This window comes from Nocardia sp. CY41 (assembly GCF_009829325.1).
Classification (GTDB): Bacteria; Actinomycetota; Actinomycetes; order Mycobacteriales; family Mycobacteriaceae; genus Nocardia.
In genome coordinates, this window is record NZ_VUOS01000027.1 from 56,525 (window position 1) to 112,366 (window position 55,842).

54 protein-coding genes and 1 pseudogene (2 of these 55 only partly in view) are annotated in these 55,842 nt (G+C 69.7%); 32 read left to right on the forward strand and 23 right to left on the reverse strand.

The genetic code is table 11. The features are described from left to right. Positions 1-1,154, forward strand: partial view of a bifunctional 3'-5' exonuclease/DNA polymerase gene (locus GVY64_RS28455; RefSeq protein WP_201298198.1) — the 3' portion only. Its footprint begins 520 nt before the window's first position; the window shows 1,154 of its 1,674 coding nt (coding positions 521-1,674); its start codon lies beyond the left edge, outside the window; it ends in the stop codon at positions 1,152-1,154. A 267-nt stretch (positions 1,155-1,421) separates the two neighbouring features. Here the strand turns inward: GVY64_RS28455 and GVY64_RS28460 are convergent, their stop codons facing one another. Next, positions 1,422-2,096: a hypothetical protein gene (locus tag GVY64_RS28460; protein WP_159847961.1), complete on the reverse strand. Its 675-nt coding sequence runs from the start codon at positions 2,094-2,096 to the stop codon at positions 1,422-1,424. A gap of 323 nt (positions 2,097-2,419) precedes the next feature. Here GVY64_RS28460 and GVY64_RS28465 point away from each other — a divergent pair. Then, positions 2,420-2,875, forward strand: a pseudogene (locus tag GVY64_RS28465) (SRPBCC family protein); the annotation flags it as partial. Between the two features lie 227 nt (positions 2,876-3,102). Here the strand turns inward: GVY64_RS28465 and GVY64_RS28470 are convergent. From GVY64_RS28470 to galK, 3 genes are all read right to left on the reverse strand, one after another. After that, positions 3,103-3,357, reverse strand: coding sequence for a hypothetical protein (locus tag GVY64_RS28470; RefSeq protein WP_159847965.1), 255 nt, complete (start codon positions 3,355-3,357; stop codon positions 3,103-3,105). A gap of 12 nt (positions 3,358-3,369) precedes the next feature. Continuing rightward, on the reverse strand, positions 3,370-5,088 hold the full coding sequence (locus GVY64_RS28475) for a sodium:solute symporter family protein (protein WP_159848137.1): 1,719 nt from the start codon (positions 5,086-5,088) through the stop codon (positions 3,370-3,372). 230 nt (positions 5,089-5,318) lie between these two features. Beyond that, positions 5,319-6,437 carry a galactokinase gene (gene galK / locus GVY64_RS28480; protein ID WP_236567300.1) on the reverse strand — a complete coding sequence of 373 codons (1,119 nt, stop codon included), beginning with the start codon at positions 6,435-6,437 and terminating at the stop codon, positions 5,319-5,321. Positions 6,438-6,761: 324 nt separating this feature from the next. Between galK and GVY64_RS28485 the strand changes: the two genes are divergently transcribed. After that, positions 6,762-6,968, forward strand: a complete 207-nt coding sequence (locus GVY64_RS28485; protein ID WP_159847968.1) for a hypothetical protein — start codon at positions 6,762-6,764, stop codon at positions 6,966-6,968. Beyond that, entirely contained in the window at positions 6,968-8,500 is a 1,533-nt protein-coding gene (locus GVY64_RS28490; protein ID WP_159847970.1) for a GGDEF domain-containing protein, read from the forward strand. The genes GVY64_RS28485 and GVY64_RS28490 overlap by 1 nt, the downstream gene beginning before the upstream one ends. 1 nt (position 8,501) lies before the next feature. Here GVY64_RS28490 and GVY64_RS28495 read toward each other — a convergent pair whose 3' ends face one another. Both GVY64_RS28495 and GVY64_RS28500 read right to left on the reverse strand, forming a co-directional pair. Continuing rightward, the gene (locus tag GVY64_RS28495) at positions 8,502-9,251 is read right to left on the reverse strand and encodes a DUF6319 family protein (RefSeq protein WP_159847972.1); all 750 of its coding nucleotides are present in this window, start codon (positions 9,249-9,251) and stop codon (positions 8,502-8,504) included. A 307-nt stretch (positions 9,252-9,558) separates the two neighbouring features. Then, entirely contained in the window at positions 9,559-10,176 is a 618-nt protein-coding gene (locus tag GVY64_RS28500) for a TetR/AcrR family transcriptional regulator (RefSeq protein ID WP_159847974.1), read from the reverse strand. A 212-nt stretch (positions 10,177-10,388) separates the two neighbouring features. Between GVY64_RS28500 and GVY64_RS28505 the strand changes: the two genes are divergently transcribed. The 6 genes from GVY64_RS28505 (at position 10,389) to GVY64_RS28530 (ending at position 18,355) form a co-directional block, all read left to right on the forward strand. Then, positions 10,389-11,756, forward strand: coding sequence for a flavin-containing monooxygenase (locus tag GVY64_RS28505; RefSeq protein ID WP_159847977.1), 1,368 nt, complete (start codon positions 10,389-10,391; stop codon positions 11,754-11,756). A gap of 7 nt (positions 11,757-11,763) precedes the next feature. Next, positions 11,764-12,927 carry a serine hydrolase domain-containing protein gene (locus GVY64_RS28510; RefSeq protein WP_159847979.1) on the forward strand — a complete coding sequence of 388 codons (1,164 nt, stop codon included), beginning with the start codon at positions 11,764-11,766 and terminating at the stop codon, positions 12,925-12,927. Continuing rightward, a complete protein-coding gene (locus tag GVY64_RS28515) occupies positions 12,927-13,973 on the forward strand; it encodes an NAD(P)-dependent alcohol dehydrogenase (RefSeq protein ID WP_159848140.1) in 1,047 nt (348 codons plus the stop codon). The genes GVY64_RS28510 and GVY64_RS28515 overlap by 1 nt, the downstream gene beginning before the upstream one ends. 36 nt (positions 13,974-14,009) lie before the next feature. Beyond that, positions 14,010-15,659, forward strand: coding sequence for a class I adenylate-forming enzyme family protein (locus tag GVY64_RS28520; protein WP_159847981.1), 1,650 nt, complete (start codon positions 14,010-14,012; stop codon positions 15,657-15,659). Positions 15,660-15,663: 4 nt separating this feature from the next. Further along, positions 15,664-17,415 carry an N-acyl-D-amino-acid deacylase family protein gene (locus GVY64_RS28525; RefSeq protein ID WP_159847983.1) on the forward strand — a complete coding sequence of 584 codons (1,752 nt, stop codon included), beginning with the start codon at positions 15,664-15,666 and terminating at the stop codon, positions 17,413-17,415. An 85-nt stretch (positions 17,416-17,500) separates the two neighbouring features. Further along, positions 17,501-18,355 (forward strand): alpha/beta fold hydrolase, encoded by an 855-nt coding sequence (locus tag GVY64_RS28530; RefSeq protein ID WP_159847986.1) that lies wholly within the window; start codon positions 17,501-17,503, stop codon positions 18,353-18,355. A 7-nt stretch (positions 18,356-18,362) separates the two neighbouring features. Here the strand turns inward: GVY64_RS28530 and GVY64_RS28535 are convergent, their stop codons facing one another. After that, the gene (locus GVY64_RS28535) at positions 18,363-18,647 is read right to left on the reverse strand and encodes a hypothetical protein (RefSeq protein WP_159847989.1); all 285 of its coding nucleotides are present in this window, start codon (positions 18,645-18,647) and stop codon (positions 18,363-18,365) included. 203 nt (positions 18,648-18,850) lie between these two features. Between GVY64_RS28535 and GVY64_RS28540 the strand changes: the two genes are divergently transcribed. Then, positions 18,851-19,882, forward strand: a complete 1,032-nt coding sequence (locus GVY64_RS28540) for a DoxX family protein (protein WP_159847992.1) — start codon at positions 18,851-18,853, stop codon at positions 19,880-19,882. Positions 19,883-20,177: 295 nt separating this feature from the next. On the opposite strand, the gene GVY64_RS28545 is transcribed toward GVY64_RS28540, so the two are convergent. Both GVY64_RS28545 and GVY64_RS28550 read right to left on the reverse strand, forming a co-directional pair. Beyond that, positions 20,178-20,567 carry an STAS domain-containing protein gene (locus GVY64_RS28545; RefSeq protein WP_159847994.1) on the reverse strand — a complete coding sequence of 130 codons (390 nt, stop codon included), beginning with the start codon at positions 20,565-20,567 and terminating at the stop codon, positions 20,178-20,180. A gap of 126 nt (positions 20,568-20,693) precedes the next feature. Then, positions 20,694-21,524, reverse strand: coding sequence for a mycofactocin-coupled SDR family oxidoreductase (locus tag GVY64_RS28550; protein ID WP_159847997.1), 831 nt, complete (start codon positions 21,522-21,524; stop codon positions 20,694-20,696). Between the two features lie 455 nt (positions 21,525-21,979). Between GVY64_RS28550 and GVY64_RS28555 the strand changes: the two genes are divergently transcribed. The 3 genes from GVY64_RS28555 to GVY64_RS28565 all read left to right on the forward strand — a co-directional run bounded on the left by GVY64_RS28555 (position 21,980) and on the right by GVY64_RS28565 (position 24,017). Beyond that, the gene (locus GVY64_RS28555; RefSeq protein WP_159848000.1) at positions 21,980-22,183 is read left to right on the forward strand and encodes a hypothetical protein; all 204 of its coding nucleotides are present in this window, start codon (positions 21,980-21,982) and stop codon (positions 22,181-22,183) included. A 110-nt stretch (positions 22,184-22,293) separates the two neighbouring features. Continuing rightward, entirely contained in the window at positions 22,294-22,950 is a 657-nt protein-coding gene (locus GVY64_RS28560; RefSeq protein ID WP_159848003.1) for a class I SAM-dependent methyltransferase, read from the forward strand. Between the two features lie 233 nt (positions 22,951-23,183). Beyond that, the gene (locus GVY64_RS28565) at positions 23,184-24,017 is read left to right on the forward strand and encodes an AfsR/SARP family transcriptional regulator (protein ID WP_159848006.1); all 834 of its coding nucleotides are present in this window, start codon (positions 23,184-23,186) and stop codon (positions 24,015-24,017) included. An 83-nt stretch (positions 24,018-24,100) separates the two neighbouring features. On the opposite strand, the gene GVY64_RS28570 is transcribed toward GVY64_RS28565, so the two are convergent. Next, positions 24,101-25,450: an acetyl-CoA carboxylase biotin carboxylase subunit gene (locus tag GVY64_RS28570; RefSeq protein WP_159848009.1), complete on the reverse strand. Its 1,350-nt coding sequence runs from the start codon at positions 25,448-25,450 to the stop codon at positions 24,101-24,103. 10 nt (positions 25,451-25,460) lie between these two features. Beyond that, a complete protein-coding gene (gene accA, locus GVY64_RS28575; protein WP_159848143.1) occupies positions 25,461-27,149 on the reverse strand; it encodes an acetyl-CoA carboxylase carboxyl transferase subunit alpha in 1,689 nt (562 codons plus the stop codon). A 198-nt stretch (positions 27,150-27,347) separates the two neighbouring features. Here accA and GVY64_RS28580 point away from each other — a divergent pair, with 198 nt between their 5' ends. The 7 genes from GVY64_RS28580 (at position 27,348) to GVY64_RS28610 (ending at position 34,195) form a co-directional block, all read left to right on the forward strand. Continuing rightward, positions 27,348-28,616, forward strand: coding sequence for a beta-ketoacyl-[acyl-carrier-protein] synthase family protein (locus GVY64_RS28580; protein WP_159848012.1), 1,269 nt, complete (start codon positions 27,348-27,350; stop codon positions 28,614-28,616). Further along, the gene (locus tag GVY64_RS28585) at positions 28,613-29,851 is read left to right on the forward strand and encodes a ketosynthase chain-length factor (protein ID WP_159848015.1); all 1,239 of its coding nucleotides are present in this window, start codon (positions 28,613-28,615) and stop codon (positions 29,849-29,851) included. Before GVY64_RS28580 ends, GVY64_RS28585 begins: the two co-directional genes overlap by 4 nt. Beyond that, positions 29,848-30,102, forward strand: coding sequence for an acyl carrier protein (locus tag GVY64_RS28590; protein ID WP_236567302.1), 255 nt, complete (start codon positions 29,848-29,850; stop codon positions 30,100-30,102). Before GVY64_RS28585 ends, GVY64_RS28590 begins: the two co-directional genes overlap by 4 nt. A 220-nt stretch (positions 30,103-30,322) precedes the next feature. Continuing rightward, a complete protein-coding gene (locus GVY64_RS28595; RefSeq protein ID WP_159848018.1) occupies positions 30,323-31,261 on the forward strand; it encodes an aromatase/cyclase in 939 nt (312 codons plus the stop codon). Beyond that, complete coding sequence (locus GVY64_RS28600; RefSeq protein WP_159848021.1) at positions 31,258-32,184, forward strand: MBL fold metallo-hydrolase; 927 nt, start codon at positions 31,258-31,260, stop codon at positions 32,182-32,184. Before GVY64_RS28595 ends, GVY64_RS28600 begins: the two co-directional genes overlap by 4 nt. Further along, positions 32,172-33,431: an FAD-dependent oxidoreductase gene (locus GVY64_RS28605; RefSeq protein WP_159848024.1), complete on the forward strand. Its 1,260-nt coding sequence runs from the start codon at positions 32,172-32,174 to the stop codon at positions 33,429-33,431. The genes GVY64_RS28600 and GVY64_RS28605 overlap by 13 nt, the downstream gene beginning before the upstream one ends. Positions 33,432-33,433: 2 nt before the next feature. After that, on the forward strand, positions 33,434-34,195 hold the full coding sequence (locus tag GVY64_RS28610) for an alpha/beta fold hydrolase (protein WP_159848027.1): 762 nt from the start codon (positions 33,434-33,436) through the stop codon (positions 34,193-34,195). Between the two features lie 21 nt (positions 34,196-34,216). Here the strand turns inward: GVY64_RS28610 and GVY64_RS28615 are convergent, their stop codons facing one another. Continuing rightward, positions 34,217-34,591, reverse strand: coding sequence for a winged helix-turn-helix transcriptional regulator (locus GVY64_RS28615; protein WP_159848030.1), 375 nt, complete (start codon positions 34,589-34,591; stop codon positions 34,217-34,219). A gap of 103 nt (positions 34,592-34,694) precedes the next feature. Between GVY64_RS28615 and GVY64_RS28620 the strand changes: the two genes are divergently transcribed. Beyond that, complete coding sequence (locus tag GVY64_RS28620) at positions 34,695-35,189, forward strand: luciferase domain-containing protein (protein ID WP_159848033.1); 495 nt, start codon at positions 34,695-34,697, stop codon at positions 35,187-35,189. 29 nt (positions 35,190-35,218) lie between these two features. After that, positions 35,219-35,653, forward strand: coding sequence for a lipocalin-like domain-containing protein (locus GVY64_RS28625; protein ID WP_159848036.1), 435 nt, complete (start codon positions 35,219-35,221; stop codon positions 35,651-35,653). Here GVY64_RS28625 and GVY64_RS28630 read toward each other — a convergent pair. Next, positions 35,614-36,084, reverse strand: coding sequence for an acetyl-CoA carboxylase biotin carboxyl carrier protein (locus GVY64_RS28630; protein ID WP_159848039.1), 471 nt, complete (start codon positions 36,082-36,084; stop codon positions 35,614-35,616). The genes GVY64_RS28625 and GVY64_RS28630 overlap by 40 nt on opposite strands. Positions 36,085-36,099: 15 nt before the next feature. Then, positions 36,100-36,882 (reverse strand): SDR family NAD(P)-dependent oxidoreductase, encoded by a 783-nt coding sequence (locus tag GVY64_RS28635; RefSeq protein ID WP_159848042.1) that lies wholly within the window; start codon positions 36,880-36,882, stop codon positions 36,100-36,102. Positions 36,883-37,055: 173 nt separating this feature from the next. Between GVY64_RS28635 and GVY64_RS28640 the strand changes: the two genes are divergently transcribed. The 3 genes from GVY64_RS28640 to GVY64_RS28650 all read left to right on the forward strand — a co-directional run bounded on the left by GVY64_RS28640 (position 37,056) and on the right by GVY64_RS28650 (position 40,299). After that, positions 37,056-37,475 (forward strand): nuclear transport factor 2 family protein, encoded by a 420-nt coding sequence (locus tag GVY64_RS28640; protein WP_159848045.1) that lies wholly within the window; start codon positions 37,056-37,058, stop codon positions 37,473-37,475. 572 nt (positions 37,476-38,047) lie between these two features. Then, the gene (locus tag GVY64_RS28645) at positions 38,048-38,764 is read left to right on the forward strand and encodes a response regulator transcription factor (RefSeq protein ID WP_159848048.1); all 717 of its coding nucleotides are present in this window, start codon (positions 38,048-38,050) and stop codon (positions 38,762-38,764) included. Then, the gene (locus tag GVY64_RS28650; RefSeq protein ID WP_159848051.1) at positions 38,761-40,299 is read left to right on the forward strand and encodes a sensor histidine kinase; all 1,539 of its coding nucleotides are present in this window, start codon (positions 38,761-38,763) and stop codon (positions 40,297-40,299) included. The genes GVY64_RS28645 and GVY64_RS28650 overlap by 4 nt, the downstream gene beginning before the upstream one ends. A gap of 428 nt (positions 40,300-40,727) precedes the next feature. Here GVY64_RS28650 and GVY64_RS28655 read toward each other — a convergent pair whose 3' ends face one another. From GVY64_RS28655 to GVY64_RS28665, 3 genes are all read right to left on the reverse strand, one after another. Beyond that, positions 40,728-41,528 (reverse strand): PIG-L deacetylase family protein, encoded by an 801-nt coding sequence (locus GVY64_RS28655; protein ID WP_159848054.1) that lies wholly within the window; start codon positions 41,526-41,528, stop codon positions 40,728-40,730. 22 nt (positions 41,529-41,550) lie between these two features. After that, the gene (locus GVY64_RS28660) at positions 41,551-41,946 is read right to left on the reverse strand and encodes a hypothetical protein (protein ID WP_236567303.1); all 396 of its coding nucleotides are present in this window, start codon (positions 41,944-41,946) and stop codon (positions 41,551-41,553) included. A 93-nt stretch (positions 41,947-42,039) separates the two neighbouring features. Beyond that, positions 42,040-42,255 carry a hypothetical protein gene (locus GVY64_RS28665; RefSeq protein WP_328821015.1) on the reverse strand — a complete coding sequence of 72 codons (216 nt, stop codon included), beginning with the start codon at positions 42,253-42,255 and terminating at the stop codon, positions 42,040-42,042. A gap of 266 nt (positions 42,256-42,521) precedes the next feature. On the opposite strand from GVY64_RS28665, the gene galE reads away from it, so the two are divergent. Together galE and GVY64_RS28675 are read left to right on the forward strand one after the other, a co-directional pair. After that, the gene (gene galE / locus GVY64_RS28670; RefSeq protein ID WP_159848057.1) at positions 42,522-43,499 is read left to right on the forward strand and encodes a UDP-glucose 4-epimerase GalE; all 978 of its coding nucleotides are present in this window, start codon (positions 42,522-42,524) and stop codon (positions 43,497-43,499) included. Positions 43,500-43,837: 338 nt separating this feature from the next. Next, positions 43,838-44,431, forward strand: a complete 594-nt coding sequence (locus tag GVY64_RS28675; protein ID WP_159848060.1) for a hypothetical protein — start codon at positions 43,838-43,840, stop codon at positions 44,429-44,431. Between the two features lie 9 nt (positions 44,432-44,440). On the opposite strand, the gene GVY64_RS28680 is transcribed toward GVY64_RS28675, so the two are convergent. Next, complete coding sequence (locus GVY64_RS28680; protein WP_159848063.1) at positions 44,441-45,766, reverse strand: cryptochrome/photolyase family protein; 1,326 nt, start codon at positions 45,764-45,766, stop codon at positions 44,441-44,443. 125 nt (positions 45,767-45,891) lie between these two features. Next, positions 45,892-46,515 (reverse strand): lipocalin family protein, encoded by a 624-nt coding sequence (locus tag GVY64_RS28685; RefSeq protein WP_442939640.1) that lies wholly within the window; start codon positions 46,513-46,515, stop codon positions 45,892-45,894. A gap of 522 nt (positions 46,516-47,037) precedes the next feature. Between GVY64_RS28685 and GVY64_RS28690 the strand changes: the two genes are divergently transcribed. Further along, the gene (locus GVY64_RS28690) at positions 47,038-47,883 is read left to right on the forward strand and encodes a MerR family transcriptional regulator (RefSeq protein ID WP_159848066.1); all 846 of its coding nucleotides are present in this window, start codon (positions 47,038-47,040) and stop codon (positions 47,881-47,883) included. Between the two features lie 770 nt (positions 47,884-48,653). On the opposite strand, the gene GVY64_RS28695 is transcribed toward GVY64_RS28690, so the two are convergent. Together GVY64_RS28695 and GVY64_RS28700 are read right to left on the reverse strand one after the other, a co-directional pair. After that, on the reverse strand, positions 48,654-50,003 hold the full coding sequence (locus GVY64_RS28695; protein ID WP_159848069.1) for a TIGR01777 family oxidoreductase: 1,350 nt from the start codon (positions 50,001-50,003) through the stop codon (positions 48,654-48,656). A 161-nt stretch (positions 50,004-50,164) separates the two neighbouring features. After that, entirely contained in the window at positions 50,165-50,956 is a 792-nt protein-coding gene (locus GVY64_RS28700) for a 3-oxo-5-alpha-steroid 4-dehydrogenase (protein WP_159848072.1), read from the reverse strand. A 115-nt stretch (positions 50,957-51,071) separates the two neighbouring features. On the opposite strand from GVY64_RS28700, the gene GVY64_RS28705 reads away from it, so the two are divergent. Then, complete coding sequence (locus GVY64_RS28705) at positions 51,072-51,878, forward strand: nuclear transport factor 2 family protein (protein ID WP_159848075.1); 807 nt, start codon at positions 51,072-51,074, stop codon at positions 51,876-51,878. 180 nt (positions 51,879-52,058) lie between these two features. Here the strand turns inward: GVY64_RS28705 and GVY64_RS28710 are convergent, their stop codons facing one another. Further along, entirely contained in the window at positions 52,059-52,985 is a 927-nt protein-coding gene (locus GVY64_RS28710; protein WP_159848078.1) for a sterol desaturase family protein, read from the reverse strand. A 223-nt stretch (positions 52,986-53,208) separates the two neighbouring features. On the opposite strand from GVY64_RS28710, the gene GVY64_RS28715 reads away from it, so the two are divergent. Together GVY64_RS28715 and GVY64_RS28720 are read left to right on the forward strand one after the other, a co-directional pair. Beyond that, the gene (locus GVY64_RS28715) at positions 53,209-54,366 is read left to right on the forward strand and encodes a sensor histidine kinase (RefSeq protein WP_236567307.1); all 1,158 of its coding nucleotides are present in this window, start codon (positions 53,209-53,211) and stop codon (positions 54,364-54,366) included. Then, entirely contained in the window at positions 54,363-55,034 is a 672-nt protein-coding gene (locus GVY64_RS28720; RefSeq protein ID WP_159848081.1) for a response regulator, read from the forward strand. The genes GVY64_RS28715 and GVY64_RS28720 overlap by 4 nt, the downstream gene beginning before the upstream one ends. 64 nt (positions 55,035-55,098) lie before the next feature. Here GVY64_RS28720 and GVY64_RS28725 read toward each other — a convergent pair whose 3' ends face one another. Next, on the reverse strand, positions 55,099-55,842 hold the 3' portion of the coding sequence (locus GVY64_RS28725; protein ID WP_159848084.1) for a VOC family protein. It continues 63 nt past the right edge of the window; only the last 744 of its 807 coding nucleotides appear in the window; its start codon lies beyond the right edge, outside the window — the gene reads right to left on this strand; it ends in the stop codon at positions 55,099-55,101.

The following is a 55,842-nucleotide window of genomic DNA, read 5'->3' on the forward strand; positions in this document are numbered from 1 at the left end:
AGATGTCGCGATCGGGGATCCCGTGGCGCGCGGACGTGCACCGCGAGTTGCTGGACACGCTGCTGGGTGAGCGCTATCCGGGCGGGTCGCAACCGCGCCGGATGGCGGAGTTGGCCGACGAAGTATCGCGGGCTTTCGGCAACGGAGTGCGGGTCCGTCCGGACTTGCCCAACGACATCGTCAAGGCCTTCGCCCGTGCCGGAATCGAGTTGTCTTCCACGCGGAAATGGGAGCTCCAACGCATCGATCACCCCGCGGTAGCGCCACTGCTGGCCTACAAGTCGTTGTACCGCTTGTATACCGCCCACGGCTGGTCCTGGCTCGAACAGTGGGTGCACGGCGGCCGCTTTCGTCCCGAATACCTGCCAGGCGGCACGGTTTCAGGTCGCTGGACTACCAATGGTGGTGGGGCCCTGCAGATCCCGAAAGTGATCCGCCGGGCGATACGTGCCGATCCGGGCTGGCGCCTTGTGGTCGCCGACGCCGACCAAATGGAGCCACGGATACTCGCCGCGGTCTCGCGCGATCCAGGGCTGATGGAGGTGGCCGGTCGCGGTGAGGATCTGTACGCGGATCTGGCGGCCCGTGGCTTCGGCGGCGATCGCGCGCAAGCAAAACTCGCCCTCTTGGGGGCCATCTACGGTCAGACCTCCGGCGATGCCCTTACCCACTTGGCCGGTCTGCGGCGCCGATATCCAGCAGCGGTGGCCTATGTCGACGACGCGGCGCGTGCCGGTGAGGAGGGACGACTGGTGCGTACGTGGCTGGGGCGGACGTGCCCGCCGGTGTCGGCCGCGTCGCCCGACCAGCAGGACCTGCCCCGGGAAAACCTCGGTGAGTACGGCAGCACCTCGGCGGCGCGTGCCCGTGGCCGCTTCACTCGTAACTTCGTGGTGCAGGGTAGCGCCGCCGATTGGGCCCTGCTGGTCCTGGCGGCCCTGCGTCAGGCGATGTCCCGGTCCGGGCTCCGCGCCGAGTTGGTCTTCTTCCAACACGACGAGGTGATGGTGCACTGCCCGGCGGAGGAGGCGACGACGGTCGCCGAAATGATCGCGACCGCGGCCGACACCGCAGGTCGGCTGGCCTTCGGAGCGACACCGGTCCGGTTTCCCTGCACAACGGCGGTGGTGGAATGCTACGGGGACGCCAAGTAGGGACTCGAGCCCGACGGTGGTGAGACGTGACAGCACTTCCGGTGCCGCTGGGGTTCCCGCCGAGTCGTCACAGCGACTGTCGGCATCTCCCGGCCCCGGCATCGAGATCGACGCTCGATGCCGGGCCGTCGAATGGGGTGGGCTCGACCAACGGATTCGCTGCGGTGTCAGGAGGTCGGCTTGTCGACGAGGGCGGTGCGGACGCCCAAGGCAGAGTCAGGGACGTACCCGCACGATGCCGCAGTCAGGTGCCGTTGATCTCGAAACTCACTTCGGGACGGCGGTGACGCATTCGTACATGTGGCCGTCGAAGGAGCCGAGGGGGGCCACGCTCCAGAGCATTCCGGTTTCTTCCATGCTGGGGGTGTAGATCTCGCTGCCGGCGCTGTTGAAGTAGCCGAAGGAGGTGCCGGGGAAATTCTTGCCCGAAGAGTTCAGGTATTGCGACATCGAGTCCACGAACGTGGCGAATCGCGCCGAGTCGGTGGATTCCTCTTCCGCTACCGCGGCGGCGTTCTGCGACCAATCGTCGTACTGCTCCATCATCGAACCGGACGGCGCGGGTGTGCCGGACGGGAAGGCGATGGCCTCGTAGATGCGGGAGCGGTCCCGGAACCCGGACAACGTCCAATAGATCGACGACGCGTCACCTCGATCGGTGCTGTCGACATCCGACATGTGACAGACGCCGTACGCGTGGACGTCCAGTTTCAGGCCGAGACGGCTCAACCAGCCGGGTAGCGCCTCTTCGAATCGGCCGAGGCAGGATTCGTCGTCGTTTCCGTCCTCTTCCGCCTCGGTGGCGGCCATCAGGCAGGCGAGCTGATACGCGCCGTACGCGTCGTCCCGGCCGCCGTTGGAGGCCGCTATGCGCTTCTGCAGTGCCTCGGGATCGCGCATCTCGCTTCGGGTGGGCATCTCGAAAATTCCGACCTTCTTCATTTCGTACCCTCCTTCACTCGATGGTCAGGTGCGGCCACCATGACGAAAGTGTGATTGCCGCAGCAGCAAGAATGTCGCGGCGCGTCAGCTGATGTCCTCGCACGTTTCGGGTGGTCCTCGCATCCGATGCCGGATGGCCGGGCCCTCGGATGCCCGGCGGATCGATCGGCGCTGCGGAACGTGGGCAGCGGGACCGTCGCCTGTTTGCCCCCGAACGACCCGGGTAAGCGATGAATGTCCCGAGTCGCCCCACAAGGGAGCGCTTGTCAACCGAGAGACGCAGGCCCGTGAATGGTGCGGGCAGGCGAGGAAAGGGGTAGCAAGTGAGCACAATGGCCGCCACGGTGGACGTCGAGGTCCCGGTTCGCACCGCCTACAACCAGTGGACGCAGTTCGAGTCGTTTCCGCAGTTCATGGAGGGTGTCGAAGCGGTACAGCAGATCGATGACCGGCATATGCACTGGCGTGTCCATGTCGGCCCGTCGACGCGGGAGTTCGACGCGACCATCACCGAGCAGCATCCCGACGAACGCGTCGCATGGAAGTCCGACAGCGGGCCCAAGCACGCGGGCGTCGTCACGTTCCATCGGCTCGACGACACCCACACCAGGGTGACCGCGCAGATGGACGTCGACCCCGAAGGGTTCGTGGAGAACGTCGCCGACAAGCTCGGCGTGCTGAAGCACCGGGTGAACGGTGACCTGGAGCGCTTCAAGCACTTCATCGAGCACCAGGGCCGCGAGACCGGCGCTTGGCGCGGTGATATCCCGCGCCCGGACGCAGGCAGCACCGCCACGGAGCGCGGCACGACCGGCACCCCGGGTACAGGCACGCCCGGCGCAGGCGGAACCGGCATGCCGGGTGTCGGCGGAACCGGCACCCCAGGTGTCGGCGGAACCGGCGCCGGTGGAACGGGCACTTGGCCCGGCGGAACCGGCACCCCCGGCGTCTGACCCGTGTGAACCGGCGCCCCCTGGGATTTTTCCCAGGGGGCGCCGTTCGTGTGTCAGGCGGAGCCGGACTCTTCGTCGGCGTGCTCCGCCGGGTGCGACTCCGGCGGCACCTGGACCGGCCGCCACAGCGCCCAGACCACGAAGGCCAGCGCCACCACGCCCATGCCGAGCCCGGCCCAGAGGTTGACGTTCACCCCGCCGGTCTTGGCCTGCTCGGCCGCGGTGTTCTGCACCAGGCCGGTGATGACGAGGACGATCGCGTAGCAGCCGAGCAAGCCGCCGACGATGGTGCGGATATCGAAAAGCATGGCGGCGGTTCCTTATCCGACGAGGATGTTGAGCAGGATGACGAGGACGAGCGCGATGCCCGCCAGCAGGACCGGGCGCTGGTACCAGGGCAGCGTGCCCGCCTCCGGGTCGGTGCGCACTTCCTTCGGTGTCTCCGAGTACACCAGCCCGATCAGTTCCGCCGCCGGTTTCGGCTGAGTGACCTGGGTGACGGCGACGCTGACGACGATGTCGACCACGAACGCGGCCCCGGCGGCGACGAAACTGGCGCCCTGGCCGGATAATTCGAAGACCTTCGTTTCGTGCAAAAGGAAAACGACGATGGCCGAGGCGGTTCCACAGACCAGCCCCATCCAGCCCGCGGTCGGTGTCATCCGTTTCCAGAACATGCCGAGAATGAACGTGGCGAACAGCGGCGCGTTGAAGAAGCTGAACAGGGTTTGCAGGTAGTCCATCATGTTGCTGAACCCGGAGGCGATGAACGCGGTGAAGATCGCGGCCACGGTCGCGCCGACGGTGGCCAGCCTGCCCACGCCGAGGTAGTAGCCGTCCGGGCGTTCCCGCCGCACGTACTGCTGCCACAGGTCGTAGCTGAAGACGGTGTTGAACGCCGAGATGTTGGCCGCCATGCCCGCCATGAACGCCGCGAGCAGCCCGGCCAGCCCCACCCCGAGCAGGCCGTTGGGCAGCACATCCTTCATGAGGTACAGCAGCGCCTGGTTGTAGGTGGTGTCGCTCTCGAAGTCCGGATTCGCGGTCACCGCCGCCTTGTACTCCGCCATCTGCGGCACCAGCACGGCGCTGATCATGCCGGGAATCACCACGATCAGCGGGATGAACATCTTCGGGTAGGCGCCGATGATCGGCGTGCGCCGCGCCGCCGAGATGGAGTGCGTCGCCATCGCGCGCTGGACTTCGACGAAGTTCGTGGTCCAGTACCCGAACGACAGAACGAATCCGAGACCGAACACGATGCCGAGGATCGACAGGAAATCGTTGGAGAATCCACTGAGCGCGTTACCGGGCCACGACTCGAGTTGCTCCGCGCCGCCTGGTGCGGCGGTGACTCGGTCACGCAGCCCGTCCCATCCACCGACCCGGTGCAACCCGACCAGGGTGAGCGGCAGCAGCGCGGCCACGATGACGAAGAATTGGAGCACCTCGTTGTAGATCGCGGCCGACAGACCGCCGAGGGTGATGTAGGACAGCACGATCACCGCCGCCACGATCACCGAGACCCACAGCGGCCAGCCCAGCAGCACGTTCACGATCGAGCCGAGCAGGTACAGGTTGACCCCCGCGATGAGGATCTGCGCGATGGCGAAGCTCAGCGCGTTCACCAGATGGGCTCCGGTGCCGAAGCGGCGGCGCATGAACTCCGGCACGCTGCGCACCTTGGAGCCGTAGTAGAACGGCATCATCACCACGCCGAGGAACAGCATGGCGGGCACCGCGCCGATCCAGAAGTAGTGGAAGGTCGGGAACCCGTACTCCGCGCCGTTGGCGGACATGCCCATGATCTCCACCGCGCCGAGGTTGGCGGAGATGAACGCCAGGCCGGTCACCCAAGCGGGCAGCGAGCGCCCCGACAGGAAGAAGTCGATGCTGGAGGACACCCGCTGCCTGGCCAGCAGGCCGATGCCGAGCACGAACACGAAATACAGCGCGACCAGGGCGTAATCCACTGGCTGAGCGTCCAGCCGGAGGGTCTCGGCGGCTACCGACTGCGCCGGCGGGGCAGCCGGGTGCAGTCCTGGCACGGCGGCGAGAACGAACGGATCGGCGAGCGGCACAGCGTTCCTCCTGGCGGGTACAACCGGGGCGGCGAGCGAGATCGCTCGTCGTGCGAGAGCATGCGTCGTGCTGGTCCTGCCCGGCGCGCGCGACCTCTTCGTCGCCCGCCGAATGGTGTCGGCAGACACCACTCTGCGTGATCATGCCTACCGGCGGGGCACATTCGCGCACAAATCCGGCTGGGCGCTCAGCCGATCCGGTGCGCTCCGGCGGCGGGGACCACCACGAACGTGCGTGGACCGGGAAGGTCCGCGTCGCCGAAGCGCCGCCGCACCGCCTCGACCACCGCCGCGGTGCGGTCCCGGTCGACCAGCGCGACGACGCTCCCGCCGAATCCGCCGCCGACCATCCGCGCACCGTGCGCCCCCGCGGCCAGCGCGGCGTCGACCGCTGCGTCCAGGGCCGGGGTGGACACCTCGAAGTCATCCCGCAGCGAGGCGTGCCCCGCCGTCAGGATCGGGCCGATACCCCGCGGGTCGGCGCCTTCTCGCAATTTCTCGGCAATCGCGAGCACCCTGGCGTTCTCCGTCACCACGTGCCTGGCGCGGCGGCGCAGCACGTCGTCGGCGATCCGGCCGACATCGGTCGTCGCCACGTCCCGCAAGGCGCCTGCGCCGAGCGCGGCGGCGGCCGCGGCGCATTGGTCGCGCCGCTCGGCGTAGCGGCCGTCGACCAGTTCGTGCGGCTGCCCGGTGTCGATCACCAGTAGTTCGAGTCCGAAGGCGGCGAGGTCGAAGGGGATCTGCTCGGTCCCGCGCGGCGCGGTGGTGTCGGCGGCGAAGGCCCGCACGTCCAGCAGCAGCGCGTGCCCGGCCGTGCACAGCAGCGCGGCCGACTGGTCCAGCACACCGGTCGGCGCGCCGACGTAGTCGTTCTCGGCGGCGCGCGCCACGTCGATCAACGAGCGGTCGGTCAGGCCGGGGGCGAACAGATCACGCAGTGCGATCGCCACCGCGCAGGACAGCGCCGCCGACGAGGACAAGCCCGCGCCGATCGGAACCTCGCCGTCGAGGTCGAGATCCACACCGGGAATCCGGTGACCCCGCCGGGTGAACTCGGCGACCACCCCGAGCGGATAACGCGCCCACCCGGGCATCCGGGCTCGCTCGGCGGCGAGGTCGGACACCGCGACGAGCACCGGCTCGCCGGGCTGCTGCCGTGAGCCGACCCGCACGGATCCGTCGGCGCGCGCCGCCGCCGTGCATCGCATCACCTGCGGCAACGCGATGGGCAGGACGTAGCCGTCGTTGTAGTCGGTGTGCTCGCCGATGATGTTGACCCGGCCCGGCGCCACCCATGTCCGCACACTCGCTCCTCGCTGTCTCGGTCGGTGCAAGGGTACGAGACGCGCGCGCGAGCATTCTGTTCCACGCGCTAGGCTGCGTGATCGGCGTTCGGGAACGCACCGTCGATTGCGACGGACGACCGGCCTGCGATATCTTCGGCCGCGCTCGTGCCCCCACCTGCGCAAAGACATTCGGGCCGGGAACGAAGGCCGTCGCGCGGCAGGTATCGCATCCGCGGAGTTCCGGGCGCCGATGGCCGACCCCGCGTGCCGAAGTCATGGCGCACGTCGACGGGTTTCCTCCTTGTTGCGCCAACTGCCCGCGAAGCGGCGGCGTTCCATGCCATGATCAAATCAGTTGTCCAGGTATTGGTTGCCGAGCGCGCAGCGGTCGGTCGGGACATCTGCTCGTGCAACAACACTCGGTTCCCGTTCGCCGACGGCATCCGGGCGGTGCTCGGCGAACAGGCGAACATCGTAGTCGCGGTGGAGGATTCCCAGATCTGTTACGCGGCCCGGTGCACCGGGGACGGAGCGACCAAGGGGGGCTGATGACACCCAGTGAACAGCCACAGACCAACTGTCGGCGCAGTATCGGAACGGGCTGGTACGCGGTGCTTCTGGGGGGAAGCGGGGCCGCGATCGCGGTCCACCTCGCGCTCGACTCGCGCCTGGTGGCGTTCGTGACGATGGTGGTCATCGTCGGCGAGACCGTAGCCATGGTCGCTGTCGGGATGCGTACGCACCGGCCCGCGCATCCGCTGCCGTGGTATCTGTTGTCCGGCTCGGCGGTGCTGTTCGCCACCGGCACCACGCTGCGTGACGTCGGCGACCACGCGATGCATCCGCTCGACGACGCGTTCACCCTGCTCGGTTATCTCGGCGTCGGGTTCGCCGCGCTGATCTGGCTGTGGCCGCGCCAAGTGCACGGCAACTACGATCTGATGCTGGACTCGGCCCTCATCGGACTCGGCGCGCTGCTCGCCTCCTGGACCTTCCTCATCTCACCGATCCTGCAGTCCACCGTGACCGGACTGGACGCGCTGGTGGCGGCGGCCTACCCGGTGCTCGACGCGCTGCTGCTCACCTTGGTGGCGCACTCGATGGCCACCTCCACGCGCGCGGAGACTTCGCTGTGGCTGTTGCACGCCGGATTGATCGCGGTGCTGCTCGGCGACCTGGGCTACACCCTGGAAACCGCGGGCGCGACCGCGCTCGGACGCGAGGTGCTGCTGGCTCCCCTGCTCACCGCCTACTCCACCGTGGGCGTCGCGGCGCTGCACCCGACCATGGCCACGCTCGGCATGCCGCGGCGTATCCACCCGCACCACTCCAGGCAGCGCGCCAGCCTCATCGCGATCGCGCTGATCGTGGCCTCACTGGTCCCGGTGGTCGGATCAAGCCTGCGGCCGCTCGACCGCGCGGTGGTGTCGTCGCTGTTCGCGCTGCTGCTGATCGGCATGCTGGTGCGCAGCGAGCGCGCGATCGTGCGCAGCGCGCGCAGCGAGCGGCGCGCGCAGTATCAGGCCGACCACGACATGCTCACCGGACTGCTGAACCGAGCCGCGCTGCTGCGCGCCCTGCGCCAGCGTGGCGAACAGTGGGCCGAGCAGCCGATCTGCCTGCTGTTCATCGACCTCGACGGCTTCAAGCGGGTCAACGACAGCTACGGCCACGCCGTCGGCGACGAGCTGATCGCGACGGCGGCGAGCCGGATCCGGCGGGTCGTGCGACGCGAGGACGTGGTGACCCGCTACGGCGGCGACGAATTCGTCGTCCTCGCCCCGCTCGCCCGGCCGGACGCCGCCGTGCTGGCCGAACGGCTGCTCGGCGCGTTCGTCCGGCCGTTCGGGCTGAGCGCGGGCGAGATCCCGATCACCGCGAGCGTCGGCGTGGCATGCGCCGGTCCGCGCAGCTCGGACACCGACATGCACAGCCTGCTGCGCGACGCGGACGCGGCGATGTATCACGCGAAGCAGCACTCGCTCGGCTACGCGTTCCATGACGACGTGCACCGCGCGCCGCCCGAGAGCGAACGCCGGATCTGGCGCGCTGCCGCCCGATCCGCCAGTCCGGCGGTGTGACTCAGTCGCTCAGCTCGTCCAGCAGGCGCCTGGCCTCCTCGAGCTCGGCCTGTAACTGCTGAACCTTGGCCTCTTGCACCCCGCGCAACGCCTCCAGGACCCCGGAGACCACTTCGGCGACCTCGGGATGCAGGATCTTCGCCGCCTGCGCCACGGCGGAGCCCGCCACCGGGATGCCGCGCAGGGTGCGCTTCTTTCCGCTGACCACATCGATCGACCACTCGCCGTCGGCGGTGCCGGTGAGCGTCACGGTGACCTCGGGCGCCTTGGCCTTGCGGGCGGCGGCGGTCTTGGCGGGTTTGGGCGCCGTCGCCGCCGGGGCTTGCTTGCCCGCGCGGCCCGCTTCCCCGGACGCCTCGGCCTGCTTCGGGGCGGCCGACGGCGCGGGTGCGCTCGCCGGTTCGGGTTGCGCGGTGGTGTTCGTCGTGGTCGACGACTGGGTCACAGAAGATTCCTTCCTGGTCGACTTCGGCTGGGCGGTAGCGCCCGCCGCCCCTCGCGGCGGCTTGGTCAAGGTCACCTCGACGGGAGAGAAGGACAGTACATCCTTCGATCCGGTCGGCCGGACCTGCAGGAAGTCACCGTCGGCCGGATCGCCGAGTGCGATCACCTTGCCCGAGCGCCCCTCCGGAACGCCGACCGCGGCGGCGGTGAACCACACCATGGGCGGACGGCCACCGGCTATGTCCGTGGCGATCTGCTGAATCTCGCTGTCCGACAGAGGTTGCGGCTTGGTTCGTGGGGACGGCATGGTAACTCCGAGCGATTCGTGGTTGGCTGCGTGCACAGATGATGCCCCACGACGCCGACAGATTTGCGGGCCGCTGTCGAATCCGGCCTGCGGACACCTCGGTTCGAGCATTCAGCGAATACCTGGCAAAGCCCGGACTTCCCCGCTTCGGCGCACTCGTCCTCGCCATGCCGGGCTCCGGTGCGCTCGCGAACGGGATGATCACCGGAACCCGTGCGACGCGATCGCCTTTCGACGACGCACGGCTGCGCCGACGCCGGTCCGCACGATATCGGCGCGGCGATTCCGTCCGGCCGACCAGGCGCGATCAGCTCGCCGTCGGTGCGCGCAGGGCGGGAAACCAGATGTCTGTGAGCACCTCGACGGCTTGGTCCACCGAGACGTCGATGGTGCCCTGCATCGCCCAGCGGGTGAAGAACCTTTCGAGTTGGGCGACAAGCAATTCCACGCGCAACCGCGCCTCGTCGCGCCGGTCGGCGGGCCACCCGGCGAGGTAGGCGGTCATCGCGTTGGGCAAGGCGAGGATGCCGGTGCGGGCGATCTCGCGGAACTCCGGTTCCAGTGCGGTCGCCTCGTCCCAGGCGGGCAGTAGGTCCTTGTACTCGTGGAACCACTCGATCGCGCGGGCTACCCAGCCGGCGAACTCGGCGCGCGAACCGGTCTCCAGCACCCGGTCGAGGTCCTGATAGAAGTGCAGCGCGGTGGGCACGGTGCCCTGTTCGGCGATCGCGCGCAAGATCTCCTGCTTCCCCGCGAAGTGCAGGTAGAACGTGGCCCGGCTGCAACCGACCGCGGCGGCGATGTCGTCCACGCGCACGGCCGCGTAGCCGCGGGCGGCGAACAGCTCCTTGGCGGCCTCCGTCAGCCGGGCCCTGGTCTGCTGCTTCTGCTCGTCCCGCAGGTTGGTGTTCGCGTTCGTCCGCATGGTGGACACGTACCTCGAATTCGTAAAAGCCGTCCTGACGTGCTGCTTCCGCAAAGGGAGTCTACGCATCGAAGGCGTGGATGGACAGTGCGTCACTCACTAGACAGCATGTCTAGTGAGTGTTAGTTTGTTGCCTACGTCACTCCGGTGCGGGAGCCGCGCCGGACGGTTCGGCCGTCGTCGAGGACGGCACTCCAGCACGAGGACAGTGAATGACGTCAACCGCACTCCCCCGCGTCTGCGTGATCGGGGCGGGCCCTTCCGGGATCACCGCCGCCAAACGCTTGAACGACCACGGCATCCCCTTCGACTGCTACGAGGCGTCCGACGAAGTAGGGGGCAACTGGTACTACAAGAACCCGAACGGCATGTCGGCCTGCTACCAGAGCCTGCACATCGACACGTCCAAGTTCCGCTTGGCCTTCGAGGACTATCCCGCCCCCGACGAGTGGCCGGATTTCCCCCACCATTCCCAGCTGTTCCAGTATTTCCGCGACTACGTCGACCATTTCGGCATCCGCGATCGGATCGTGTTCGATACCGTGGTGACCGCCGCGGAACGCGCGGCCGACGGCCGCTGGCTGATCACCACGAGCGACGGGCGTACCAAGGACTACGACGCGCTCGTGGTCTGCAACGGGCATCACTGGGACCCTCGCCTTCCGGACTATCCGGGAGAGTTCGACGGCACGCTGCTGCACAGCCACGCCTACAACGACCCGTTCGATCCCGTCGACATGCGCGGCAAGCGCGTGGTGGTGGTCGGCATGGGCAACTCGGGCCTGGACATCGCCTCCGAGTTGGCACAGCGATTCATCGCCGCGAAGCTCTTCGTCTCCGCCCGTCGCGGGGTGTGGGTGCTGCCGAAGTACGTCAACGGAAAGGTGGGCGACAAACGTTCGATGCCGCGGTGGATGCCGCCGAAGCTGGGGCTGAAGCTCAAGCAGCGCTTCGTCCGGAAGTTCCGCGGCAACATGGAGGACTACGGCCTGCCCAAGCCCGACCATCTGCCCTTCGAGGCGCATCCCTCGGCGAGCGAGGAGTTCCTGCATCGCGCCGGCTGCGGCGACGTCACGTTCAAGCCCGCGATCGCCGCGCTGGAGGGGCCGCGGGTGCGCTTCGCCGACGGCAGTGTCGAAGAGGTGGACGCGATCGTCTGCGCCACCGGTTACCGCATCTCCTTCCCGTTCTTCTCCGATCCCGACCTGCTGCCCGACGCCGACAACCGCTTCCCGCTGTTCAAGCAGATGATCAAGCCCGGCATCGACAATCTGTTCTTCCTCGGCCTGGCCCAGCCGCTGCCCACGCTGGTGAACTTCGCCGAGCAGCAGAGCAAGCTGGTCGCCGCCTACCTGACCGGGCGCTACCACCTGCCGTCGGCGGAGGAGATGCGCGCGGCCATCCGGTCCGCGGAGTCGGCCCGGACGGGCCGCTACTACGACTCGCCCAGGCACACCATCCAGATCGAATTCGAACCGTATGTGCGGGACCTGCAGCGGGAAATGGCGCGCGGCGCGAAACGCGCGGCCGCGGCGGGGAACGCGCTGCCGGTTCCGGCCCGCACGCTCGAACACGTGTGAGGCGGCGATGACCACCACCACCACCACGGGAACCGCCACATCGGGATTCTGCGCGGAGCGATTCGAGCGGGTCCGAACCGAACTGGAGACCCGGCTCGTCTCCGGGGACGAACTGGGCGCGTCGATCTGCGTCACGGTCGACGGCGAACCGGTCGTCGACCTCTGGGGCGGCTACCGCGACCCGGAACGCACCGCGCCGTGGACCGAGGACACCTTGGTCAACGTCTTCTCCCTCACCAAGACCATGACCGCGCTGAGCGCCCTGCTGCTGGTCGAGCGCGGCGAGCTGGACGTGCACGCGAAGGTGTCCAGGTACTGGCCGGAGTTCGCGGCGAACGGCAAGGAAGACATCGAGATTCGTCATCTGCTCGCGCACACCTCCGGCGTCTCGGGCTGGCAGCCGCCGATCGAGCTGGCCGACATCTACGACGCGGAAGCCTCCGCCGCCCGCCTCGCGAGCCAACCGCCGTGGTGGGAGCCGGGCACCGCGTCGGGGTATCACGCGCTGGCCTACGGCCATCTGATCGGCGCGGTGATCCGCCGTGTCACCGGACGCTCACTGGGTGAGTTCTTCGCCGCGGAACTCGCCGGGCCACTGGGCGCGGACTTCCACATCGGCACCGCGCCCGAGCACCACGAGCGGATCGCCACCTTGATCCCGCCCGCCGTGCCGGAATTCGACCTGGCCGCGCTCGACCAGGACAGCGTGCTGGTCAAGACGCTCACCAGCCCGCTGCTCGACATCGCCGAGACCGCGAGCGCGGGCTGGCGGCAGGCCGAGATCGGCGCGGTGAACGGCCACGGCAACGCCCGCTCGGTGGCGCGGGTGCAATCACTGGTGTCCTGCGGCGGTGAGCTGGACGGGCGGCGGCTGCTGTCGGAGAAGACGATCGACCTGATCTTCCAGCAGCAGTCCGACGGCGTGGATCTCGCACTTGCGGTGCCGCTGCGGTTCGGCATCGGTTACGGTCTGCCGCAGCGGCAGACCGCCCCGGAAGTGCCCGACGGCCGGGTGTGCTGGTGGGCCGGGTACGGAGGCGCGATGGTGGTCAACGACCTCGAGCACCGCACCACGTTCGCCTACACCATGAACCGGATGGCCCCCGGCCTCATCGGCTCCGACCGCGCCGACGCCTACCTGCGCGCGACGTTCGCGGCGGTGCGCGGATGATGCGGGCCCTGCAGCTCACCGAGCCCGGTGTGCTGGAACTGCGCGAGGTACCGATCCCACGGATCGGTCCCACCGATCTGCTGCTGCGCGTGGGCGCGGCGGGCATCTGCCATTCCGACCTGCACGTGCTGCACATCCCCTTCCGGATGCGCGAGGAGCCGCTGACCCTCGGCCACGAGATCGCGGGCACCATCGAGGCCGTCGGCGACGGCGTGGGCGGCCGCAGGGCCGGTGAGCGCGGCGTCGTGTATCTGTGCTGGTCGTGCGGGGTCTGCCGGGAGTGCGCCAACGGCAACGAGAACGTCTGCCGCGCCGCGGGCCGCACCGCCATGCCGCCGTGCCCCGGTCTCGGGCCGGACGGCGGAATGGCCGACTACATCCGGGTGCCCGCGAGTTCGTTCGTGCCGATCGGCGACCTGGATTTCGGCGAGGCCGCGCCGCTGGCCGACGCCGCGCTGTCGAGCTATCACGCCATCCGCGGCGCGCGCGAGCAGCTCGGGCCGGGATCGGTGGCGGTGGTGATCGGCATCGGCGGGCTCGGTCACGTCGCGGTGCAGATTCTGGCCGCGACCACGGCGGCCCGGGTGCTGGCGGTGGACGTCAGCGCCGACAAGCTGGAACTCGCCGCCCGCTGCGGTGCGACGGAAGGTCTCCTGGCGAGCGACGACACCGCCCGCGAGATCCTCGACCGGACCCAGGGCCGCGGCGCGGACGCGGTGTTCGACTTCGTCGGCGTCGACGCGACCGCACGGCTCGCGGTGGAGTCGGTGGCGCCCAACGGGGCGTACCGCATGATCGGCCTGGGCGGCGGCGCGCCGGAGATCACGGCGGCGCCGGCCGGCGGCCCGGGCTGGCCCTGGGGCGCGTCGGTGCGCAAGTCCTATGGCGGCACCAAGTCCGACCTGATCGACTCCGTGGCGCTGGCCGCGGCGGGAAAGCTCCGCGTCGAGGTGGAGCGTTATCCGCTGGCCGCCGGCCGCGCCGCCCTCGACCGGCTGGAACGCGGCCTGATCACCGGCCGCGCGGTCCTGGTCCCCGAACCGTGACGAATCGACCCGCGCAGTGACGAGGAAGTACCTGATATGACGAAGCCCTTCGACCCGCAGGCGTACGTGGCGGAAGCCGCGGCCCGGCTCACCGGCCCCGGCGGCCGATTCGAGATGGCGATCGAGGACGTGCTCGGCGCGCCCATGCCGGTGGTGCGCCACCGCAAGTCCTCGCTGCGCGAGGTGCTCGTCGCCGCAGCCGAGCACGGCGACCGGGACTACCTGGTCACCGCCGAGCGCACGATGTCCTTCGCCGAGCACGCCGCCGCGGTCGCGGCACTGGCCACGGCCCTGCGTGACCGATGCGGCGTCCGCAAGGGCGACCGGGTCGGCATTCTCGCCGCGAACACACCCGAATGGGTGCTCACGTTCTGGGCGGCCCAAGCGCTCGGCGCGATCGCGGTGGGCTACAACGCGTGGTGGGCGCCGCGCGAGATCGCCTACGGCGTCGAGCACACCGCACCCGCCGTGCTCGTCGTCGACGCCAAGCGCGCCGCGCTGGTGGCGGAGCTGGACATCCGGATCCCGGTGCTCACGATGGAGCACGACGTCCCCGCGCTCACCACCGACTACCGGACCGACGAGCTCCCCTACGCCGAGATCGACGAAGACGACCCCGCGGTGATCCTCTACACCAGCGGCACCAGCGGACGACCCAAGGGGGCGGTGCACTCCCATCGGAATGTGGTGGCCGTCAGCGACTATCACGTCTTCAACGACGCGCTGGCCGCCGCGCTCACCGGCGCGACGGAACTGCCCAGCGGCCGACGCTTCCTGCTCACCTCACCGTTGTTCCATATCGCCAGCCTGCACAACCTCGTGGTCCCCCGGTTGGTCACCGGCGACGCGGCGGTGATCCACCAGGGGTCGTTCGACGCCGATCGGGTGCTGCGTTTGATCGAGGCCGAACGCGTCACCAACTGGGGCGCGATGCCGACCATGGCGACCAGGATGCTCGAACTCGACCTGTCCGCCTACGACCTGTCCTCGCTGGCCGCGTTCTCGCTGAACTCGGCGCCGTCCTCGGCCGCGCTGCAACAGAAGCTGCGCGATCAGCTGCCCGTCGCGCGCAACGCGCTGGTCACCAGCTACGGCCTCACCGAATGCAGCACCGCCGCGACGCTGGCGAGCCCGGCAGAGCTGGCGGCGTTCCCGGACACCGTGGGACGACCGGTCGTCGGGGTCGCGCTGGAGATCCGCGACAGCGCGGGCAACGCGGTCCCCGACGGCGTCGAAGGTGAGATCTGCTTGCGCAGCCCGTATGTGATGCTCGGGTACTGGCACGACGAGGCCGCCACCGCCGCGGCGATCACCCCGGACCGCTGGCTGCGCACCGGCGACATCGGGGTGCTGGAGGACGGGAGGCTGCGCCTGTCCGGGCGCCGTTCGGATCTCATCCTGCGCGGCGGGGAGAACGTCTACCCCACGGAGATCGAGCAGTGCCTCGAGGAGCATCCCGCGGTGCGCGAATGCGCGGTCCTCGGCGTGCCCGACGCCGACCTCGGCCAGCAGGTCGCCGCCCTGGTGGTGGTCGAAAGCGGCATGACCACCAGCGAAGAGGAGCTGCGCGCGTTCACCGCCGAGCGGCTCGCCTACTACAAGGTGCCCGCCCGCTGGCGGCTCACCACCGCCGCACTCCCGCGCAACGCGACCGGCAAGGTCGTGCGGGCCGATCTCGAGGTGTAGACCCATGTACGACACGATCATCGCGAACGGCCGCTGGTTCGACGGCACCGGCGCGCCGTCCGCGATCCGCCACCTCGGCATCCACGACGGGCGGATCAAGACCATCTCGGCGGAGCCCATCGACGACCCCGCCTGTCCGAATGTCGTGGACGCCACCGGGAAGTGGGTGATCCCGGGCATGCTCGACATCCACACCCATTACGACGTGGAAGTGCTCCAGCATCCGGCGCTGACCGAATCGGTCCGCCACGGCATCACCACGGTGCTGCTCGGCTCGTGCTCGTTGTCCACCGTGCACGTCGACGCCTCGGACGCGGGCGACCTGTTCGCGCGGGTCGAGGCGATCCCGCGCAAGCATGTCGTCGCGGCGGTCGGCGAGCACAAGACCTGGCGCTCGGCGCACGAGTACGCGGACGCGCTGGAGCGACTGCCGTTGGGCCCGAACGTCGCCGCGTTCATCGGGCACTCCGATATCCGCGCCGCCGAAATGGGCTTGGACCGCGCGACGCGCAAGGATGTCCGCCCCGCTGCCGCCGAACTGGCCGGGATGGAAGCAAAACTGACCGAGGCGCTGGACGCGGGGTTCGTCGGCATGTCCTCCCAACAGCTGTTGTTCGACAAACTGGACGGCGAAGCGTGCCGCTCCCGGACGCTGCCGTCGACCTACGCGACTGCCCGGGAACGGCACCGGCTCAATGCCGTGCTGCGCCGGCGCGGCGGAGCGTTGCAGGGCGGACCCGACGTATCCCGGCCGCACAGCCTGATCACGATGGCGGCAAGCAGCCTCGGCCTGTTCCGCAGACCGCTGAAGGTCAGTCTGCTCTCGGCCGCCGACATCAAAGCGATTCCCGGTGTGGTGCATGTGTTCCCGCTGATCGCGCGGGTGCTGAACGCGCTGGGCGCCGATTTCCGCTGGCAGCATCTTCCGGTGCCCTTCGAGGTCTACGCCGACGGCATCGATCTCGTGGTGTTCGAGGAGTTCGGGTCCGGCGCCGAGGCGCTGCACCTGGCCGATCAGGTGGACCGACGCCGGGAACTGCTGAGCGACGAACGTTATCGCCGCCGCTTCCGCGCGGACTACGACAAGAAATTCGGTCCACGGGTCTGGCACCGCGACTTCTTCGACGCGCAGATCGTCGAATGCCCCGACCCGGCGGTCATCGGCAAGACCTTCGGCCAAGTGGGCCTGGACCGCGGCGGCGCGCATCCGGTGGATGCCTTCCTCGATCTCGTGGTGGAGCACGGCAACAAGGTCCGGTGGCGGACAACGATTTCCAATCATCGACCGGCGGTCCTCGATCGGCTCGCCGCCGACCCCGGCGTGCAGCTCGGCTTCTCCGACGCGGGAGCGCATCTGCGCAACATGGCGTTCTACAACTTCGGGCTCCGCTTCTTGCGCCGGGTACGCGACGCCGCGGATGCCGGTCGTCCGATCCTCTCGGTGGAACAGGCGGTACACCGGCTCACCGGCGAACTCGCGGACTGGTACGGCCTGGACGCCGGGCATCTGCGGGTGGGCGACCGAGCCGATGCCGTAGTCCTGGATCCGGCCCGCCTGGACGACTCGCTCGACGCGTATCACGAATTTCCGCTCGCCCCGTTCGACAACCTGCCGCGCATGGTGAATCGCAACGACGAGGCGGTCACCGCGGTGTTCGTCGGCGGGGTGCCGGTCTTCGGCGACGGCGCTCCCGCCCCGGCGCTCGGCGCCCGCCGGACCGGCCGGTTCCTTCGCGCGGCGACCGCGGTCCGCTGATCCGATCGGCCCTGCCCGGACGAAACAGCCACGTAGAATCGCGGAATGTCGTCGGCTCGCTCGCCGACGGTGCGTAGGAGTCGGCGTGGACGTTTTCGAACATCAGGGCAGGGCCGTGGTCTTCGACCGGACCGGCAGCGGTTCCCCGGTCGTGTTCCTGCACAATGCCGGCACGCAACGCCGCATCTGGGACGACCAGGTCGCCGCGTTACGGAACGACCACGAGGTCTTCGCGCTCGATCTCCCCGGCTACGGGCAATCCGACCAGCCCGCCACGGGCTACCGCCTCATCGATTACGTCGACATGCTCACCGCGTTCCTCGACGCCCACCGCCTCACCGACGTGGTGCTGATCGGCAACTGCCTCGGCAGCGCCACCTCGCTGAGCTACGCCATGAGCCACGCGCAGCGGGTGCGCGCGCTCGTGCTGCTCAATCCGCTCACCTTGGACACCGTCAGCTCCGGACAGTCCGCGGGGCTGGCCTGGCTGGACGCGCGGCTGCCGCTGGCGCCACTGGCCCGCCGGATCACGCTGCCGAGCGCGGTCGTCTCGCTGATCGTCGGCAATCAGCTCGGCCCCCGCGGACGGGCCCGCAACAACCAGCACGAGCCGCGCGTGCGGGCGCACTGGACCGATCGGGGCAGGCTGCTGGCCTTGCACGGCCTGGTGCAAGATTTCCCGTCCTACCGCACGCTGGACACGTTCGATCCGCCCGAAGGATTCCCGCCGATCTGCACCATCTGGGGGCGGCGCAACCGCATCCTGTCGGCGAAGGCGGGCCGCCGGCTCAACCGCAGGCTGCGCCCGCACACCTCGGCGGAACTCCCGGACTGCGGTCATCTTCCGATGGTGGAGGCCCCGCAGCAGGTCACGTCGATCATCATCGACTTTCTCGCCGCCGCGGACATGCTCGTAACGAAGCAGTCCGGCGGCCACTGAACCGCGCTCACAGCGGAGCCGCGGTCGGGCAGAGCTCGGCGAAACTCGCCGAGTGCGCGCCGCAGCCGGTGCATTCGAACACCACGCCGATATCGAGCATCCAGTGGATGCGGGTATGGCAGGTTTCGCACAGGAAATCCACGCCCGCCGGGTAGCAGCAGGATCGTTTACGGATGAACCATTCCGCACGATGACGGCAGGGCACGGAATCGAAGCGGAACGTGCAGGTCGGCGCGGCGGGCAACTCGGCGACGACGGCATCGAAAGCCGTTGTGGCCGTACGGGTGTTCACAGCAGATACCTTCCGGCGGGGCAGGGTGGGAGGCGAGAGCGCAGGCCGGTTTGGGGGCCGCGGCGCCTTTCCCCCTGGATCGATCTTTCTCGATTAGCTGTTACCCGGATGAGGTGGCCTTCACACGGCGGCGGACCGGCTTGTTTGGTCACGAATCGCGCGGGAATCCGAAACATGACGACATCAAGGGAAGGGGTTCTGTCATGTTGTTGCGCCGACTCGCCCGGCCACTACTGGCCACCGCGTTCGTGGTAGACGGGGTCGATACGCTGCGGCGCCCGGACGAGCGGGTCAAGGCCGCGAACGCACTGCTGGAACGGGGGCATCGGCAGCTCCCCGAAGAAATCGCCACGAAGTTGCCGTCGAATCCCACGACCGTCGTGCAGGTCAATGCCCTCGCCCAGGTGAGCGGCGGCGTCCTGCTGGCCCTGGGTAAGGCGCCGCGCTTGGCCGCCCTGGTGCTCGCGGCGACCGTCGTGCCCGCGGCCGTCACCGAGCAGGACTTCTGGAACGAGCAGGACCCCGCCCGCAAGTCGGCGAAGCGGAACGCGTTCCTCAAGGATCTCGGGCTGCTCGGCGGCCTGATGATCGCCGCGGCCGACACCGAGGGCAAGCCGTCGCTGGGCTGGCGCGGCCGCCGGGCCGCACGCGACGCCGCCGCCGCGGTCACCGCCGCGCTGCCGTTCGGCGCCGCCTCGGACACCAATACCGGCGCGGCGTTGCGCAAGCACGCGCACGAGGCCGCCGAGCGAGCGCGGGCGCTCGGAGCGGTGGCCGCGAGCAAGGGCTCCGAGCTCGCCGAATCGGCCCAGCGTCACGGGCCGGGATGGGCCGAGGCAGCCAAGGAACACGGCGGCGACCTCGCCGAGACCGCCAAGGCACACGGGTCGGAGTGGGCGGAGCTCGCCAAGGAACGCGGCAGCGACTGGGCCGAGATCGCGAAGGAACGCGGCACCGACTGGGCGGAGATCGCGAAGGAACGCGGCGCGGAGTGGGCCGAGATCGCCAAAGAGCGCGGCACCGAATGGGCGGAGATCGCCAAAGAACGAGGTGTCCATCTCGCGGATCTGGCCAAGCAGCGCGGGACAGAGTGGGCGGAGCTCGCCAAAGAGCGCGGACCGGAGATCGCCGACGCCGCGCGGGAACGCGGCGCACACACCGCGCAGCTGGCCCGCGAGCGTGGAGCACAAACGGCGCACGCGGCCCGCGAGGCGATCGAGTCGCGTCGCCACTGACCCTCCGGCCGCCGCCTCGCTCCGGCCCGGTGGCGGACTCGGACGCTACGGCGGTCCGTCGGGCCGCCGTAGCGTTCTGTCGGGACACCGACATGCGGCGGTCGATCCGACGGTTCGCGGCACCGGTCGCCACCGGACGCCTGCGCAGCGTTCTGCCCCGCTGAGGTGCTCCTCTCCGCTCACGGTCCGCGAACCCTTCCGCGCGCCGGATACCGGGCCGGACAGTGGCGCTGAACTCCTGCGTCCTCCGTATCGCCGGTTCCCTGGCACGGCAGGTCGGTCGACGCACCCCCGGTCAGGCGGTCTCGTCGTAGCCGGGTCCCAGGACCACGAGGGCGGCGTCGAGCGAGGCCACCCGTTGGAATCGGTCGGCGAGGCCGGTGACGTCTATGGCGCGGTCCACCGGGCGCACGGTGGTGATCAACATCATCCGGCGGCGTGCGCGGGTGGCTTCGGTCTGCGCCTCGACCAGTACGCTCAGCCCCGCCGCGGCGAGGAAGGTGACCGGGGACAGGTCGAGCACGAGCGTGGCCGCGCGGCGCAGGTGGGCGCACGATAGTTCGGCACGGAAGCGGGGGGCGGTCGCGACATCGATATCGCCCGCGACCATCAGCATGGTGACGTCGCGTCGCGGGCGGCACACCGAAAACTGCAGCGGGACAGCCCATTCGGCGTGACGTGACATGCGCTGACTCCTGGCCGGCAGCTGGCAGTGCACAGACGTGGTGCTTCCAGTGAAGCACGGTGCCGCAGGTCTGTACAGCCGCCGACCGCGTTCGGGCACCGCGCTTTACGGCCGAGACGCCCGGCTCTAGGACGTACTGGCGCTTCCGCCGCAGGAGATGGTGACAGCCTCCCCGTTGAAATGGCGGCCGTGCTCGGATACCAGCAACAACACCGCCTCGGCCACCTCGGCGGGCTGGATCAGATCGCCGTTCGGCGGGCCGGATTCGATGATCGCCATCCAGTCCTCCTTGGTCGGATTCTCCTTGTCCGGCACCATGAGCCGCCAAGTCGCCGGATTCTGGATCATGTCGGTGTCCACGCCGGACGGCAGCAGGGCGTTCACGGTGATGCCGTACTCGGCCACCTCCAGCGACAGCGACTTCACCAAGCCGAGCACGCCCCATTTGCTCGCGGCGTAATGCGCCGCGTTGCGCACGCCCATCTTCGCCACGATGGACGAGGTGGCCACCACACGACCCCAGCGCCGTTCGATCATGTGCGGCACGACCGCGCGAAAACTGTGGAAGACGCCGGTCAGGTTGGTGTCGATCATGTCCCGCCACAGCTGCTCGCCCATCTCGGCGACGGGCGAGTTGGACGCGATGCCCGCGTTGGCGACGAGGATGTCGATGCGGTCGAACTCCTCGAGCGCGCGCTCGGCGACCGCCCGCATCTGGTCCAGGCTGCGCACGTCGGCCTGGACGGCGACGCAGCGGCGGCCGGTCCGCTCGACCAGGTCGGCGGTCTCGGCCAGGTCGTCGGGAGTGCTCAGCTCGTAGGGAAGGCCGGGCAAGGGTGCGGCGATATCGCACACCACGATGTCCGCACCCGCGTTCGCCAGCGCCACGGCATGCGCACGCCCCTGTCCGCGGGCGCCCCCGGTGATCACGGCTACCCGGTTGTCGAGGTTTCCCATGACTGGCCTCTCCTCGGTCGCTGCTCCGGCCGCCACCCATCGTGTCATGCGCGGCCGAGCTGAGCTCGCGTTTTTCTGCCGGACCTGGCGGTCGGGGCGATTTCCCAGAGCTGGGGACGGACCAGCGGTGCTGCCTTCCCGGCGCGCACGGCGGTGGGCCACGCGGCGCGGACTCGACCGGCGCCGACGGGGCGTTTTGCCGAATTCCACAGGGACAGTGGAACAATGAGTGCGGTCTCGGCGGCGGATCGGGCACGGACACGGCACGGACGAACCGACCCGACTGCGGCACGGAGGCCACCTGTAACCATTCCGACCCGGTCCAGCGACCAATTATGCGCGATGTACGCTGCGCCCCGGAACGATTCTGCCCGTGCCCACGCGTCGTTCCGGGTGCGGACGGCGCATCGACAATGGTTTCTGGGGGCCCGATGACCGATTGTGAGTACCTTCCCGTGAATCTCGACCGACAGCTCGACGCCGAACCGACCGAGCACGACAGCACCGTGGCCGACCGGCTCACCAGCCCGCGGCTGCGCAGGCTGCTACACACGGCCATCGGCCTCTCCGAGGATTCCGTCGATCTGCTGACGACCATGACCACGCGCCTGCGCGCCGCCGAGGGCATGATCCTGCGCGACCCGCTCGACGACTGCTGACCCGCGCGCGGCCGGGTAGGGGCCGCGCGCGACGAGCACCGACTCCTGGACGGTTGCCGGATCGGCAACGATATTTGCCGATTCGGCCGAGTCGATGGAGGGTGGGACACATGAGCGCCACACACCATCACGCCGACCGGACGACGCCCACGACGGTCGAATACTGGGAGTCCTTCTACCAGGAGCGCGAGCAGGTCTGGTCGGGGCGGCCGAACTTCCTGCTGGTGCGCGAGATCGACGCGGTCGCCCCGGGCCGGGCGCTGGACCTGGGCTGCGCCGAGGGCGCCGACGCGATCTGGCTGGCCGAGCGCGGCTGGCAGGTCACCGCGGTGGACGTCTCGGAGACGGCCCTGGCTCGCGCCAGGGCGAACGCCGCACGACAGGAATTTCCCGGCGCAATCGATTGGCAGCGGCACGATCTCGATCACACCTTCCCGGCCGGACGGTTCGACCTCGTCTCGGCGCAGTATCTGCACTCGCCGCTCGCGCAGAACGGCGAACGGACGCGGATCCTGCGCCGGGCCGCCGAGGCGGTGGCCCCCGGCGGGCTGTTGCTGATCGTCGGGCATGCGGAATGGCCGGCCTGGGTCGCGGAACCGCCCGCCGACGTGCACTTTCCGACCACCGCACAGGTACGTGCCGACCTCGCGCTCGACCCGGCCGAATGGCGGGTGGAAGTCGAGGAGGTCGTCGAGCGCGAGCACCCGAGCCCCGAAGGACAACCGAGCACGCGAAAAGACAACATCCTACGAATTCGCCGGGACTGATCGGGCGCAAATAACGGGCGAATCTCCTTGCGCTGGAGGAGAATTCGAATAACCACCGCATGGAATTAACTCCGATATTACTCAGGATTCATGGCGGCGATACCGATTTCTCGCTACTGTGGACGGTGCCTACAACGCGGTGGGAATCGAGAATCTCACGTCGGTCGGGGGGATCGTCGCCCGTAGGAGAGCTCCCAGTGAAGTATCCAGTTTGCGCTCGCGTATTAGGTCCGTTGACGCTTGCTCTGAACAATCACAACGCGACGCCGACTGCACAGAAGCAGCGGCAGTTGCTGGCATTACTGCTGGTCCGGCACGACACCGTTGTTCCGGTAACGACCCTCATCGAAGAACTGTGGAACGACGATCCGCCGCGCAGCGCGGTTACCGTCGTGCAGACCTATGTACTCGGAATTCGCAAGAAGATAGCGGAGCGACTCGGGGTGGAGCAGGCCGAGGTGGCCGAACGCTTTCTGCGCACGCGCAGCAAGGGCTATTCCTTCGACGTCAAGGACTGCGTGTTCGATCTCCGCGATTACCGGTCCATGTCCGAGGCCGCCCGGTGCGCCGCCAAGACCGGCGACGACCAGCGGGCGGTGGATCTGTTCAGCGCCGCGGAGGCGCTGTGGAGCGGTCCGGCGCTGGTCGACGTGGAGGGCGGCATTCCGCTCGCCGCCGAGATCTCGCATCTGGATCACCTGCGGCTGACCAACATCGAACTGCGTGTCGAGGCGGAGTTGCGGCTGGGCAGGCACCGCGAGGTGTGTCCCGATCTCGCGCGGCTGACCATGCAGCACCCGCTGCACGAGCGGCTGCAGGCGTACTACATGTTCGCCTTGTGCCGGTCGGGCCAGCGCGCTCGCGCCTTGACCTCCTACCAGCGGTTCAGCAAGTCCATGCAGGCCGAACTGGGGCTCGACCCGTGCCAGAAGCTGCAGAAACTGCACCGGGACATCCTGGCCGCCTCCGACGTCTCGGTGAGCGCGATGCTCAACAGCCGCCACGCCGGTTACCTGATCGGGTGGCACTCGCCCGAATTCAGCGCGGCGGCCGCCGAGCCCGCCTGACGCGGCCGTGACGTCGCCCGGCCTCCCACCGCGCGGGGCGGCCGGGCGCACGTGCGGCGTGCTCACCTGCGCGTACGGCGTGCTCACCTCCGTCCGAGGAGTTCGTCGACCAAGCCGGTGGTGTGCGTCGCGGCGCGCATGGCCGGGTGGTCGAGCACCTCGCACAGGAAATCCCGGGTGGTCGCGACGCGGGCGCCGGAGATCCGGAATTCCTCCAGTGCCCGCCGCATCCGCGCGAGCGCCCGATCGCGGTCCGGCGCCCACACCACCAGTTTGGCCAGCAGCGAATCATAGTGCGGAGGTATCGAATAACCGGCGTGCGCGTGGGTGTCGACGCGCACGAACGGCCCGCCGGGCGGGGTGAACTCCGCCAGTATTCCCGGGGCGGGCGCGAATTCGGCGGCGGGATCCTCGGCATTGATGCGGCATTCGATCGCAGCACCGTGCGGAACGATGTCATCTTGCGTAATGCCGAGAGGTTGCCCTGCCGCGATACGGATCTGTTCGGCGATCAAATCCAGGCCGGTCACCATTTCCGTGACCGGATGCTCTACTTGAATACGGCAGTTCACCTCCATGAAATAGTAGCTACCGTCCCGGTCGACCAGGAATTCCACGGTTCCGGCGCCGACATAGCCGGCCTCCAGCACACCGTGCACGGCGGATGCGCCCATTCGCTCGGCGAGCCCTTCGGGCAGCAGCGGAGCCGGTGATTCCTCGATCAATTTCTGATGCCTGCGCTGCACCGAGCAGTCGCGTTCACCCAGGTGCACGCCCGTACCGTGCCCGTCGCACAGCACCTGGATCTCGACGTGCCTGGCCGCGGCGAGATACTTCTCCAGGTACACCCGGCTGTCGCCGAACAGCATCCGCGCCGTCGCCCTGGTCTCCTGGTAGGCGCGCGGGAAGGCAGCGCTCTCGTGCACCACCTGCATGCCGCGCCCGCCGCCGCCCGCGGCAGCCTTGATGATCACCGGGAAGCCGATCGAATCCGCGAGTGCGTGCGCCTCGTCGAGTTCGAGCGGATCGAGGCTGCCCGGCAGTAGCGGCAGTCCCGCCTTCGCCATCAGCGTGCGCGCCGACTGTTTGTCGCCCAGCTGGGCCATCACGTCGGCGGGCGGTCCGATCAACGTTATGCCCGCCGCTCGGCACGCGTCGGCGAAATCCGGTGACTCCGAGAGGAATCCGTATCCGGGATGGATCGCGTCCGCGCCGGTGAGCTCGGCGGCGGCCAGGATCGCCGCGGCGTTGAGGTAACTGCGCTTGGCCGCGGACGGGCCGATCTGCACCGCCTCGTCGGCGAAGCGGACCACCGCCGACTCCGCGTCGGCGACCGAGTGCACCGCCACGGTGCGCACGCCGAGCTCGCGACAGGTGCGTGCGACGCGCAGCGCGATCTCGCCGCGGTTGGCGATCAGGATCTTCTCGAACATTCCGCCCCCCTCACGCGACCGACCGGACCAGGACCTGCTGCCGCGCGCCGAAGCGCCGGAAACGGGCGCGGCGCTCCTCGGCCAGCTCCGCGCCGCCGCGCTCGGCGAGTTCGGCGAGGGTCGCGGCCAGGGCGCGGCGCAGCTGCTCGGCCGCGGCCATCGGTGCGGCGCCCACGTCGTCGCCCGGCTCGGGCAGCACCGCGTCGACCACCCCGAGACGCAGCAGGTCCCGCGCGGTCAGCGCCAGCGCGGCGGCGGCCTCGGGCGCGGCGGCCGGGTCGTTCCAGACGATCGCCGCGCAGCCCTCCGGGCTGATCACCGAGTAGGTGCCATTGGCGAACATGAGCACCCGGTTGGCGACGCCGAGCGCCAGAGCTCCGCCGCTGCCGCCCTCGCCGATCACGACGCTGATCACCGGCACCCGCAGCGCGGACATCAACCGGATGTTCTCCGCGATGACGATCGCCTGCCCCTGCTCTTCGGCGGTCGCGCCCGGGTACGCGCCGGGCGTGTCGATCAAGGTGATGATCGGCAACCCGAGCTTCTCGGCCAGCCGCATGAGCCGTGCCGCCTTGCGATAGCCGGCCGGGGTCGGCATGCCGAAGTTGCGTTCCATCAGTTCCTTCGGATCGTGGCCCTTCTGATGGCCGATCACCATCACCGGGCGCCCGCCCAGCCACGCCGTTCCGCCCACCACCGCGGCGCAGTCGCCCGAGACCCGGTCGCCGCGCAGTTCGCGGAACTCGTCGAAGGCGAGGGCGAAGTAGTCGAGCGCGGTCGGCCGCTGCGGAGAGCGGGCCCGGCGCACCTGCGTCCAGGGATCGGTCGCGGGGATGCGGGCCGGATCGGTGATCGCGCCGACGTCCGCGGGGACGAACGTCGCTGCGGGATCGACCGGGCCTGCCGCCCGCAGCAGCGCGCCGAGTGCCTGGCGCAGGCCCGCGCGGGGCACGATCATGTCGATGAGCCCGTGTTCCAGCAGGAATTCGGCGGTCTGGAACTTCGGCGGCAATTGCTGGCGGATGGTCTGCTCGATCACCCTGCGCCCGGCGAAGCCGAGGCGCGCGCCCGGCTCGGCGATCAGCACGTCGGCGAGGGTGGCGAAGGAGGCCGCCACCCCGCCGTAGGTGGGATCGGTGATCAGGCTGACGGTGAGAATGCCCGCCCGGTCCAGTTGCTCCAGGGCCGCGCTGGTCTTGGCCATCTGCATCAGCGACAGCGGGCCCTCCTGCATCCGCGCGCCGCCCGACGCGGTGACGACGATCAGCGGGAGACGCCGCACCAGCGCGGTCTCGGCGGCGGCGGTGATCATCTCGCCCACCGCGGTGCCGAGGCTGCCGCCCAGGAAACGGAAGTCCATGGCGGCGATCAGCACCGGCCTGCCCTCGATCGCGGCCTGCGCGCACAGCACCGCGTCGTGCATGCCGGTGCGGGCGCGGGCGGCCGCCAGCCGGTCCGGATAGGACTTGGTGTCGGTGAAGGTCAGCGGGTCGTCGTCGGTGGCGGCGATCGGCAGCGGCTCGAAGCGTCCGTCGTCGGCGAGCTGCTCGATGCGCTGCCGTGCGGTGATCGGGGTGTGCCTGCCGCACTCGCCGCAGACGCCGAGATCGCGGGCGAACCGCTTGCCGTACAGCGGGATCAGGCAGGCCGGGCAGAGCACCCAGTCGGCGGCGCCGTCCTGGCCGTGTGCTGACTTCATCACGCGTGTCTCCTGTGCTCGGGAACGGGTGATCGATCCGGACGGCGCCGGCCGGGCGATCACAGCGTCAGCCTGCGCCGCGCCGCTCGAGAACAGCTCGACCCGCTCGCTCGAGCGAGGTTCGAGGGCCGTCCCCGATGCTCGATCGCACCATCGAAGGGAGAACGCCATGAACACCAATGCATCCGGTGGTCCGCGATGAGCCGCCGCGTTGTCGTCACCGGGCTCGGCGTCCGCGCGCCGGGCGGGTCGGGCAAGGACGAGTTCTGGAAGCTGCTGTCCGAGGGCCGCACCGCGACGCGACGGATCTCGTTCTTCGACGCCTCGCCCTACCGATCCCAGGTGGCCGGCGAGGCGGACTTCGACCCAGCGCGGGAGGGGCTGTCCCCGAGGGAGATTCGACGCATGGACCGGGCGGTGCAGTTCGCCGTGGTCTGCGCGCGCGAGGCGGTGGCCGACAGCGGAATCGACCTCGCGGCGGTCGATCCGCACCGGCTCGGCGTGAGCCTCGGCAGTGCGGTCGCGGCGGCCACCAGCCTGGAGCGCGAGTACTTGGTGCTGTCGGACTCCGGGAAGAACTGGCTGGTCGACGAGACGTATCTCTCCCCGCACATGTTCGACTACATGATCCCCAGCGTGATGCCCGCGGAAGTGGCGTGGAGCGTGGGCGCCGAGGGACCCGTGGCGATGGTCTCCAACGGGTGCACGTCGGGTCTGGACTCGGTGGGCCACGCGGTGCAACTGATCCGCGAGGGTTCCGCCGACGTCATGGTGGCGGGGGCGTCGGACACGCCCATCACACCGATCGTGGTGGCCTGCTTCGACGCGATCAAGGCGACGACGCCGCGCAACGACGAGGCGGAGGTCGCCTCGCGGCCGTTCGACAACTCGCGCAACGGGTTCGTGCTCGCCGAGGGCGCCGCGATGTTCGTGCTGGAGGAGTACGCGAGCGCGCGTAAGCGCGGTGCGCACGTCTACGCCGAGATCACCGGATACGCGACCCGGTGCAACGCCTATCACATGACGGGGCTCAAAGCGGACGGCCGTGAGATGGCCGAGGCGATCCGGGTGGCGCTCGACGAATCCAGGATCGACCCGACCGGCGTGGACTACATCAACGCGCACGGCTCCGGGACGAGGCAGAACGACCGGCACGAAACCGCCGCGGTGAAGCGTAGTCTCGGCGCGCATGCCTATGCCACGCCGATGAGTTCGATCAAGTCGATGGTGGGTCACTCGCTCGGCGCGATCGGCTCGGTCGAGATCGCCGCCTCGCTGCTGGCACTGGAATACCAGGTGGTGCCGCCGACGGCGAACCTGCACGAACCCGACCCCGAATGCGATCTGGACTACGTGCCGCTGGTCGCCCGCGACCACCGGATGGACACCGTGCTCACCGTGGGCAGCGGGTTCGGCGGCTTCCAGAGCGCGATGGTGCTGCGCAAGGCGGAGGCGGTGGCGGCATGATCCTCGTGACCGGAATGGGAGTGCTCGCGCCGAACGGTCTGGGCGTGGAGCGTTTCTGGGATGCCGTGCTGGCCGGACGCGGCGGGATCGCGCCGCTCACCCGGTTCGACGCCGCCCGCTCGGCGGCCCGCCTGGCCGGCCAGGTGGCCGATTTCGACGCCGGTGAACACCTGCCGAGCCGGCTGCTGCCGCAGACGGACATCTCCACGCGGATGGCGCTGGTCGCCGCGCAGTGGGCGCTGGACGACGCCAAGGTCGACACCACGACGATGACCGACTACGACATGGGCGTGGTCACCGGAAACGCGTCCGGCGGTTTCGAATTCACCCATCGAGAGTTCAACAAGCTGTGGTCGCTCGGCTCCGAGCACGTCAGCGTGTACGAGTCCTTCGCGTGGTTCTACGCGGTCAACACCGGCCAGATCTCCATCCGGCACGGCATGCGCGGTCCGAGCAGCGCCTTGGTCGCCGAGCAGGCGGGCGGATTGGACGCGATCGGCCACGCGCGGCGCACCGTGCGGCGCGGGACGCCGCTGGTGGTGACCGGAGGCGTCGACTCGGCGCTGGATCCGTGGGGTTGGGCCTCGCATCTGTCCAGCGGCGGGGTGAGCACCGCGACCGACCCCGACCGCGCCTATCTGCCGTTCGACGCCGCCGCGGCGGGATACGTGCCGGGTGAGGGCGGTGCGATGCTGGTCGTCGAGGACGCCGCCGCCGCGCGGGCCCGCGGTGTGCCCAAGGTGCACGGCGAGATCGCCGGCTACGCCTCGACTTTCGACCCGCCGCCCGGTTCCGGCCGGCCCTCGGGCCTGCGCCGCGCCGCGGAACTGGCGCTGGCCGACGCCGGGATGACACCGGCCGACATCGATGTGGTGTTCGCCGACGCCTCCGGCATCCCCGACCGCGACCGCGACGAGGCCGCCGCCATCGAGGCGCTGTTCGGGCCCGGCGGGGTTCCGGTCACCGCGTCGAAGCCGCTGACCGGGCGACTGTTCTCCGGCGCGGGTCCGCTCGACGTCGTCACCGCGCTGCTGGCGATGCGCGACTCGGTGCTCCCGCCGACCGCCCGCACCACCGCGCTCGCCGAGGACTACCGGATCGACCTGGTGCTCGGCGCCCCGCGCACCGCCACCGTCGGCGGCGCGCTCGTCCTGGCACGCGGGCGCTGGGGTTTCAACTCCGCGGTCGTCGTGCGCGCCGTATCCGACCGAGATCTGCCGAGGAGCGAATCATGACCATGACCATCACCGAACTACGCCGGATTCTCGTGGACTGCGCGGGCGGCGAGGACCTCGCCGAGCTCGACGGCGACATCGCCGCCGTGGAATTCGAGGAGCTGGGCTACGACTCGCTCGCGCTCATCGAAACCGCCGCGCGCATCCAGCGCGACTTCGGCGTCACCATCCCGGAGGAACAGCTCGTCGAAGTGAAGACCCCGCAAGAGCTGGTCGACATCGTCAACACCCAACTGCAAGGTGCGGCATGAGCGATCAGGCCCGGAGGCGGCAGCGAAGCGTGACCACGCAAGGCCCCGCTCATGCCGAAATCGGACACAGCGTGAGCGATCAGGCCCGCAGGAGGCAGCGCAGCGTGACCACGCAAGGCCCCGCTCATGCCGAAATCGGATACAGCATGAGCGGTCAGGCCCGCAGGAGGCAGCGAAGCGTGACCACGCAGGCCCCCGCTCATGCCGGAAAGGACAGAGCATGAGCGGCGAAGTGATGACCCACACGAAAGTGGTGCAAGCCGCGCCCGAGGTCGTCTACGACCTGGTCGCCGACGTGACCAGGTGGCCGGTGATCTTCGAGCCGAGCGTGCTGGTGCGCCACCTGCACCGCGGGCCGGACGAGGAGCGCTTCCGGCTGTGGGCGACCGTCGGCGGCGCGGTGAAGAACTGGACGTCGCGGCGGGTGCTGGACGCCGGGCAGCGCCGCATCGTCTTCGAGCAGGAGCGCAGCCAGGCGCCGATCGCGTCGATGGGCGGCGCCTGGTCGTTCCGTGCGATCGGCCCGGTCGGCACCGAAGTCACCCTCGATCACCACTTCACGGTGGTGGACGGGGTCGATCCCGAGCAGGTCGCCGCAGCGGTGGACCGCAACAGCGAAACCGAGCTCGCCGCGCTGGCCCGCATCGCCGAACTCGGCCATGCGGTGGACGAGGTGATCCACACCTTCGCGGACACGGTGACGCTGAACTGCTCGGCCGCCGAGGCGTACGACTTCGTCTACCACAGCGAACGCTGGCCCGAGCGGGTGCCGCACGTCGGCCGCATCGAGCTCACCGAGGACGCCGAGGGCGTGCAGCTGATGGAGATGGACACGGTGACCGCGGGCGGGCTTCCGCACACCACCAAGTCGATCCGGGTGTGCTTCCCGGGCGAGCGGATCGATTACAAGCAACTGGTGCCGCCCGCGATACTGTTCGGCCACAGCGGTGGGTGGGAGTTCGCGGACGGACCGGATGGCGCGGTGGTGACCGCACGGCACACGGTCGCGATCAATCCCGCCGCCGCGCGCGAGATCCTCGGCGCGAACACCGATCTCGCCGACGCCCGCGCCTACTTGACCGACGCGCTGTCCAGCAACAGCCGCAACACGCTGCGGTGCGCCGAGCGCTACGCCGCCACGACGAAGTCGCCGACATGACCGCCACCGAGACGGCCGCGGCGCCGCGCATACAGGAGATCGCCGACGGCGTCTACGCCTACACGCACAGCCGCGGCGGCTGGTGCGTCAGCAACGCCGGGGTGCTGACCACGCCGGGCGGCGCGGTGGTCATCGACACGCTGGCGACGGAGGGACGCACCCGCGCCCTCGTCGAGTTCGTCGACGGGCTCGGTACCGGACCGGCCCGCACCATCGTGAACACCCATCATCACGGCGACCACAATTTCGGCAATCACCTGTTCGGACCGGCCGCCGTCGTCGTCGGCCACGACCGGATCCGGCCCGAGATGATCGAGACCGGCCTGGCGCTGACCAAGCTGTGGCCGGACGTGGAATGGGGCGACGTGCGGGTCACGCTGCCGAGCATCACGTTCAGCTACCACCTGACCCTGCATCGGGGCGAGCGCCGAGTGGAGCTCATCCATTTCGGGACCGCCGCGCACACCACCAACGACGTGGTGGCGTGGCTGCCCGAGGAACGCGTGCTGTTCGCCGGCGACCTGGTGATGGCGGGCGCGGCGCCGTTCTGCCTGATGGGTTCGGTCAGCGGTTCGATCACCGCGGTCCGGCGGCTGGCCGCGCTGGGCGCGGAGACGGTGGTCGCCGGGCACGGCCCGGTCACCGGGCCGGAGATCTTCGACCAGACGCTGCGATACTTGCGCTGGGTGCAGGAGCTGGCCGCGGAGGGACGCGCGCTCGGGCTGACACCGCTGGCGATCGCGCTGGAGGCCGACCACGGCGAATTCGCCGAGCTCGTCGACCAGGAGCGGCTGGTGGGCAATCTCTATCGCGCGGACGCGGAACTGTCCGGCGGCCCGCTCGGGGAGCCGTTGGACGTGCTGGCGATCTTCGACGAGATGGTGGTCTACAACGGCGGGCAGGTGCCGACATGCCTGGCGTGAGGACCGAATCGGTGCGGGTCTGCGTGATCGGCGGCGGTCCCGCCGGACTGATGACGGGTCTGCTGCTGGCCCGCTCCGGCGTGGAGGTGCTCGTGCTGGAGAAGCACCCCGACTTCCTGCGGGATTTCCGCGGCGACACCGTGCACACCTCGACGCTGCTGGCGATGAAAGAACTCGGTCTGGCCGAGGAGTTCCTCGCGTTGCCGCACGTCGAACTGCCGCAACTGCCGATGGCGACCGCGACCGGTCCGGTGGTGTTCGCCGATTTCAGTGCCTTGCCGGGACCTTTCCCGTTCGTGGCGTTCATGCCGCAATGGGATGTGCTGAATTTCCTCGCCGAGGCGGGTCGCCGCTACCCCGGCTTTCGGCTGGTGCAGGAAGCCGAGGTCACCGAGCTGGTCCAGCGCGACGGCACGGTGACCGGCGTCCGCGCCACGACGGCGGGCGGACCGCTGGAGGTCACCGCCGACCTGGTGATCGCGGCCGACGGGCGGCATTCGATCGTGCGCCGGTCGGGGCTGCTCGAGGTCGCCGCCGGCGCGGCGCCGATGGACGTGCTCTGGTTCCGGGTCGGCAAGCCGGAGGGCGAACGGCTGCCCACCGTGCGCAGTGGGAAGGGGTTCTTCATCGTCTGCATCGACCGCGGCGACTATCTCCAGGTCGCGTACATGATCCCGAAGGGCGGCTTCGCGGCCATCCGGGCTGCGGGGCCCGCACGGTTCCGCTCGGATCTGGCCGCCATCTATCCCGTGCTCGCGCCTTTTCTGGAGAAGGAGATCCTGGACTGGGACGACGTGAAGCCGCTCGACGTCCGGGTGGACCGGCTGCGCCGCTGGTACCGGCCGGGTCTGGTGGCGATCGGGGACGCGGCGCACGCGATGTCCCCGGCGGGCGGGGTCGGGATCAATCTGGCGGTACAGGACGCGATAGCGACTGCCCGGCTGCTCGCGCCGATCCTCACCGCCGGCGCGACGCCGACCACGGCCCAGCTGCGCACCATCCAACGTCGCCGCGAATTCCCTATGCGCGTGGTGCAATTCGCGCAGTTGCGCCTGCTGGCCGACCTCTACCCCAGCGCGGGACGCCCCGGAACCGACAAACCGCTGCTGGTCCAGCTGCTCCGCCGTTTCCCGCGCCTGCCCCGCCTGGTCGCCCGGGTGATCGGCCTCGGCATCCGCCCCGAAACCGTGCCGCCCGCCGCGTCGAGCGAGACGAGCACGGCACTGACGAAACTCAGGGAGAACTGATCGTGTCGACCTACCTGCTCATCCACGGAGCCTTCCACGGCGGCTGGGTCTGGCAGCGGGTGACCCCGCTGCTGGAAGACGCGGGCCACCGCGTTCTGGCTCCTTCGCTGGTCGGCCTCGGCGACCGCGCGCATCTGCTGACCGCCGACGTGGGCCTCGACACCCACGTCCAAGACTTGATCGACCTGGTCACGGCCGAAGACCTGACCGACATCGTCCTGGTGGGCCACAGCTACGCGGGCATCGTCGTCACCGCTGTGGCCGACGCCGTGCCGCAGCGCGTCGCCGGCCTCGTCTACCTCGACACCTTCGTGCCGCGCGACGGCGAGGCGGTGGCCGACATCATGCCGGGCATGGTCGAGGCGTTCGCCGCCGCGGCGGCCGCCACCGGCGACGGCTGGCGGGTGCCGCCGCAAACCGAACCGACCGGTGACGGCGGACTGTACGGCGTCACCGAGGAACCCGATCTCAGCTGGCTGGCGTCCATGCAGACGCCGCAATCGCTGAAGACCTTCCAGCAGCCCCTGCGATTGAGGAATCCGGAAGCGCTGAAGGCGATCCCGGTGACGCACGTGCACTGCAGCGAAGGCGGCGAGGACTTCAAGGCGATGCGCGCGGCCATGCCGCGCACCCTGCCGCCCGCGGACCTGCCCGCCGACCGCCTCCATGTGCTCCCCACCGGGCACGACTGCATGATCACGATGCCGCGCGAGCTGGCCGGATGCCTGCTCACGTCGGCGTCGCATCCAGCATCCGCCCGATGACCTCGGTCCCGTAGCCCTGGTTCAGCTCGCGCGCTCGCCCGCGTCGTAGGCGGCGCGGGCCGCGAGAACCTCGCCGAGGTGTTCGGCGGACCAGTCCACGATGCTGCCGAACACCGGCGTCAGCGTCCTGGCCAGCGCGGTCGCCTCGTATTCGACCCGGGGCGGCACCTCGGGGTGGTAGGTGCGCGCGACCAGGCCGTCGCGTTCGAGCTGGCGCAGGCGCTGGGTGAGAACCTTGGGCGTCAGGCCGGGGATGCGCTGTTGCAGTTCGGTGAAGCGAAGCCGGCCGTCGTGGGTGAGCACCCAGAGCACCTGGGTGGACCAGCGGCCGAACACCAGGTCGATGACCGGTGTGATCGGACAGGGATCTACGGGCGTCTCCGGCGCGGTGGTCATAGGTCCTCCCGGTGAGTCACTTTCCCCTTGGTTACTACTATACTTTGGAAAGTAACGTGTCTCCAAGGGTCGCTAGAACGCGAAATCCGAAGGGAGCACAGTCATGACGACGACAACACCGGACGGGCGCCTGCACCTGCCGCCTCGCTCCGGCGACCGGCCGCGCACCCGGGAACACAATCCGCACCAGCAGCTCAGCCAGACCGCGCCACCCGAGCTGCAAGAGGAACTGTGGTCGCGGATGACCACGCTCGACGGCGTCCTGCCCGGTCGCAGCGGAGTGTCCGTGCCCGACACCCGCGCCCTGCACCTGCGGCCGACGATCGCCCATGGGCCCGCCGAGGCGTACCTGGTGGGCACCGAATTCGCCCACCTGCACGGGCACGGCGACGGCAGCCTGCACATGTGCCTGCCGGAAGACGTTGTCGCGGAGGCCGTCCGGCAGTGCTGGGCGGAACCGCATCCGATGGCCCGGCAGGGATACCTGCCCGGAACGCTGGTCATGGTGTACGGGCCGCGCGATCACGCGGAGCTGGACATCGTCTGGCGGCTGGTGCGGATCAGTCACCGGTTCGCCCGGCAACCGGCTACAGCGTGACTGGAGCGGCGGCCGCCATCGTCGATGCCATGAACGCAAGCGATCTCGTGGGCACCTGGGAACTGGTGTCCTACTACGACCTCGACGAGCAGGACGCCACCAGCGAGGGGCCGCTCGGCGACGCGCCACGCGGCCTGCTCATCTACGGCGCGCACGGCTACATGTCGGTGAGCATGATGCGCACGGACGCAGCCGCGGGAGCCAACCCGTTCATGGGTTACGCGGGCACCTGGCGGCTGGCCGGCGCGGAGGTGGTGCATGCGATCAGCGTGTGCTCGAATCCGGCGTGGGCGCAGACCGAGCAGGTGCGGCGGATGTCCCTGAACGGAGACGTGCTGACGCTGATCGGCGCCGCACAGGTCGGCGGGCGGAGGCAACGCCGGATACTCACCTGGCGCCGCACCCGCCCGCCCGAACCCGACCGTCATTCCGGGGAGTACGAGAACAACGGCTCGTCGAACTGAACCGGCTCACCGTCTTCTTTGAGGATCCCGGTGATCACGCCCGCCTGGGCCGTCACCGGGATCATCAGCTTCATCGCCTCGACGATGCCGACCTGCTGCCCGGCGCTCACCCGGTCGCCGACCTCCACGAACGGGTCCGCGCCCGGCTCCGGGCACCGGTAGAACACGCCGACGCTGGGCGCGCGCACGACAGCGCCGAGCGGCGGAATATCCTGCACAGCAGCGAATTCCACCGGTGCAGCCGCGGGCGCGGCGGGAGCGGCCGCCTGCCACTCGGCCTCGACGGTCACCTCCCCCACCTGGAAGCGCAACGCGCTCGGCTGCTGCGGGAAGCCCGCGAGCAACTGCAGCGCGCCGGTCTGGATCGCCTCGAGCACCCGGAGATAGTCCTCGTGCCCGGTGGCGGGGGCGTTCTCCTCTACTGCGGTCATCGCCGTCCCTCCTCGTCAGTAATTGCCCAGTCCGCCACAGACATTCAGAGCCTGTGCGGTGACCGCCCCCGCCCCGGGGCCGATCAGGTAGTCGACCATCGCCGCCACCTCGAACGGCTGCACGTAACGGCCGATGGGTACCCGTGCGCTGACCCTGGCGTGCACCTCGTCGGTGTCCACGCCCCAGAGCCCGGAATACACCTCACGGACCCGCTCGGCCATCGGCGTCTCCACGAATCCGGGGCAGACGGCGTTCACGGTGATCCCCGTCTTGGCCAATTCGAGGCCCAGCGCCTTGGTGAAACCCACCACGCCATGCTTGGACGCGGAATACGGAGCGCCGTGCACCACACCCTGTTTGCCGCCGGTGGAGGCGATGTTGACGATGCGGCCACTGCCGCGTTGCAGCATGCCGCCCGCGTTCAGCACCGCCTTCGTCATCAGGAACACGCTGTTGAGGTTGGTGTTGATCACGTCGAACCACAGGTCGTCGGGCACCTGCGCGGTGACGCCGCCGCCGCTGCGGCCCGCGTTGTTGATCAGGATGTCGATCGGGCCGTAGCGCCGCACACCCGCGTCGACGTACTCGCGCACCTGCGCGGCGTCGGCGACGTCGCAGACCGTGCCGTCCACCTCGTGACCGTCGTCCTGCAGGCTCTTCACCGTGTCGGTCACCCGCTGCTGATCACGAGCGCACAAGAACACCGCGATTCCCTGAGCCGCAAGACTTTTGGTGATCTCCAGGCCCATTCCACTGGTCGCTCCGGTGACCAGCGCGACGCGCCGATTCTCCGCCATGACTCCTCCATCGGTCGAACTTCCGAACTCGCCGGCCTTCTCGACCACCAGGGTCGACCCGCGTCCTATAGATCCGGTCAACCGCCGGTCGCGGGCATCGGCTCGACCGAGGCTCTAGCGGCGTCGGTCAACCTGGCGTGCGATCGAGCCCCGCCGCGACCACAGGAGCAACCATGACCACCGTCGCCAGCCGCACCGAGTTGTACGCCGAGGTCCAGCAGTTCTACGCCGAGCAGATGCAGCGCCTGGACGGCCGCGACATTCCCGGTTACGCCGCGACTTTCACCGAAGACGCGGAATTCGAGCACACCCCCGGCATCCCGCCCGCCCGCACCAGGGCGGGAATCATCGCCGACCTGGTCGAGTTCCACAAGCGTTTCGAGACCGACCCGATGCAGCGCAGGCACTGGTTCAACATGATCAACCTGCAGCCGCAGGACGACGGGACCATCGTGTCCACCGCCTACTGCCTGGTGGTGAAGATCCGCCCGAACAGCAAGCCGGAGATCGCGCCGAGCTGCGTCGTGCACGACGTGCTCGTCCGCACCGACGGCGCGTTGCTGACCCGCTCGCGACGAGTCGTCCACGACTGATCCGGACGGCAGCGCCCAGCCCGCACAGCGCACTCCCAGCTTTGCCCCAGGTTGCGGGCAGCCGGCCTTCCTAATCACCGAGTGGGTCGAGGTCCACTACACCGCGAAGACGGTCGGCAACGTCACGGTCTACGACCTGACCGCGCCGATCAGCTGACCGATCCAGTCCGCCATATCGCCGCGTCCCACGACGCGGCGATATCGCGTCCGCGGGTTCGAGGACCGTGCGGCGTCGCTGACCACGATCGCTCGGCAATGCCGCTGGCAGGAACGTCGGCACACGGCCACCGTCCGGGGCATGGCCTGCGACGCCGACACCGATCGACGCTCCGCCGTGGGCCGCCCTGACGTCGGGCACCGACATCCGCCGGGGCATTGCTGTTCGGTCTGTGACCGAGCCGTTCGGACGGACCACCCCGCTCGGCGCGCGCAGCCGGTTGTGCATCATGGGTGAAAGCGGCAGCAGTAAGCCGCACTGCCTGGGCCGCAGCACACGCGACGGGCGCCACGTTCACAGGAAACATCCAGCTTGCTCGCAGATTGCTCAGGGCTCGCAGCGACACCATGGGTGCATGACCGGTACCGAACCCGAAGCCCGCGTCCTCATCGTGGACGACGAACCCATGATCATCGAGCTGCTCGCCGTCAGCCTGCGGTTCCAGGGCTTCGAGGTGGCCACCGCGCTCAGCGGAACCGAGGCGCTGGACCGGGTGCGCGGCTTCCGGCCGGACGCGCTGATCGTGGACGTGATGATGCCCGGCATGGACGGATTCGGGATGCTGCGGCGGCTGCGCGCCGACGGGGTCACCGCGCCCGTGCTGTTCCTCACCGCCCGCGACGACGTCGACGACAAGCTCACCGGGCTCACCCTCGGTGCGGACGACTACGTCACCAAACCGTTCAGCCTGGAGGAGGTCATCGTGCGCCTGCGAGTCATATTGCGCCGCAGCGGAAGACAGTCCGCCGAGGCGGGCGTCAACCGGATGACGGTCGGTGATCTGATGCTCGATGACGACAGCCACGAGGTGTGGAAGGCGGGTGTCCCGGTGTCGCTGTCGCCGACCGAGTTCACCCTGCTGCGGTACTTCATGGTCAACGCGGGCAAGGTGCTGAGCAAGCCGAAGATCCTCGACCACGTGTGGCGCTACGATTTCGGCGGCGACGCGGGCGTCGTCGAGTCGTACGTGTCGTATCTGCGGCGCAAGGTCGACACCACCGAACCGAAACTGCTGCACACGCTGCGCGGCGTGGGGTACGTGCTGCGTGCACCCCAGGCGAGCCGGGCGTGAGCGTACGGGAGAAACTCGCGCGCCGGATCTCGGCGGTCCCGCTGCGGGTAGGGCTGGTGATCGTGCTGCTGCTGCTGACGACCGCGGCGCTGTTCGCGTCGGGCGCGGCGGTGACCTCGGCGCTGAGCCGGTCGCTGACCCAACGCACCGACGAACAGCTCTACGACGCGGCCCGGTCCTGGGCGCAGCCACGGCCGATGCGTCAGGTGACGACCGGTGACGGCCGCACGCAATGGATTCCGGCCGATTTTCCGGCCGCGCCCATACCGCGGTCGCCGGGCGAGCAGCCGCGCCGGTTCTTCGAACTGCGCACAGGAGCCGACGGGCAGGTGTATCAAGACCTACCCGGCGCCAACAGCGCGGCGGGAACCCCGGAGCTCGACGGCGCGAACGCGCACACTCCGCGCACGGTGGATTCCTCGGACGGTTCCTCGGTGCGCTGGCGCGTTCTGACCACCACCAACCAGTACGGTTCCACCACCGTCGGCCTGCCGCTGACCGACAACCAGGAGACGGTCTCGCGGCTGATCTTCTTCGAGATCGGCACCGGAGCAGCGGCGCTGCTGGCCCTGGGCGCCGTCGGCTACCTGGTGATCCGGCGCAGTCTGCGACCGCTGCGCGAGGTGGAGCAGACCGCCGCGGCGATCGCGGGCGGCGACCTGCACCGGCGGGTCCCGGTGCGCGGCGTCGACACCGAGGTCGACCATCTGGCGCGGTCGCTGAACGAGATGCTCGCGCAGATCCAGCACGGCGTCGCGGCGACCGAGGCCTCGGAGGAGGCGGCTCGCCGCTCGGAGGCGCGGATGCGCCGCTTCGTCGCCGATGCCAGCCACGAGCTGCGCACGCCGTTGACCACTATCCGCGGGTTCGCCGAGCTGTACCGGCAGGGCGCCAGCACCGACGCGGGCATGGTGGTGGGCCGGATCGAGGCCGAGGCCGAGCGAATGGGCCTGCTGGTCGAAGATCTGTTGCTGCTGGCGCGACTGGACGAGAAGCGTCCGCTGGAGCGCAGACCGGTCGACCTGCTCGCGCTCGCCGGTGACGCCGTGCACAACGCCCGGGCCGTCGCCGCCCGTCAGAAACCGGCACCCGACTCGCCGGACCGCCCGATCACGCTGGTGGTGGGCGAAGGCTCGGGAACCATGGATGTCGTCGGCGACGAGGCGCGGCTGCGCCAGGTGCTGGGCAACCTGCTCGGCAACGCCCTCACCCACACCCCACGCGAAGCGGCGATCACCGTGCGACTCACACCCGCGCCCGATCGCGTCCGCATCGATGTGATCGACGCGGGGCCCGGCCTGTCACCCGAGGCCGCCGCCCGGGTGTTCGAACGCTTCTACCGCGCGGACGCCTCCCGCACCCGGACCAGCGGCGGCACCGGCCTCGGCCTGTCCATCGTCCAAGCACTGGTCACCGCGCACGGCGGACGGGTGTCGGTGGACAGCGAACCAGGGAGTGGCGCGACTTTCACAGTGGTGTTGCCACGCGAGCCCGCCGAGCCGCAGACCGGAGTCGACCGAACGCCGTCCCCCTAGCTGTCGTATCCGGCCCGCATTGCGCCGCCGGGCCTTATGACATCGCGATCGCGCCGAGTACAGCCGGCAGACCCAGTCGTGCTGTCGGCGTTCTACGGCTACCGCGATCGCGTCATGATGCTCAGGGGCGGGCATCCCATGAGGAGCCACGACGACCCCAACGGCGGAGAGGCGTTGCGAGGAGGCCCGCAACGCGGACCTCCGATTACGGACGACAACGTCCAGTCCGGTCGGCTGTTCCGCGCGAACCGGCACGGAGACCGTCGGCCCGGCCATACCGGCGTGCGGCACCACCTGGCTGCCGATGCGGCTGGAGCCGCCCGTGTGGCACTTCGTCGCTGGGCCTCGGCGGTGACACGGCGCGCAGCCTGGCCATGCGAGGAGAACGGGTCGCGACACGACCATCGCCGACCCAGCGGCGAAACCGCTCAACGGGACGCGGGCCGGAAGATGTCGTCGAGCGGGACCGCCGGTCCGGAAATGACGCCTTCTTCGGCATACCATTCCCAGCGCATCACCCGGGCGAGCAGCGGGGTGGGCATGCGCAGGATGACCTTCGCGATGGTGGCGAAGCGGCTGGAGCCCTCGATGATCGAGCGGTGCGCCGCCAGTGCGGTCTTCCGTCGCGCGGCATGTGCGCCGACGTCGATGCGGTGGGTGATCGCCGAGCGTGGACTGTACAGCGAGTCGAGGACCGATGGGTCGTAGCCCGAGAGGACCCGCAACCGCCGCAGCAGATCGTTCAGGCGTGTACAGCCCTCGCGCGGCAGGGTCGCAGCCAGGACGCGCGACACGCCGGCGAGTTCGGCCGCGCGCTTGCCCACTTCGTGCACGCGGACGTGGTCGCGGTGCCCGTACCCGCCGTTGCGGTCGTAGCTGAGCAGAATCTCGGCGCGCTCCGCACGCAGGATCGCGGCCAATCGCCGCGCCGCCTCCTCCGGGTCCGCACGGGCGAACCGCATCCGGTCCGGCGGGTCGGCGTACAGCACCGCGCCGTGCCCGCTGTCGGCGTAGCCGAGGTGCACCACCCGGTGCACGCCGAGTGCGGCGGCGCTCGCCTCCAGCTCGCTGAGCCGCAACGGTTTGCGGCCGTTCAGATCGGCCATGTGGCCGTCGGTGGCCACCGCGATCACGGTCCGATGCCCGGCGGCGGACAGCTCGGCCAGCGTCCCGCCGGTCAGCAGCGTCTCGTCGTCGGGGTGCGCGTGGAATGCCACAACGGTCGCCATCGCACCAGTGTGCCAAAGACTTTCACCACAGGTCCGCGGCCAGGCGAGTCGCGCCGACGAGCATGTAGCTGCCGGTCAGAGCGACCAGCGCGACGGCGGTCGGCCGCGGAACGTCGCTGCGCAGGATCCGCACCCCGCCGTGTGCGGTGTCCAGGATGTCCACCAGCAACGCCAGGCGCTGCCAGCGCGGCAGCTCCTCGGCCGGCGCGGTCAGGTACCCCAGGCCCAGCGCGATCGCCCGCGCGCCGAAGATCCGGGTCATGTACTCGAGTTCGGGTGTGGGGCGCACACCCAACCTTTTGCTCAACGTTCGCGGGGCCAGGACGGCGGCCGACCCCAGCGCGACCCGTCCGAGCGCCAGGCCGCGCAGCGCACCGGCCAGGGGGGAGCGAGTTTGCCGCATACTGTTCGTCGCCATGCCCCGAGCCTCGCTCACCACGCCGCTCAGGTCGATTACCTACGAGGTAATCGACCTGACAGCGGTGTGCCCGGGAAACCGTGCGGGGGAGACTCAGGGCAGCGGAATCCACTGGCCGAGGAACCAGAAACCGTGCGGGCTCGGCTGCGGATCACCGTGGTGCTGCTGCTCGGGAGCATGGTCCCGACCCCGGTCGCGATCGTCGTGGCCCGGATCCGCGCTCGCGATACCCGCGCCTGCGCCGACCGCCGCCAGAGCGATGCCTCCGGCCACCGCCGCCTTCGCCACCTTGGACTTCAACACCTTCATACCTGTCTCCTTCCTCCGGCCCGTTGGGGCCCTCGGCCGAACCTCGACCGCGGAAACGATCCTCGACGCGGGATCTCGAGACAGCCGGATAGCCCGCCGGGAAACTCCTGGCAACCGAATCGGCATGCGCAGCGGAGGCAAAGCGCCGATGAAGGCGCGGTCGAGGTCCGGATGCGAGAGTGGTCGAGACAAGACCCCGGCCGTCGGCGCGCTCGCGGCGGACCGGCCAGAGATCCTCCGCGACCCACCACCAGGAGAGGACATCCGTGAAGCTTCTCGTCACCGGCGGCGCCGGCTACATCGGTAGCGTCGTCGCCCACCAACTCGTCGACGCGGGCCATGAGGTAGAGATTCTCGACGACCTGTCCACCGGTTTCCCGGCGAACCTCCCGCCGCGCGCGGTGTTCCACCAACTCTCGATCCATCGGGTCGCCGACGTGCTCACGCCCGCGTCCGGCTTCGACGGCGTGCTGCACTTCGCCGCCAAGATCGAAGTCGCCGAATCGGTCGCGAACCCGGAGAAGTACTGGTGGAACAACATCGAAGGCTCCCTCGCACTGCTGCGCGCCATACGCGCCGCAGGCACTCCGCGCCTGATCTTCTCCAGCACCGGATCGATGTACACCGGCGACGGAAGCACACCCTTCGACGAGAACGCCGAAGTGCGTCCGGCCAACCCGTACGCGGCGACCAAGGCTACCGTGGACATGATGATCGCGGGCGAGTGCGGCGCGAGCGATCTCGGCGCCGCGTCGCTGCGCTACTTCAACGCCTCCGGCGCCGTCGTAGCGCACGGCGCGCGGCTGGGCGAACGTCACGACCCGGAGTCGCACCTGATTCCGATCCTGCTGCAAGTCGCTGCCGGGCAGCGCCCTTCGTTCACCCTCTACGGCACCGACTATCCGACTCCGGACGGCACCTGCATCCGGGACTACGTGCACGTGGCCGACCTCGCCGCCGCGCACCTGCTGGCGCTGGAAGCCATCCGCCCCCGCGAATACGAGGTGTACAACCTCGGCAACGGCAGCGGCTACTCCAACCGGCAGGTGCTCGATACCGTGCGGGAAGTAACCGGACGTGACTTCCCGGTGCACTACGGCCCGCGCAGGCCGGGCGATCCGGCCGTCTGCGTGGCCGCGAGCGGCAAGGCGGGCAGCAGGCTCGGCTGGAAGCCGCAGCGTCCGGACCTGGCCGACATCGTCTCCGACGCATGGGAATTCCACCGGTCGGTGTCCGGCGACTGATCGACCGAGGAACGATTCGCCGTATTCGGTGATCTCCGGGCGCCCTCGCCGGGGCGCCCGGATTCACGAGTCGATCAGAGAATGAGCAGGATCAGCGCCTTCTGCAGCGTGTCCACGATGCGGCCGATGGTGATCGCGATTTCGACGGTGCCCATGACAGGCCCCTTTCCTCGGGCGTGGCAGATCCTCGACATATCAATTCAAGCGCGCCCGAGGGGGATTCGGAAGCTCGCGCTCGGGTCGATCCACGAGGTTTCATCCGCGGCGCCGCTGCCTTCGAATCATCTGTGTCGCGGCACCGGTCGCGGCTGTGGAATCACCCACCGACAGGAGTACTTGTGGCGTCGTCGCAACCGTTGATCCGGGAGGACTCGCACGACTGTTTCCGGTCTGCGGCGGGCACGGTCGGACAAGCCGCGGCGATATTCGGCATGCTGCATCGGAATTCCGCCGAGCCCGCGGCGGTGCACGCGCGGCTCGCGGTGCTCACCGATCGCAGCGACGAATTCGTGTGCGAACTGCTCGGCGCGCCGGAGGCGGCGGGCCGGTGCGCGCTCGGCCGGGCGTTGCACAGCGTCGTCGCCCACCTGCGGACGGCGGCCGAGCGCGCGAGCCTGCACCACACGACGGCGCTCGTGGACGAACTCACCGAGGTGATCGCCATCGTCGAAGAATGCGGGCAGCATACGGCCCGATCGCTGACCGCCCCGCTGAATTTCCTCGAAGCACAGCGGTATCGAGCCGAGATCCAGCGACTGGCGGACGACGCCGACGACGCTTTCCGCCGCCTGTTCGCGCGGTGGTACTTCGACACCGAAGACCTCATGGCGGTCGCCGGGATGCGTGAGCTCGGCGACGAATTGGAGAACGTGGTGCAGGCCTTCGAGTCGGTCGCCGACGCAGTGCTCGTCAGGGACCGGCGACTCGGGTGAGCCGCCCCGCTACATCCCGACGAAGTCGATGATCGGCGCCGGATAGTCCGCCGGATCGACGTGCTCACGCCACGGCCGGTGGATACGTCCACCGGGCAGGTGCGCCAGCTCGGGAACCCAACGCCGGACGTACTCGCCGTCCGGGTCGTAACGCTGCGCTTGACGCAGCGGGTTGAGCACCCGATTCGGCCTGGTGTCGGTCCCCGTACCCGCCACCCACTGCCAGTTCAGCTGGTTGTTCGCCAGGTCGCCGTCCACCAGCCAGCGCAAGAAGTGCTCCGCCCCCACCCGCCAGTCGACCCGCAGCGACTTGGTCAGGAAGCTGGCCGTGATCAGCCGCGCGCGGTTGTGCATCCACCCCTGCGCGCGCAGTTGCCGCATCCCGGCGTCCACGATCGGATGCCCCGTGCGCCCTTCGCGCCAGGCGTCGACGGCCTGCTCGTCGTCGCGTCGGCGAACCGAGCGGGGGCGGTAGTCCGACCAGGCCGCCGACGGGCGGGCGGCCAGCAACTGGTGGTGGAAGTCGCGCCAGGCCAGCTGACGGGCGAACGCGTGCCCGCCGGCGGTGGACGTGTCGACCCGGTGCACCAGCTCCACCGGCGACACGCAGCCGAAGTGCAGATACGGCGACAGCCGCGAAGTGTCGTCGGCCGCGAGGTCGTCGTTGTCGCGCGCGTAGTGCTCGACCGGCCCGGCCAGCCAATCGCGCACGATCTTTCGCCCGGTCGTCTCACCGCCCACGGCAAGCTGCGGCGACGTCGGTCCCGGGCACAGCTCGTCCGCGTCCGGCAGCGGCAGGCTCGGCACCCGCGGCACCGTGAGGCTGCTCGGTTTGCCCAGCGGCTTGCGCAGCGGCGCGTCGGACCAGCGCCGGAAATACGGGCTGAAGACCGCGAAGTGGTCGCGCCCGGTAGCGGGCAGCAGCGTGGCCGGATCGGCGGCGGTGACGGTGGCGGGATGGGTGTACAGCAGGCAGTCGCGCCGCGCGAGACGCTCCCGCAGCGCCCGTTCGCGCCTGCGACTGTAGCCGCTGACATCGGCGGCGACGTGCACGCTCTCGGCGTGCACTACGGCGGCCACGCGGTCGACCTCCGCGGCCACGTCACCGCGGCGCAGGACCAGGCCACCGCCGAGGGCGCGCAGTTCGTCGTCGAGTTCGGCGAGGGCGGCGACGAGGAACCGCGCACGGTTCGGCGCGGCGAAGCGGCCGGCGAGGACGGCGTCGTCGAGCACGAACAACGGCACCACGGCGGCGCCTTCCCGGTGCGCGGCGGTCAGCACCGGGTTGTCCCGCACCCGCAGGTCGCGGGTGAACAGCGCGATCGTGACGGTCATCGCGAGGCTCCTTGTCGGACGAGAGCGGTCGTGCTCGGCGCCCGTGAGGGTCGCGCCGGCGCGGCGTCGGGCGGCTCAGCCCCACCGCCGCCGACGCGGCCCTCACGAGCGCCGAACATGCCGGATCACGCCGCGCACAGCGGGACGATGCGCGAGTCACCGCCGGTCGTCGGCGAGGTCAGGTACAGGCACGGGTTCTGGCCCGCGGAGACGATCGCCGCGCGCACCTGCTGCCAGGCTTCCGCGTCCAGTGACGCGGCGCGCGCCAGGACGAATCCGGATATCCGGCTCGGGTCGGTGACCACCGCCCACGAATAGGCCGGGCCGAGCGCCGTGACGATGTAGTTGGTCGGCCCGTCCAGACGATCCTGGGTCGGCACGCCGGGGAAGCTGACGTGCAGCTGCGCACCGGTCTCCCGGTCGTTGACCGTAGCGGTCCCGTTGATCTCGTTCTGCGTGCCGGTCCATGTGGTGCAGGTGTTGCGCACCGCGATGTTGCCCGCCGCATCGAGGGCGTAATTCGCCTGGGTATCTCGCGCGCAGGCGAGGTTGAAGTACTGCGGGACGGCGGCGAGCTGACGCCACGTCCCCAAGTACCGCTCCAGCTCCAGGCGCGGCACCGGCGCAGGTCCCTCGAGCGGGTTCGGAGCCGCGGAGGCGCCACCCGTCGCCAGAGCGGTCGCGGACAGCGCCGACACCACCCCGGCGAGCAGGCGGGTCGACGTACGCAGCAGATTGCGACGGTGCACGCTAACTCCTCGGAAATCGGCGATGCTGACCACACTAGCATAGAACGATGCACAATTGATGCAACCTTCCTTTTCCGGAGGAACGATGCCGCGGAGGACAACGCCGAACATCGACGGCCGGGCGCCTGCCGGACACAGGTGCGCAGCCACTTGGGGAACCTGCCCGCTCGGTCCGCGCGTCCGGGCGCACGAATGCGCAGCATCACGCTCTCCAAAACCGGCACCGATAAGCCCACAGCCGCGAGAAGCCGTGGCGGTCGGGCGCACAGTCCTGACCGCCCCACCGCGAGATGCCGTCCGGCCGGCTGATCGCTCACTGCCAGGGCAGCGGGCGGGACCGCCGCCGCTGGTCACCCTCCCGGACGGCGGCGGCCGACGTGCACGCGTCCGGACTCACACCGCCCGGTCGACCCGCGCCGAACGACCCGGCGCGAAACCGACGGTGACGTGATGCCACCGCACGGACCCACCGATCAGCCGGGTGGAGCGGATCCCGTCGGCGGCGGCGGGCAGAATGGGGCGATGCCCGCCGGTCCCGTCCCCGTGTCCGACGCGGCCGGATACACGGTGCGCGCGGTCGCCGAGCGTCTCGGTATCCCGACCGCGACGCTGCGCAGCTGGAACCGCCGCTACGACATCGGCCCGCCGCAGCACCGCCCAGGTCAGCACCGCCTGTACACCCGGGCCGACATCGCCATGCTCGAACGGATGCTGGCGCTGATCCGCGCGGGCGCGAGCCCGGCGGGCGCGGCGGCGGCGGTGCGCGGGCCCGCGCCCACGCTCGGCCGCCGGGAAGCGCTGCTGGCCGCGGCCTTCGCGCTGGACACCACCGCGGTGTCGAACCAGATCGAGGCGCACGTCCGCGCGTTCGGCGTGGTGGACACCTGGAATCTGCTGTGCCGCCCCGCTTTCGCCGACATCGTCGATCGGCAGCTCGGCGGCGAGGGATGCATCGATGTGGAGCACTTGCTTTCCTGGTGCGTCATCTCGGTGCTGCACCGGACGCACCCGCCGTCGGTTTCGGACGGCACGGCGCCGGTGGTGCTCGCCTGCACCAGCGGGGAGACGCATTCGCTGCCGCTGGAGGTGTTGCGCGCGGCGCTCGCCGAACGCGGCGCCGGAGCCCGGATGCTGGGCGCCGACGTGCCCGCCGCCGCGCTCGCCGACACCCTCGCCCGGTTCGACCGCCCCGCCGCTGTCCTGCTGTGGTCGCAGCAGGAGTCCACGGCGTTGACCTCCGCGGTGCGCGCCTGCCTCGGCGCGGGCGCCCGCGTGCTGGTCGGCGGCCCGGGATGGGAGGCGGTCTTCCTCCCCGAGGGCGTGGAACGCGTCGAGAGCCTGGTCGACGCCGCCGACCGGCTCGCCTGACCAGCCCGCCGGGCGCTTCCGCCGAACCGATCCATCGACGGACACCACGCAATCCTCCGTCGGCCCTGGCTTCTCCCGGCGACCGCCGGCTCAGATCATCCCCTGAACCCAGCAGAGGTAGCTGGCGAAACCCCCTCTCCCGCACGAGCCGCCCGCGCGCGCAGCGCTCGGCCGCCAAGTCCGCTGCCCACGATCATCGATGCAATATCGATGCAGTACGGAATCCGACATCGGCGCGTCAGCTACCACAGAGGAGAGGGGGCCTCTCGTGCGGACGCACCCCACACCGGTCACCGGCGGAGCGCTCCACACACACCTCGCCCGCGCCATCAGCAACCACAGTGGAGATCGGACCAGCGCGCCGATGCGCCCGCACAGGTCACCGGCGGAGCGCTCTGCCAACACCTCGCCCGCACCGCCGGCAACTGCAGTGGAGATGGGACCTCTCGTGCGGACGCGCCCCGCACCAGGCACCCGGCTGAGCGCTCCACACACACCTCGCCGGCACCATCAGCGATCGCAGGACCGCACCGATCAGTCGCCCGACTCGGTTGCGCTCCACTCATCCAGCGCAAGCCGTCTCTTGCTCACAGCCGATTCAACAGCGACTACTCGCATGTCGGGAGACTCTCCGAGACCCAGCCGCAAGGTGGACAGGGCAGTCGATTGCTGCGACGCGGGCACGAACGCCGGAATGGCGTCGATCGGTCTACTACATCCGCCAGATCGGGAACATCCATTCCGTCGCGAGCCCCGGCGCCATCCCGGACTCAGCCCGCGAGCCTGCCGAGCAGATGTCGCAGCGCCGGTTCCAGAGCCGGGGCCCGGAAATGGTGCCCGGCCTCCGCCAGCCGCGCGGGGACGACGCGCTGACTCGCGGACGCCACTTCACGATTGCCTTCGCGGCCCAGTAGCAGAGCGGGACCGAACCCGGGCACCGGGAACAGGGCGGGCCTGTGCAGCACGCGCGCGAGGATCTTGGTGTACTCCGCGTTCCGCACGGGTTGCGGCGCAACGGCATTGACCGCACCGGACAGTTCCGCATCCCAGAGCGCCCGGTGATAGATGTCGATCAGGTCATCGATTCCGATCCACGACAGCCATTGCCTGCCGTTGCCGATGCGCCCGCCCAGCCCGGCGGTGAACAGCGGACGCAACAGCTGCAGGGTGCCGCCGCGCGGGGACTGCACGATGCCGGTACGCACGCGCACCACCCGCACACCGGCTTCGGCGGCGGGAGCCGTCGCGTCCTCCCACTCCTCGACCACGTCGGCAAGGAAGCCCGTCCCGCGCACCGATCGCTCGGTCAACGCCTCGTCGCCGCGATCGGCGCCGTAGTAGCCGATCGCGGAGGCACTCACGAAGACCGGCACCGCCGCGCGGGCCGCGACCTCGGCGAGTTTCCGGGTCGGACCGATCCGGCTGCCCGCGATCGCACGCTTGTGCCCCTCGGTGAACCGGCCCGCGATGGAGGCCCCCGCCAGATGCACCACGGCGTCCACATCGTCCAGCAGGTCCGGCGCGGGGTCGGCGGTGTCCCACAGCCTTTCGTCGGCGGCGCGCGGCGTGTGCCGGACCAGCCGAACGACGCGGTGCCCGCCGGTGGACAGGAACGCGGTCAGCGCCGAACCGACCAGGCCGGACGCTCCGGTCACCGCGATGGTCCTGGACACGAAGCCCTCCCCCGCCGCCCGCGCGTGCGCCGCGAGATCGTCGGCGAGCTGCCGGTGGCGGTAGGCGAACATGGGACGCAGCACGGTGGCGGGAACCGGCGCGTCCACCCGGTCCACCACCCGCGTCCGCGTCTCGTCGACGACCTCGAAGTCGTGGGTGTGCCGCCAGGGCAGCAGTCCGGCCGGCAGCGAGCCGATTCCGTCGACGGTGACCGCGTCCACGAACCGGCGCGGGGGGTCGTACTCGCCCGGGTCGTGCCGCGCCACCCAGCGCAGGCCACCGGGCAGTCCGAGCACGGCCTGCCCGTCGCAGAGCGAGTCCGATTCGGCGCGCGGAGACACGGGCTGCCATGGCGGCGCCAGGCGGGTCAGCGCGCCAGGGCGACCGTGCCAGGCGAACACCTCGGACCGGGGTAGATCGATGACGCTCGCGTACTCGATACCCATGACCCGACTCTAGCCCGAAACCCACCCCATGCAGCGTTCATGCATCGTTACATAGCACGCGGTTTTCAAAACTCCAGGTATCCACCTACTTCTAGTACGTCCGATGCAACCGATGACTCAATCGATAGGCAATCGGCGGGGACCCCGGTTTCGCGAGGCGATCAGACCACGAACGGAATCAACGCCTTTCGATCCACGGGATAGTCGGCGAACTTCTCCCGGTACCACCGGTGTGTGGCGAGGGCACGCGGCACCAGATTGCCCGCCGTGATCAAGAAGATGACCACGCCGGCCAACGACCAGGTCGCCAGCGCGAAACCCGCCCACGCGATCAGCTCGCCGAGATAGGCCGGACTGCTGACGAACCGGAATCCCGCGCCGTAGGGGATCCGATACTCGGCCGCGCCGGGATCCGCCTTGTCCCGCAGGTTGCGCACGATGGATTCGGAGCGCACCAGCAGAGCGAAGCCACTCAGGTAGACCACGAGCCCGAGCAGGAAGCGCGGATCGGTCAGCCATTCCGGCCCGTATTGATCGAGGTAGTCGTGACTGAACAGGGAGCCGTTGAGATAGCCGTGCAGCGCCGTGACGAACATGCCCGCGGCGAGGACCGAGACATTGAAGCTGCTCCGCTTGCCGGGCACCTGCCGGATGGACAGCGGGAAGAACCAGCCGCGGTTGCCGTAGTGCAGCACCCAGATGGCCGCCAGGGCCAGCGCGGTGGGTTCGAAACGATTCGGGCCCGCGAGATAGCAGAGGGCGAACACCACCGTCGCCGGAATCTCCATCAACCACCACCCCAGCTTCGGGTTGAGGTTGAAACCGACCTCGGTGGAGGCGAAACGACCGTAGGGACTCTGCGCGAACAAGCCGCCGACCACGACGAACGCCGCGAACGCGAAGCCGATCGTCAGCACGGTGTCGTACACGGTGTTGCCGGTATACCAGTCCATCGAGTTCCCTTTGTCCTGCGGATGCGACCGGCGGGACACCGGAACGCGACGCCAAAATTAGAACTTGTTCTACCATGTGTCCAGTCCGGCTCGCGTCTACGGAGGTTGTGTCATCATGCCGCTGGATCCCTCGGCCGCAGCGCTGCTGACGGCCGTCGAGGCGTCACCGCACGCGGTCGCGGCGCACGACAAGTCCGCGTGGGTGGGCCTGTTCGCCGCGGGGGCGGAGGTCAACGACCCGGTGGGGTCCCGCCCGCACGTGGGGCGCACCGCCATAGCGCGGTTCTACGACACCTTCATCGGACCGAACACCATCGCGTTCCGGGTCGATCGCGATCTGGTCCATCCGCCGACGGTGCTGCGCGATCTGACCGTCGTCACCACGATGTCGACCGGCGCCACCGTTCTCGTCCCCATGCACCTGCGCTATCGGCTGGTCGAGCAGGACGGCGTATGGAAGATCGCCTCGCTCGCCGCGCATTGGGAACTGGCGGGCATGATCTGGCAACTGCTGCGCACCGGTCTGCCCGGGCTCGCCGCGGCGCTGAAGCTGGGGCCGCAACTGCTCGTCAACCAGGGCGTCGGCGGGGCGCTGGGCATGATGCAGGCGCTCGGTGGCGTGGGCCGCCGCGGAAAACACACCACGACAGGGCTTTTCGCCGCCGCGGCGAGCACCGATCTGAGCCGGGTGCGCGAGCTGCTCGGGTCCCGGGCCGAGATCGAATTGCCCGCGGGCACGCCGGTGTCGGTGGAGGAATTCACCAATCGGGTACGCAACATGCGCTGGAGCAAGGTGATCGCCGCGGGCCACACCGTCACGGCGAGTGTCCGGCTCGGCGCGGTATTCGGAGTCGCGGTCGTGGAATTCGCGACCAGCGGGGAAGGCATCGCGCGCGTGACGTTCTATCTCGACGGCGACTGACCCGGGCGGATCGCCCGCCGGGAGTCGCCGCGACCGGCCGATGCCTGCACCCGTGGTCGCCCACTCGGACCGTCGCGGTTGCGCCCCTCGGAGTACGCGCGCCGGTAGCCGGATGCACCGCAGCACCGGGCTACCAGAGCTGAAGGCAAGCTCAGTTCGATGAACGGGCTCGGCACCCGGTCACGACGCGAGCTGTCCGGCGTGTTCCCCGGCCCGGTCGGACACCGGCGCTTCGACCGGCGCGGACACCGGCACGGCATGCTCGGTCCAGCCGGGCGGGCCGAAGATGTATCCGAGCCGCCCCCGCCAGGTGCTCGCGCCGCGCACGTCGCGGATCAGCGCCGCCAACTCGTGATAGTTGACCTTCAGCGGGTTGTCGGTGCCGATGTTCTTGGTGAGGCCGTAGCGGACCGGTTCGGATTCGGCGGCGAAACTGCCGAACAGACGATCCCAGATGATGAAGATGCCGCCGTAGTTCTTGTCGATGTAGGGCTGGTTCGACCCGTGGTGGACACGGTGGTGCGAGGGTGTGTTGAACAGGAATTCGATCGGACGCGGGAGGGTCTCGACGCGCTGAGTGTGGATCGGGAACTGATAAAGCAGCCCGATGCCCTGCAACAAGAAGATCATCCAAGCGGGGAAGCCCAGCAGCGCCGCGGGCACCCACGCCAGCCCGCGCAGGATATTCGGGATCGGGTGCAGCCAGGAGAGGCGAAGCGCGGTGGAGAGGTTGAAGTGCTCACTGGAGTGGTGCACGTTGTGCGCGGTCCACATCAGCCGGACCCGGTGGTCGGCGCGGTGCGCCCAGTAGTAGCACAGATCCGTGACGATCAAGCCGAGCACCCAGACCCACCAGGATCGCGGCGACAGGTGCAGCGGCGTGATCGCGGCGGCCACGACCACGGCCGAGAACGGCACCAGATGCTGCATCAGCGGCTTGACCAGCCTGCCCACCGTGAATGTCGTCACGTTGGAAGCGGTGTCGCGGACCGATCCACCGTTGCCGGACCGGTCGGGATCGCGCCGGTAGGCGATCCACTCCACCAGCATGAGCACCGCGAACGCCGGAATGGCGTAGGTCAGCAACTCGAACTCCACACGACCCATGGGTTCTCCTTCTTCCTCTGGCCTCTTCCTTGGACGCTACGTGCCCGGGCCTGGGGAAACATCGCGCCGGCGAGGGACTTCGCGTCCCCCGCGCGGGGGACGCGAGCGCGCAGGCGCGCGGGCAGAGTTGTCGTTCGTGCGGCGTCTGCGATCGGCCGGATCACTAGGATCGCCCCAGGACCCGGCACCGGAACCGGACGGAGGCGGTGACGAACTGTTGGACGTGAGCAGATCACTGGCCCGCCAGTCGGTGGTGGTCGCCATGGTGGCCGCCGTCATCGACGCGGTGGTGCTGGGTCTGTGCGGCGTCTTCGCGGTGGCGCCGTGGCAGACGGTCGCCGCTGTCACGGCCATCGTCGCCGCCGATCTCGCCTTGGCCGCCCCGCCCCGGACGGCGGGCGTGGTCGCGGTGGTGCAAGTGCTCGTGCGACTGCTGGCCGCGCTGCTGTTGTATCGGCACGGGTTCCCGGTGCGGTTCGCCGACGTGGGGTTCCTGGTGGCCGGATACCGCGCGGGGGCGTGGCTCGCCGGACCGAGTTCCGTGCTGACCATGTTGTCGCTGTGCGCAGGAGTCGCCGGGGCGCACCTGGTCACCGACAGCGCCGCGGCGCGGGATTGGCGGCTGTTGCTGGCCGCGACCGTCTCCGCGGGCTGCGTCCCGTGGCTCGTCGGCCGCTACACCGCGGCGCGAGGCGCCTACATCGCCGATCTGGAGCAGCGGGCCCGATTGCGGCAGCAGGAGCACCGCACCGCGCTGGAGCGCGCGGTCACCGAGGAACGGGCGGCGATCGCCCGCGACCTGCACGACGTGATCTCCCATCACGTCAGCGCGATCGGCATCCACGCCGGTGCGGCGCGGCTGGCTCTGGGCGGCACGGCGAACGCGGCCGCCGCCCGATCGCTGTCGGCGGTGGAATCCAGCAGCCGGGCCGCGATGGTCGATCTGCGCCGCCAGCTCGACTTGTTGCACGGGCGGGAGGACGAGGGGCAGCGTCAGCCGGGGCTCGCCGACATCGACGGGCTGATCGAGCACGTCCGCGCGGCTGGGCTGCGGGTCGAGACGAGCGTGCGCGGCGACGCCGTCACACTGCCGGACTCGTTGAACCTCACCCTGTACCGCATCGTGCAGGAGATGCTGACCAACGCGTTGCGCCACGGCGACGGCACGCACGTCCGCTTGGACGTGGAGTACCTGCCGAAGCGAGTGGTGCTGCGCGCAACGAACCCCCTCCCCCGTGAAGCGGTCACCGCCGACCCCTCGATCCAGCGCGGCCTGCACGGAATTCGTCGCCGCGCCGAGCTGTTCGACGGCGCACTGGACTACGGCCGCGACGCCACGCACTGGCACACCACGGTGTCCGTGCCGATCGGAGGATCGTGAACCCGCCCATCCGTGTCCTGATCGCCGACGACCACAGCATGTTCCGCTCCGGCCTGCGCGCCGTCGTGGACAGCCAGCCGGACCTGGATTGCGTCGCCGAGGTGAGCGACGGCCGGGCCGCGATCACCGAGACCGCCCGGCTGCGACCGGATGTGGCGATCCTCGACGTCCGCATGCCGAAACTCGACGGCTTGGCCGCCACCACCGCGATCGTCGCCGCCGGCGGCACGCACGTCCTGGTGCTCACGACCTATGACAGCGACGCCAACCTGTATCGCGCCTTGCAGGCGGGCGCCAGCGGGTTCCTGCTGAAGAGCCTGCCGCCCGAAGAACTCGTCACGGCGATCCGGATCGCGGCCCGCGGCGACGCGCTGATCGACCCGTCGATGACCCGCCGCCTGGTCTCCCGCTTCGCGAGCACGCTCGCGCCCCCGCGCACCCCGCCGGAAGTCCAGCAGCTCACCGCCCGCGAACTGGAGGTACTGCTCCTGCTGGCCGACGCGCGCAGCAACGCCGAGATCGCCGCGCAGCTGGGTGTCGGCGAGGAGACGGTGAAGACGCACGTCTCCCGCATCCTCGCCAAACTCGGCGTCCGCGATCGCATCCACGCCGTCGTCTACGCCCATCAGCACGGTCTGGTCTCGCCGGAATCGGCACGCTCCGACTGACGGCATTCCCGCCCATGTGGCGGCGACAACCGAGCGCAGTGGCTCGGTTGTCGCCGCGCGCGGCTCACCCGCCGGTCGGCGGTTCCCCGACGGTCGTCGTCGGATCGATGATGCCGAAGACCTCACCCTGCGGCCCCTGGACGATGCCCATGCGGCCGAAGGGGCTGTCGTCGGGTCCCGACATGACGGTGGCGCCGAGATCGCGCGCCCTGGCGAGCGCGTCGTCGGTGTTGCCGACCTGGAACCAGGCCAGCCAATACGACGGGTTGTCGCCCGGCATCTTCGTCGAGTCGTTCACGCCGCCGACGGCGTCGCCGTCCTGCGTCAAGCTGAACGTGGAGTAGACGAAATGCTCGCCGTCGCCGATCTCGGTGTAGTGCCAGCCGAACACGTCGGCGTAGAACTGCTGCGCCTGCTTGTAGTCGCTGGTGTGCAGCTCGTTCCAGCAGTAGGCGCCGTGCTCGTTGTAGATGCCCGCGCCCGCGTGGGCCTTGGCCTCCCAGATCCCGAAGACCGCGCCGGTGGGATCGGCGCCGACGACCATGCGGCCGACGTCGAGCACGTCGAACGGTTGCATCATCAGCGAGCCGCCCGCGGCGCCGACCTTCTGCGCGACGGCGTCGGCGCTGTCGGCGGCGAGGTAGGTGGTCCACACCGACGGCATCGGCATGCCTTCCGGTTTTGGTCCGATGCCCGCGGCCGCGCGGCCGTTGCGCATCGCCATCAGATATCCCCCAGCCTCGGGCGGGCTGTCCTCGATCTGCCAGCCGAAGAGAGCGCCATAGAATTCGCGGGCGCGCCCCGGGTC

Excerpts from the sequence above, each read along its gene's own strand:
- GVY64_RS28460 (WP_159847961.1), bottom strand. The coding sequence starts at position 2,096 with ATGAAGAAGGTCGGAATTTTCGAGATGCCCACCCGAAGCGAGATGCGC.
- GVY64_RS28470 (WP_159847965.1), bottom strand. The coding sequence starts at position 3,357 with ATGCTTTTCGATATCCGCACCATCGTCGGCGGCTTGCTCGGCTGCTAC.
- GVY64_RS28485 (WP_159847968.1), top strand. The coding sequence starts at position 6,762 with ATGATCAAATCAGTTGTCCAGGTATTGGTTGCCGAGCGCGCAGCGGTC.
- GVY64_RS28490 (WP_159847970.1), top strand. The coding sequence starts at position 6,968 with ATGACACCCAGTGAACAGCCACAGACCAACTGTCGGCGCAGTATCGGA.
- GVY64_RS28495 (WP_159847972.1), bottom strand. The coding sequence starts at position 9,251 with ATGCCGTCCCCACGAACCAAGCCGCAACCTCTGTCGGACAGCGAGATT.
- GVY64_RS28500 (WP_159847974.1), bottom strand. The coding sequence starts at position 10,176 with ATGCGGACGAACGCGAACACCAACCTGCGGGACGAGCAGAAGCAGCAG.
- GVY64_RS28505 (WP_159847977.1), top strand. The coding sequence starts at position 10,389 with ATGACGTCAACCGCACTCCCCCGCGTCTGCGTGATCGGGGCGGGCCCT.
- GVY64_RS28510 (WP_159847979.1), top strand. The coding sequence starts at position 11,764 with ATGACCACCACCACCACCACGGGAACCGCCACATCGGGATTCTGCGCG.
- GVY64_RS28515 (WP_159848140.1), top strand. The coding sequence starts at position 12,927 with ATGCGGGCCCTGCAGCTCACCGAGCCCGGTGTGCTGGAACTGCGCGAG.
- GVY64_RS28520 (WP_159847981.1), top strand. The coding sequence starts at position 14,010 with ATGACGAAGCCCTTCGACCCGCAGGCGTACGTGGCGGAAGCCGCGGCC.
- GVY64_RS28525 (WP_159847983.1), top strand. The coding sequence starts at position 15,664 with ATGTACGACACGATCATCGCGAACGGCCGCTGGTTCGACGGCACCGGC.
- GVY64_RS28540 (WP_159847992.1), top strand. The coding sequence starts at position 18,851 with ATGTTGTTGCGCCGACTCGCCCGGCCACTACTGGCCACCGCGTTCGTG.
- GVY64_RS28545 (WP_159847994.1), bottom strand. The coding sequence starts at position 20,567 with ATGTCACGTCACGCCGAATGGGCTGTCCCGCTGCAGTTTTCGGTGTGC.
- GVY64_RS28550 (WP_159847997.1), bottom strand. The coding sequence starts at position 21,524 with ATGGGAAACCTCGACAACCGGGTAGCCGTGATCACCGGGGGCGCCCGC.
- GVY64_RS28560 (WP_159848003.1), top strand. The coding sequence starts at position 22,294 with ATGAGCGCCACACACCATCACGCCGACCGGACGACGCCCACGACGGTC.
- GVY64_RS28570 (WP_159848009.1), bottom strand. The coding sequence starts at position 25,450 with ATGTTCGAGAAGATCCTGATCGCCAACCGCGGCGAGATCGCGCTGCGC.
- accA (WP_159848143.1), bottom strand. The coding sequence starts at position 27,149 with ATGAAGTCAGCACACGGCCAGGACGGCGCCGCCGACTGGGTGCTCTGC.
- GVY64_RS28580 (WP_159848012.1), top strand. The coding sequence starts at position 27,348 with ATGAGCCGCCGCGTTGTCGTCACCGGGCTCGGCGTCCGCGCGCCGGGC.
- GVY64_RS28585 (WP_159848015.1), top strand. The coding sequence starts at position 28,613 with ATGATCCTCGTGACCGGAATGGGAGTGCTCGCGCCGAACGGTCTGGGC.
- GVY64_RS28590 (WP_236567302.1), top strand. The coding sequence starts at position 29,848 with ATGACCATGACCATCACCGAACTACGCCGGATTCTCGTGGACTGCGCG.
- GVY64_RS28595 (WP_159848018.1), top strand. The coding sequence starts at position 30,323 with ATGAGCGGCGAAGTGATGACCCACACGAAAGTGGTGCAAGCCGCGCCC.
- GVY64_RS28600 (WP_159848021.1), top strand. The coding sequence starts at position 31,258 with ATGACCGCCACCGAGACGGCCGCGGCGCCGCGCATACAGGAGATCGCC.
- GVY64_RS28605 (WP_159848024.1), top strand. The coding sequence starts at position 32,172 with ATGCCTGGCGTGAGGACCGAATCGGTGCGGGTCTGCGTGATCGGCGGC.
- GVY64_RS28615 (WP_159848030.1), bottom strand. The coding sequence starts at position 34,591 with ATGACCACCGCGCCGGAGACGCCCGTAGATCCCTGTCCGATCACACCG.
- GVY64_RS28620 (WP_159848033.1), top strand. The coding sequence starts at position 34,695 with ATGACGACGACAACACCGGACGGGCGCCTGCACCTGCCGCCTCGCTCC.
- GVY64_RS28625 (WP_159848036.1), top strand. The coding sequence starts at position 35,219 with ATGAACGCAAGCGATCTCGTGGGCACCTGGGAACTGGTGTCCTACTAC.
- GVY64_RS28630 (WP_159848039.1), bottom strand. The coding sequence starts at position 36,084 with ATGACCGCAGTAGAGGAGAACGCCCCCGCCACCGGGCACGAGGACTAT.
- GVY64_RS28635 (WP_159848042.1), bottom strand. The coding sequence starts at position 36,882 with ATGGCGGAGAATCGGCGCGTCGCGCTGGTCACCGGAGCGACCAGTGGA.
- GVY64_RS28640 (WP_159848045.1), top strand. The coding sequence starts at position 37,056 with ATGACCACCGTCGCCAGCCGCACCGAGTTGTACGCCGAGGTCCAGCAG.
- GVY64_RS28645 (WP_159848048.1), top strand. The coding sequence starts at position 38,048 with ATGACCGGTACCGAACCCGAAGCCCGCGTCCTCATCGTGGACGACGAA.
- GVY64_RS28655 (WP_159848054.1), bottom strand. The coding sequence starts at position 41,528 with ATGGCGACCGTTGTGGCATTCCACGCGCACCCCGACGACGAGACGCTG.
- GVY64_RS28660 (WP_236567303.1), bottom strand. The coding sequence starts at position 41,946 with ATGGCGACGAACAGTATGCGGCAAACTCGCTCCCCCCTGGCCGGTGCG.
- GVY64_RS28665 (WP_328821015.1), bottom strand. The coding sequence starts at position 42,255 with ATGAAGGTGTTGAAGTCCAAGGTGGCGAAGGCGGCGGTGGCCGGAGGC.
- GVY64_RS28680 (WP_159848063.1), bottom strand. The coding sequence starts at position 45,766 with ATGACCGTCACGATCGCGCTGTTCACCCGCGACCTGCGGGTGCGGGAC.
- GVY64_RS28690 (WP_159848066.1), top strand. The coding sequence starts at position 47,038 with ATGCCCGCCGGTCCCGTCCCCGTGTCCGACGCGGCCGGATACACGGTG.
- GVY64_RS28695 (WP_159848069.1), bottom strand. The coding sequence starts at position 50,003 with ATGGGTATCGAGTACGCGAGCGTCATCGATCTACCCCGGTCCGAGGTG.
- GVY64_RS28700 (WP_159848072.1), bottom strand. The coding sequence starts at position 50,956 with ATGGACTGGTATACCGGCAACACCGTGTACGACACCGTGCTGACGATC.
- GVY64_RS28705 (WP_159848075.1), top strand. The coding sequence starts at position 51,072 with ATGCCGCTGGATCCCTCGGCCGCAGCGCTGCTGACGGCCGTCGAGGCG.
- GVY64_RS28710 (WP_159848078.1), bottom strand. The coding sequence starts at position 52,985 with ATGGGTCGTGTGGAGTTCGAGTTGCTGACCTACGCCATTCCGGCGTTC.